Genomic DNA, 54,549 nt, shown 5'->3' with positions numbered 1-54,549 from the left:
CGCCCATGGCGAGCATGAGGAGGCCGCGCCGGCGGTGGTTGCTGGGCGGCATGGCGTTGGTGAGCCAGATGAAGGCGTCGTACATCCACCAGATGACCGCCAGCATGACGAGCACCTGGACGAGGCCGTCGACGGTGAGGTGGTGGGCCAGGCTGCCGGTGAGCTGGGTGATCGTGAAGACGAAGACGAGGTCGAGGAAGAGTTCGAGCGGGGCGACCTTCAGGGCGGGTTCCGCCTCGGTGCCGGGGCCGGGGACTCGTATCGGATGGGGCGCAGTCACCGCGTGAGTATGCGTCACGGTGCCTTCGCCGCGCCGCTGCTTCCGCCGACGCACGCACCCCACGCGGCCCCGCACGGCCCCCGCTCCGCTCCCCGCCCCGCCCCGCCCGCCGCCTATGCTGCGGCGAATGGCCTCCCAGCACACCCCCACGCCCCATCAGCAGCCCACCTTCGCCGAGGCGGTGGCCGTCCTGGAGGCGGTGGTCGCGGCGGAGGACGAGGAGCGGTTCGGCCCGGCGCTCGGCCTGGTCGGCGGGCTCTTCGGCCCGGCCGGCCCGGAGGAGGTGGCGACCGCCGGGCCCCGGCTGGCGGCGCTGCTGCCGGACGCGCCGCCGTTCCCGCGTTCGCACCTGGCGATGCTCGTGGGCGCCTGCGTCGAGCGGGGCGCCGATCCGTCGGCGTGCGCGGGCCCGGTGCTGGCCGGGCTGCGGGGCGCGTTGACGGGCGCGCAGCGGCTCGTGGAGCGGTGGGAGGCGACGGGCGGCGGTCCGCTGCCCGATCCGGAGGAGGACGACCCGGGCGCGGCCCACGGGCGGATCGCGGATCCGGCCGTCCTGGACGCCTGGCAGGCGCACCTGGCCGTCGTCGGCTGGTGGACGCTGGAGCTGTGGCAGCGCGCCGCGTGGGCGGTGCTGGCGCACGCGCCGGTGCGGGCGGAGGCGCGCGCCTCGGGCGTGACGGCCGTGCTGCTGGAGTTGATCGCCCGGTACGGCGGTGAGCGGCACGACCTCAAGGGCCTCTCGTACCTGGCCCAGGTGCTCGACGACGAACCGCTGCTGGTGCTGGACCGGCCGACGGGCACGGGCTACCTGCTCCGCATGGACGGCCTGAGCGACACCTTCCAGCTGCACACGCTCCTCGCCGACGTGCTGATCGGCGGCGGCCACCTGCCGGGCGTCCGGCAGGACCCGGAGGTCGTGGCGCTGTGCCGCACGGCGCACCCGGACGGCCGCCGCCTGATCGCGGCCGGCGCGTTCAACCTGGTGGCGCCGGACGGCTCGTGGCTCTGGAACGAGGGGACGCCGGCCGACATCCCGGTGCTGGACGGTGTTCGGACGCTGGTGCTGGAGCCGCAGCCGTACGAGCGGACGTGGTCGGCGGGCCGGTTCATCCCGGACCTCCCGGGCGACCTGCGGCTGGAGCGCGTGCTGTCCCCGGCGGAGGCGGCCGAGCGGCTGTCGCGGACGGTGCCCGCGCAGACCGCCGCGCAGGCGTTCCGCTAGGACCACGGCAGTAAGCACCAAGGGCCACGGCACTAGGCACCAAGGGCCGCGAGCGGGTGCCCGAGCGCGTGGAGTTATGGTCGGAAGCCGGAACGCATCCCCCGAGCGGACGAGTGGAGTCGACGATGGCGAAGGTCCCGAACGTGATCGCGGACGGCGCGCCCGCCGCCCTGACCGCCGCGAGCGGCCTGGTCGGCGGCTACGGCGTGGCCCGCTGGACCGGGCGGCGCGAGCTGGGCGGCGCGGTGCTGGCGGTGGCCGGTGCCGGGGCGGCCGCGCAGTGGCACCGCCGTTCGGGCGCGCGGACGGCGGCCGTGCTGACCGGGCTGTACGTGGTGGCCTTCGGCGGCTCGCACCCGCTGGCGAAGCGGATCGGCGCGTGGCCGTCCGTGTTCGCCGTCACCGGGGTGGTCGCCGCCGCCTCGGCCGTGGCGACGGCGCTGTCCGGCCGCGCCGAGGCCTGACCGGCCGCCGAAGCGCTCAGCCGGTGAACCGGGCCTCGAACGCGGCCCGGTTCGCCGACACCGGCGAGCGGTCCCACACCGCGAACACGACGCGCTCGAAGGCGGCCCCGTACCGGGCCAGCGCGCCCTCGAAGGCCTCGGCGACCTCCGCCGGGTCGTTGCCGAACACGCCGCAGCCCCACGCCCCGAGCACCAGCGTGCGGACCTCGTGCCGGGCCGCCGCCGCGAGCACCCGCACGGCCCGCTCGGCGAGCACGCCGCGGACGTCGACGCCGGGCGAACGCCGGGCCAGCTGGCCCGCGTTGGGCGCGGGCGAGGTCAGGAACGTGACGGGGTAGGGCCGGGCGAGGAGGGCGCCGCCCTCGCCCCGGACGACGGGCACGCCGGGCGAGACGATCACCCGGTGGCTGTACCGGAGGTCGGTGGAGGCGCGGTGCGCCTCGTAGTAGTCGGGCGCCTCCAGCAGGCAGGTGTAGAGGAGCGCGCTGCGGCAGAGGTCCTCCTCCTGGGCGCGGGCGCCGCGCAGGTATCCGCCGCCGGGGTTGCGCGCGGACGCGAAGTTGAGCACCCCGACCGGTCCCGCGCCGGCCTCGACCAGGCGCCGCGCGGCCTGGACGCTGCCCTCGGCCGTCACCTCGACCGCCCCGCGGCCCGGCCCGGGACCTGGGCTGCCGGCCCGTAGGAGGGCGTCCAGCGCGGCCGGCGCATACGACACCGTCCCGGCCCGGGCCGCCGCCAACTGATCGCCCACCTCGACGAGTTCACCCCCGGTCGCCCGGTAGCTCCCCCGCGCGGCGATCTCCTCGTTCACCACGGCCACACCGTGCAGTCTGCTGCTCATGGGCCCGACGCTAATGGACTTCCCTCAGCCCGCGCCACAGGTTATTCTCACTCCAAGAACAACACCTCGGGGGGAAACGTCCAGAGGGTCCCAGGGGGGTATCGGGGGATATCGGGGACCCAGGGGGACGCCGGGGAAGTTCCGGGGGGAACGCCGAAGGGCCCGCTCCACAAGTGGAGCGGGCCCTTCGTCCGTCAGCCGGCGGTTTCGTCAACTACCGGCGGTACGGGTTCAGTTCTTCCAGCGCGGCTTGCGGTCGTCGCGGTTGAAGCCGCCGCGGTCCTCGCGGTTGAAGCCGCCGGAGCGGGCACCGCGGTCGTCGCGGTCACGACCGCCGCCGAAGCCCGAGGACTGCGGACGGCCGCCGGAGCGGTGGTCGTCACGGCGCGCGAACGGACGGCTGCTGCTGCCGCGCTCGTCGCGGTCACGGCCGAAGGACGGGCGGTCGCCGAAGGAGCGGGCCGGACGGTCGCCGAAGGAACGGCCGCCACGGTCGTCGCGGTCACGGTTGAAGCCGCCGCGGTCGTCACGGTTGAAGCCACCGGAACGGGCACCGCGGTCGCCGCGGTCGTCACGGTTGAAGCCGCCCGAACGGGCACCGCGGTCGCCGCGGTCATCGCGGTTGAAGCCACCGGAGCGGGCGCCGCGGTCGTCACGGTCACGGCCGCCGAAGCCACCGCGGTCACGGTCGAAACCGCCCGAACGACGGTCGTCGCGGTCACGGTCGCGGCCGAAGGCCGGACGCTCGCTGCGGGCCTCGCGGTAGGCCGGGGTCCGCTCCTCGGCGGCCGGGCCGGACTGCGCCGGCACGGCGACCGCGGCGTCGGCGGCCGGGGCACCCTCGGCGACGGTGTCGTCCTCCGCGGCCGGGGCCTCGTCCTCGATGCCCAGCTCGGCCCGCTCGCGCGCCGCACGGGCGGCGAGGCGGTCGGCCTCCTCGCGCAGCTCGGTGGCGCGGCGCTGCGCGCGCTCCAGCTGGCGGGTCATGTCGGCGAGCTCGCGCTCGGCGGCACCGGCGATGTTCGCGGCGCTCTCGGCCTGCACCTCGGTCAGCGAGCGGGCGCCGGTGATCTTGGCGACCTCGGCGTCGAACGCGTGGTCCAGGATGTGGCGGCTGGCGTCGACGCCCGCGTCCTCCATGAGGCGGAAGACGCCGCGGCGCTGGTGCGGCAGCACCAGGGTGACGACGGCGCCGGAGCGGCCGGCCCGCGCGGTGCGGCCGGAGCGGTGCAGGTAGTCCTTGTGGTCGCCGGCCGGGTCCACGTTGAGGACCAGGTCGATGCCGTCGACGTGGATGCCGCGGGCGGCGACGTCGGTGGCGACGACGACGTTGACGTAGCCGTCCTTGAAGTCGCCGAGGACGCGGGTGCGGGCGCCCTGGGTCATGCCGCCGTGCAGCGCGTCGGCCTTCACGCCGGCCTCGATGAGCTGCTCGGCGACGCGGTCGGCGCCCATCTGGGTGCGGACGAAGATGATCGTGCGGCCCTTGCGGGCGGCGATCGCGTTGGTGATCGGCGCCTTGTCCTTGGGCTTCACCACGAGGATGTGGTGGGTCATGGTGGTGACGGCGCCGGCCGACGGGTCGACCTCGTGGGTGACCGGGTTCTTCAGGTAGCGCTTGACCAGGGTGTCGATCTCGTTCTCCAGGGTGGCGGAGAACAGCAGGCGCTGGCCGCCGGCCGGCACCTGGTCGAGGATCTCGGTGACCTCGGGCAGGAAGCCCATGTCGGCCATCTGGTCGGCCTCGTCGAGCACGACGGTGCGGACGTCGGCCAGCTTGGCGCTGCCGCGGTTCAGCAGGTCGCGCAGACGGCCGGGGGTGGCGACCAGGATGTCGACGCCGCGCTCCAGCGCGTAGATCTGGTTCGACATCGAGGTGCCGCCGCAGACGACCTTGAGCTTGAGCCCGAGCACCGAGCCGAACGGCTCCAGCGCGTCGGCCACCTGCATGGCCAGCTCACGGGTCGGGACGAGGATCAGGCCGCGCGGGTGCTTGGGCTTGGTGCGCTCGCCGTCGGCGAGGCGGGTGAGCAGCGGCAGACCGAAGCTGAGGGTCTTGCCGGAGCCGGTGCGGCCGCGGCCGAGCACGTCCTTGCCGGCCAGGGCGTCCGGGATGGTCGCGGCCTGGATCGGGAACGGGGTGGTCACGCCGCGCTTGGCGAGGGCGCGCACGACGTCGTCGTGCAGGCCCAGGTCGCCGAAGGTGATGGTGGGCTCGGCGGACTCGACGGCGTCGGTCTCGACGACCTCGACGACCTCGGTCTCGGTGGTCTCGACGGCCTCGACGGCGTCGGACTCGGGGGTGGTGGTGACATCGGCGGCGGACTCGCTCGCGGGCATGGCGAAGCGGGCGTCGTCAACGAGAGACATGCAAAACCTTCCGGAAGTGGCACGCGCCAAAGTCCGGGGTTCTGTTTCACAACCGCCTCTATGCGGTCAGCCACGGATCGCCGGTACGCGCCAAGGGCGCCAGATGGGAGTAGGGCGCCAGACAAATGAATCAAACGAACGATCTACCACCATAGAGGATCCTCGGGATCGGAGGCAAATGCCCTGGCCATCCCCCTAATGCGGGGCCGGGCGGGGGCTCGGGGCCGAGGAACCGGAGCTGCCGGAGGACGGTTCCGGGGCCGGCGGGACGGTCGCGGCGGGCGAGGAGTGCTCGGGCTCGGGGGTCGTGGACGGGTGAGCGCTGGGCGTGGCCGAAGGGGCGCCCGAAGTGCCGCCGCCGGACCGGCCCTCGCCGGTGCCACCGGCGCCGGAGCCCGCCGAGCCGCCCGTGCCCGCCGTTCCGCCGCCCGCCGACGAGCCGCCGCCCGGCTTGGGTGCGGGGCTGGCGCTCACGCCCCCGGCCGCGCCGTTCGCGCCCGGCGATCCCTCCGCCGCGGGGGCGCCCGGTACCGGGATCACGCCCGCCGTGGCCGCGTTCGCGCCGGGCGCCGGCTCGCCCGGAGCCTGTGACGTGCCCCCGGCAGGCGCGTTCTCCGTCTGCGAGCCCCCCTGCCGCTCCGAGCGCCCGGACGCACCCCCGAGGTGCCCGCCGCCCGCCGGGGCCGAGGGGCCGCCCGTCGCCCCCGGCTTGGCCGCCGGACCGGCCTGGCCCACCGGCGCGACGCCGCCGGGCTTCTCCTCCGCCGCCGGGCCGACCGACATGCACCCCGTCAACCCCAGCCCGGCCACCGCCAGCAACGCCGCCGCCCGCACCACACCGGTCCGCAGGTGCGCGCCCCGCGCCTGCTCCGCCGCCTGCGCCCGCGCCGAAACCGTACGCACCGCCGTCCGAACCGCCCGCACCGAAGCCACCGAGCTCCCTCTCTACCGCCCCACCCTGGCCGCCCCATGCGCGCGGCCGCTCCCGGTGCCCAACGCGCGCCGGGCCCGGCGGGACACGGGCGGCGCACGAGGAAGCCGCTGGCCGCCAACCACCCGGCCCAACGCCGTTGGTTCAAACGCGTGTCGGTTGGAATTCACCCCTGCGGGGGAGCGCAGAACGGCGGCCCGTCACTCCCGAGAGCGTCAGCCCAGAGCACCACCCCATCAAGTCACCCCCAGAGCGTCACCCCCAGAGCGCCGAGGCCAGCTCCGCCCCCGCGTAGACCGCCGCCAGGCCGGCCACCAGACTGCCGGCCACGTTCGCCACCGCGTACCGCCCGGCCCCGGTCTCCACCAGCCGCAGCGTCTCGTACGAGAACGTCGAATACGTCGTCAGCGCCCCGCAGAACCCCGTCCCGACCAGCAACTGGACGTGCGGGGACGCGGCCCCCGCCGCGACCGCACCGGTCACCAGGCCCAGCACCGCGCAGCCGACGGCGTTCACCACGAACGTCCCCCACGGGAACACCGAGTCGTGCCGGGACTGCACCGCCCGGTCCGTCAGGTACCGCATCGGCGCCCCGACCACGGCCCCCGCCACCACCAACAGCCAGTTCACTTCCCGTCCTCCCCGGCCCCGGGCGCTCCGGCCGCACCGGCCGCACCGGCCGCACCGGCCGCGCCCGCCGAACCCGTCCGCCCGACGTACCGCACGACCTCGCACGGGTCGAGCACCACCAGCCCCTCGGCGACCAACTCGTCCAGTTGCGGCAGGAAGCCCCGCACCCGCTGCTCCTCGTCCACGATCACCACCGCCACCGGCAGGTCCTCGCTCAGCGACAGCAGCCGCGTCGTGTGCACCAGCGACGACGCCCCGAACCCCTCGATCCCCCGGAAGACGCTCGCCCCGGCCAGCCCGGCGGCGCGCGCCCGGTGCACGATCTCGCTGTACAGCGGCCGGTGGTGCCAGCGGTCGTTCTCCCCGACCAGCACCGTCAGCCGCAGCGCCGGGCCGCTCATGCGCCCGCCTCGCTGCGCTCGGCGGTCGCTTCGCGAAACGCGCACCTCTTGGTCTGTTCGCTCGCTCCGCTCGCTCACGTCACTCATGCCCCACCGCCTTCCCGAGCGCCGCGGTGGATCAGACGCCGCGTCACCACGGCCGCCGTCCAGACCGCGAGGAGCGCCCCCGCGAGCGTCAGCCCGAGGTACGCCAGGCCGGGGCCGAGCCGGTCCGCCTCGATCAGGCGCCGGATGTCCACCGCGTACGTCGAGAACGTGGTGAACCCGCCCAGCACGCCCGTCCCGAAGAACGGCCGCAGCAGCGGGTGCGCCGGGCGGCCCTCGGTGATCGCCACCAGGAAGACCCCGATCACCGCGCAGCCGACCACGTTGATCAGCAGCGTCGTCCACGGGAACGCGCTCGGCCCGTCCGTCCACGCCAGCCCGGCCGCGTACCTGGCCACCGCGCCGACCGCCCCGCCCAGCGCGATCACCGCGACGGCCGGCCCCTGCCCGCGCAGCACCGGCGGGCGCGGCCGCGCCACCGCCGCGACCGGCGGCACCGTCCGTGCCACGTCGTCCACCGTCCCGTCCGAGGTCGTCATAGGGCCATGAAACACCGGCTCCCACCACCTGGCACGCCCCCGTCCCAGAACCGACAATGATCCGGTGGAGATGACCCGGGAAGAGTTCGAGACGCTGGTCGGCGACGCGCTCGACCTGATTCCCCCGCAGCTCGCGGCCATGATGGACAACGTCGCGGTGTTCGTCGAGGACGAGCCGGACCCCGCCGACCCCGAGCTCCTCGGCCTCTACGAGGGCACCCCGCTCACCGAGCGCGGCGAGTGGTACGCCGGGGTCCTCCCGGACCGGATCATCATCTACCGCGGTCCCACCCTCCGGCACTGCGAGACCCGCGAGGAGGTCGTCGAGGAGGTCCGCATCACCGTGATCCACGAGGTCGCCCACCACTTCGGCTTCGACGACCACGAGCTCCACGACCTCGGCTGGTCCTGACCCCTCCCGGAGGGCCGCCGGCACCCGGCCCGACCGGCCGCCGCTCCACCCGGCCGGAACCCGTTTTGGCGATCCGCCCGACATCCCATATGCTTCTCGACGTCCCCGAACGCTGGAACACAGCGGGACAGGCCGCAAGCCCTCATCGTCTAGTGGCCCAGGACGCCGCCCTTTCAAGGCGGTAGCACGGGTTCGAATCCCGTTGGGGGCACGCAGTACCGCAGTACCCGTAGTAAAGTGCAGTGCCGCAAGACCTGGTGGCCCACCAGCCACCTAAGGTCCCGTGGAGCAGTTGGTTAGCTCGCCACCCTGTCAAGGTGGAGGTCGCGGGTTCAAGTCCCGTCGGGATCGCTCGTCTCGCAAGAGACGGTGCAGTACGGCCAGGTAGCTCAGTTGGTACGAGCGTCCGCCTGAAAAGCGGAAGGTCGCCGGTTCGACCCCGGCCCTGGCCACCGCCAGGAAGGCCCCGGAGAGATCACTCTCCGGGGCCTTCGCCGTTTGCGCGTGCCATCAGCAGGCGGGCCGTGTGACGCGGATCATGATCTCCGCCTTCCGCCGCACCCCATCCACCGCACCCGCCACACCCGCCACCACGGCCCCCGGAGCGGGCCGAGCGGGCCCTTCGAGCCGGAGGACGCCCGGGGGCACCAGGCGGCGCCAGAGGACCCGCCAGGGCCCCCAACCCCCGGAGCACACCGGTGGGACGCCTGGCCGGCCCTTCGAGCGCCGACGGCCGGCCACATCGACCACCAACGGCCCGCCCTTCGTCCGACGCCGGGATATGCGGCCTCCGGACCGTGCGCGCAGCACCGTTTTCAAAGGCCGTTTATACGTCCGCATCCGGTGAATAATGCGGCCCTGATTTCGAATTTTCCAGAGCGTCGCATAAATATGCAGACCCGGCGGATTTGAATGTCATGTGCAGCCGCCCTGACGCCCGGTCACCCCTGTGACCTGGTGCGGTATAGTTCCGCTCATCTGGGGGGATGCGCGCGGTTGTCAGTGGAACGGGCTACGGTTCCACTGAATTCACAGCGCGGCCGACATCGGTGCGGGGATCTCCCAGGAACACCGTGGAACGGCTACGCCGAGGTCGCGATCCCCATCGCATCGCGCCGCGGCGGCGCAGCCATGAATGCAATTTCGGGGGAATGCATTGGCGCAATCAAGGACCTTTCTCGCCGACCGGGACAATGAGTTCCGGGAACTGCTCGACGCGCTCTCCGAGGTCCGGTCCGGGCGCGCGGCCGTCACCGTGGTCGACGGCCCCTCGGGGCTGGGGAAGACCGCTCTCCTCGACGCCCTGGGCCGGGAGGCGCGGGACCAGGAGATGACGGTGTTGAGGGCCCGCTGCAGCATCGTCGAGCGCGACTTCCACTTCGGCGCCGTCCGCCAGCTCCTCGCTCCCGTGCTCGGCGCTCCGGCCGCGCGGCGCCCGGCCGCCGCGCAGAAGGCGGAGGCGGTGCTGGAGGGGATGCCCTACCGGATGCCCGAGCCCGGTTCGGCGGCCGCCGACTTCGACCGGCTGGCGTCGCTGTGCGCGCCCGTCCTGCAACTGGCCGAGGAGCGGCCGGTGGTCCTGGCGGTGGACGACGTCTGCTGGGCCGACGAGTACTCGTCCCAGTGGCTGGCGTTCCTGGCGCGCCGACTGGACGACGTCCCGGTGCAGCTCGCCGTCGTTTCCCGGGGCTCGCTGCCGAACGCCGGCGGTGAGCTGGTCCACGAGCTGATGCAGCACCCGGCGTGCCGGGTGGTCCAGCCCGGGCTGCTGACCGTGGAGGGCGCGGCCCGGGTCGTCGCCGAGGGCGTCGGTCCCGGGGCCGCCGAGGCGTTCGGCCCGGAGTTCCACGCGATGACCGGGGGCAACCCCGCCCTGGTCGCCGCCCTGGTCCGCGAGCTGGGCAGGACGGGCGGGCTGCCGGAGACCACCGGGCTCGTTCGCCCCGGCGCGGTCGGTGAGCGGGTGCTGCCGACCGCGTTGCGGGCCCTGCTCCGCCGGGAGCCGCCCGTGGTGCTGCGGGTGGCCGGTCTGCTGGCCGAACTGGGCGTCGACACCGGGACCGACGTCCTGCGGACCGTCACCGGGCTGGAACAGCCGCTGCTCGACCATGCGGTGACCGCCCTGGAGGGCAGCGGGCTGCTCGCCGCCGGTCCGGCCGGGCGGTTCTGCCACCCGCAGGTCTCGGAGTCGCTCGCCGGCCTGCTCGCGGCCACCGACCGGGCCATCGCGCACGCCGACACCGCGCGGGCGCTGTTCCGGGCCCGGGCGGCCGCGGAACGGATCGCGGCCCACGTGGTGGCCGGCGCGAGCACCGGCGAGCCGTGGCGGGTGGAGGTGCTGCGCCGGGCCGCACGGTCCGCGGGCGAGCGGGGCGACACGGCCGCGGCCGTCCGCTTCCTCCGGCACGCGCTCACCGAGACCGCCTCGACGGAGGTCCGGCACCGGCTCCTGGTGGAGCTGGGCACCGCCGAGGCCCACAGCGACCTGAACGACTGCGTGCGGCACCTCGGCGAGGCCGAGACCCTGAGCACCGATCCCGAGCAGCGGGCGGAGTTCGTGCCGTTGCTCGCCCGCGCCCTGGTCCAGTCGGGGCTGCCCCGCCCGGCGATCGACCTGCTCGACCGCACGGCGGCGGAACTCTCCGACACGAACCGGCTGCTGCTGCCGATCCTGAGCCTGCGCGCCGTCATTCCCGACGGGGGACGGCCCGCCTGCTGGGGTTCCCTGACCACCCGCGGGCCGCGGGCGGAGCCCACCGGCCGGACGCCGGACGAGCGCGGGCTGCTGGCGGCGCTCGCGATGCGGTCCGTGATCGCCCTGGACGGCGCCGACCGTGCCGGAGAACTCGCCGGGAACGCCCTGCGCGGGTTCCACCCGGCGCAGGACCAGGCCCAGACCGCCGTGCTGGCCGTGACCGCCCTGCTCGACGCCGACCGGATCGAGACCGCCCGTCGCGGGGCCTCGGAGATCCGGGCGGCCGACCTCGCGCACTGGCCGCCGGCCGCGCGGGCGGTGACGGCCGCGGTCCGGGCACGGCTGCGCCACCGGACCGGTGAGCTGGCCGCGGCCCTGGACGAGGCCGAGCACGCCCTGGCCCTGTCGGACGAGCCGCACCCGTACCTGCCGCACGTCGTCGCGGCCGCCGTGCAGGTCCTGCTGGAGACCGACCGGGTCGAGGCCGCGGCGGAGCTCGTCGAACGCGTCACCGGGGCCGCCGGCCACGCCGGCTGGACGTGGCCGTACTTCCTGGAGGCCCGCGCGCGCGTGCGCATGGCCCAGGGCCAGGCCGCGGCGGCGCTGCGGGACCTCATGGAGTGCGGACGGCTCATGGAGGAGCTCTGGGGGGACAATCCGGGCCGGATCGCCTGGCGCTCCCGGGCGGCGGTCATCGAGCACCGGCTGAACCGCCCGGAGGCGGCCCAGGAGTTCGCCGCCCAGGAGGTGGAGCAGGCGCAGGCCTGGGGTGCCCCGGTGGTGCTGGCCCGGGCCCTGCGGGTGGCCGCGCTGGTCGGTCCCAGGGCGCTGGCCCGGACGGGCCTGGAGGACTCGGTGGCGCTGCTGGAGAACGCGTCCGATCCGCTGGAGCTCGCCCGATCGGTGACGGCGCTCGGCACCCTGCTCGCCGCCACCGGGCACACGGACGCCGGACGGGCCCGGTTGCGCCAGGCCCTCGCGCTCACCCAGGCCGCCGGGGCCACCGCGCTGGCGGGCCGCGTGCACAACGAGCTGCTGGCCACCGGCGCCCGCCCGCGGCGGCTCCCGCAGGTCGGGCCGGAGTCGCTGACCCCGAGTCAGCAGCGGATCGCCCGACTGGCCGCCGAGGGGCTGAGCAACGAGGACATCGCGGCCCGGCTCTACATCACCCGGCGCACGGTGGAGTTCCATCTGACGCACGCGTACCGGAAGTTGTGCATCGACGGACGGGTCGGCCTGCGCGCCGCGCTGTTCGGGGAGGCGGCCTAGGCGCTGGCCGGCCCGGGGCTCCCCGGGCCGGCCAAGGCGCTAGATCAGCGGATGCGGCTCCCGGCGGCCCTCGGGTGCGAGGGGTGTGAGGCCGGTCCTGGCGCCTGCGGACGCGAGCCGGCCGCGGTGCCAGTTGAAGGCGCAGGACTCGTCCAGCCGCAGGGGTTGCAGGCCCTCGGGCACGATCTTGACCGCGTGCCAGCCCATGCGGACGAGCGCCTCGGGCAGCCGGTGGGTGAGGTCGACCGCCACCGGCCGCACGCCCTGCTCCGCGAGTGCCCGCACCAGCCCGTCGACGGTGAGCCCGTCCGGTGCGGCACCCGCTCCGGCGTCGGCGAGGAGCCGCGCCTCCTCCGGGACGAACCCGGCGGCCCAGGACGCCACCGCCGCCGCGCCGTGCTCGGAGGCGAAGTACTGCGCGCGTTCGAGCTCGGTGCGCGGCTGCGCGGTCGGCGCGTCCGCGGGGTCGTTGCGGTTGACCAGGCGGAGCGCGGAACGGATCTGCATGGCTTCCTGCAGGGCCTTGCCCAGAGCGGTGCAGGCGTCCCCGGACGCGCAGGCGCCGACGGCCGCGAGCCGCCCGGGGCCGTCCGTGTCGACGATCACGGCGGTGGCGCAGTGGACGCCGGGCAGGCCGGTGGGGATCCAGGCCAGCACCGGTCGCAGTCCGGCGGCCGACGCCGCCCGGTGGGCGAGCCGGAGCCGCTGCCGGCCGGGGGTCGCCGGGCTCTGCCGCAGGACGGCCTCCGGGTCGGCCACGGGCAGCGGCAGCCGGCACTGCCAGGCGGTGATGAGCGCGTCCCGCTCGATCACCTCCAGCAGGGCCGACAGCAGGGCCTGCTCGGGGGTCGCTCCGGAGGCGGCTCCCGACGGGGACGGGTCGAAGCCCGCCGCGTCGTCCGGGTGGGCCGGGTAGTCGACCAGGCCCGCCGGGACGTGCACCCCGCCGCCGTCGACGAGCGACCGGCCCGGGTACCAGCGCAGTTCCCGGCGGGCCGCGGCCGGGTCCGCCAGCTCGGCGCCCTCCCGGGTGAAGTCCAGGGCGGAGCCCGCCAGTTCGGCCGCCGAGGCGACCGTCACCGGGTCGCCCGCCGGGTACAGGGCGAAGCGCTCCACCGCCTCGCCCGCGGCACGCACCAGGGTGTCGCCGCGCGAAGCGCCGTACGCGCCGACCACCTCGCGGGCGAGCGTGCTCCCTTCGCGGGAGGCGGCCCCGGTGCGCGCCGGGTGCAGTTCCACCAGGCCCTGCCAGAGCGGCTCGTCCGGCAAGCGGGGCGGGCGGAGCGCGCCGGCCGCGGCCAGGCCGTTGTGCGGGTCGAGCGTGGCGATGAAGTCGATCACGGGGCTGCCTCGAGGACCTCGGCGTACAGTTCGGTGAGCTCGTGGACGGTGAAGCCGGCCAGCATGGGCAGGCCGCCGCCCCAGGCGCGGGCGGCCGCCCTGGCCAGGTCGGCGGGCGCGGGCGCGGGGCCGGCGAACGCGTCGACGCCCCAGTCGGCCGCCAGCGTCCTGATGCCGTGGACGGGGTCGTCCGCCAGCCCGGGCGCTCCGGCCCTGACGGCGTCCCAGGCCTGCCGGAGCCGTTCCCGGTCGCCGAGCCTGGCGTCGCCGGCCATGATCCGGCGCCACACCACGGGCAGGACGGCGGCGGTGGCGGCCATCTTGCGCACGCCCGCGCTCGCGGACAGCTCGTTGGCCAGGAACCAGGTCTTCGCGGCGAAGGGGTCGCGGCCGACCATGCTCAGTCCGAGGACGGTCCGCGCGCTCAGCACGGCGACCTCGGCCGCCGGCCGTCCGGTGCTCCCGGCTGCCGCGAGTTCCCGCAGCAGGTCGCGGGCCTCGGTCTCGGCCGCCGCCGGGCAGCGCCTTCCGGGAATCGTCAGGTAGGCGTTGGCCATGCGCATCATCGCCTCCAGCGTCCCCTCCCGCAGGAGGGGGCCCGGGAGGGAGGCGGTCGCGACCGGGTCCAGCACCGCCGTGTCGGCGGACAGCAGCGGATGCATGACGAGCTTGCGGCGGCCCTCGACCAGCACCGTGGCGGCGCAGCTCACCTCGGCGGCGGTGCCGACGGTGGTCGGGACCGCGACGAGCTCCGGGTACGGTCCGGCGAGCGGTTCGGCCGGGCCGCCGTGCACCAGCCCGGGACGGGAGCCGCCGAGGCGGATCCGCGTCGGCGTGCCGGGGGCGGCGGTGAACAGCCGGGCCAGTGCGGCCTGGTCCAGCACTGCGCCGCCGCCGACCACGACCACGCGCTCGAACTCGCGCAGTTGCCCGGCGAGGACGACGGCGCTGTCCAGGTCGCCGGCCAGGGGGTCGACGCGGATCACCTCCCCGTCGTGGGGGAGCGATTCGGCGAGACCGGGCTGGTCGGCGTCCACGACGAGGACCGTCCGGTGGGAGCGGACCCGCCGCCACACCTCGGCCAGCGCGCCCTCGCCGAAGTGGATCTGCGTGCGCTGGCGCCAGACCGCCGGCGGCCCGGGGCGGTCGGTCCAGCCGGTCACCGGTGCCCCACCCGTCGGGAGGTCTCGGCGAGGCCCTCGGCCACCGCCTCGGCCAGGTCGGCGTGGTCCTGCTCCGTGCTGGTGAGGACCGGGATGAGCTGGACGGCGCCGGGGCCGGGGTAGACCAGGGCGCCGTGCGAGCGGATCGCCGCGATCGCGCCCTGGACGGCCCGGCCGTCCAGCGGGTCGCCGTCGGCGTCGCGCAGGTGCAGGGCGCGGAAGCAGCCGACGCCGGTGGTCCTGGCCACCAGCGGCAGCCGGTCGGTCAGTTCGGCGAGGAGCGCGTCCAGGGCGGCGGCGGTCCGTGCGCCGGCGGCCAGGGCGTCGAGCTCGTCGAACTGCCGGAGCGTGGCCGAGACCGCGGCGCAGCTGGCGGGGCTGCCGGCCTGGGTCTCGGCGTGGACCAGGATCGCGTCCCGCCGCTCGAACCCCTCGGCGACGGCGTGCGAGACGAGCACGGCCGAGGCGGCGCAGCTGCCGTTGGTCAGGCCCTTGGAGGTGAGGAGCAGGTCCGGTGCCTCGGCCCAGCGCGAGCTGGCGAACAGCGGGCCGGTCCGGCCGAAGCCGGTCGCCACCTCGTCCGCGACCAGCAGGAACCCGTGCTCGCGCCGCAGCCTGATCATGGCCTCGACGAAGGCGTCGGACAGCGGGTGCGCCCCGGACCCGAGGACCGGCTCGCACACCAGCGAGGCGACGCGGGAGCCGTGGCGGGCCATGAACCGCTCGAGTTCCTCCGGGTCCGCCGGGTCGACGTGCCGGACGTTGCGCAGGTCGACGCCGTACAGCTGCTGGTCGAGCGCCTCCCCGGTGAGGGAGTGGGCCCCGTACGTCAGCCCGTGGTAGCTGCCGCGCAGGCCGACGACGAGCTTGCGCTCCGGCTGGCCCCGGAGCACCGCGTACTGGCGGGCAAGCTTCATCGCGAGGTCGTTCGCCGCCCCGCCGGAGGTGGAGAACACGGCGCGCCGGTAGGCCGTTCCGGCGGCGGCCACCAGGTCCTCGGCGGCCCTGACCGCGTAGTCGTGCGAGTAGCGGAACAGGCTGAGGTAGGAGGCGTCCCGGCCGGTGGCGGCGATCGCGTCGCCGATCGCGTCGTTGCCGTAGCCGAGGTTGACGTTCCACAGGCCGCTGGTGGCGTCCAGCACCTCGGTGCCGTCGGCGAAGCGCAGCCGGGTGCCGCGGGCGCCGGTGGCCCGGCGGTCGACCCGGCCGAACTCGCTGGGCGGGAGCAGGAACTCCCAGAGCGGATAGGTGTTCACGGTGGTCACGCGGGCCTCCTGGCGGTCAGCACGAACAGGGGCGAGCCCTCGGCCATCCGGCGCACGGGGTGGACTTCGACGGCCGGGAACCCGGCGTCGGACAGCTCCTGCCGGAGCGTGTCCAGGTCGGGCGTGTGGACGGTGGAGGTCAGCAGCAGGGGCCGGCCCTCGCGCCCGAGGTGCAGGACGGCCACCCGGCGGCGCTGCAGGTGCGGTTCCTGGTACTCGACGAGGAAGTCCACGGCGTCGGCGGTGGTCATGGGGTGCACGGTCTCGGTGGCCGCGGCCGCCGGGGGGTGGAGGCTGAGGACGAACTCGCCCCCGGGCTCCAGGTGGTCGTGGACGCGGCGCAGGAACGCCGGTCGTACCTCGGGCGGCACCAGTCCGATGGTGGTGGTGCCGAGGACCGCGGTCCGGAAGGTCCGGCCCAGGTCCAGCTCGAACATGTCGGCCTCGACGGTCTCCAGCCGCTGCGCCAGGTGCCGGGCGGCGGGGTCGGCGAGGCGCCGGGTCAGCTCGGCGAGCAGGGAGGCGGACAGGTCCAGCGCGGTGACCCGGTGCCCTGCGGCGAGCATCGGGATGGTCAGCCGGCCGGAGCCGCAGGCGAGTTCGAGGACCGGGCCGGACACGCCGCGCAGCCGGGTAAGCAGATCGGGGATCTCGCTGGTGTCGTGGACGGTGAGCCGGTGGTACACCGGCCCGCCCAGGGGTCCGTACATGTCGGTGACGGTGAGCGAGGTGCCGAGGGCGGCGGCGATCCGGCCGGCCAGGCCGGGCAGCGCCGCCGGTTCGATGGTGCCGGCGCTCATCGGTCGCCCTCCGCACGGGCCGCCGGGCCGCTGCCGCCGAGGCGGGCGGTCAGGTCGGCGTGCAGTTCCGCCGCCCGGGACGGGGTCACCTGGAACAGCCGGGCGGCTTCGGCCGCGGCCTGCTCCGCCTCGTCCAGCACCGCGAAGACCTCCAGCAGCCGGGCGGAGTCCCGTCCGAGCCGGAACAGCCGGGAACCGTCGGCCGGCACGGCGTAGCAGGTGCCGTCGTGTTCGGCGATCAGCGGCGCGTCCACGGCCTCGACCGGCGCCGTCGGCAGCCCGGGGGTGAGGCGCACGCCGAACCCGGACACCGTCGGCTCGCCGCCGAACCGGCCGGCCAGCCGCCGGCGGACGTCGAGCGCCCGGAGGTAGCGGCCGAGCCAGGGCCGGGAGGCCGCGCCGGCCAGCAGGACGGACCGCTCCAGCACGCCGTCGAGCGTGGGATCGCCGCCGTGCGCGGCCAGGGCCATGGCCACCGCCTCCGCGCCGTCCTCCACCCGGGCCAGGTCGCTGCCGCCGATCCCGGTGCGGACCGTTCCGTCCGTCGTGACGTACAGCCGCCCGGTGCCCGGCCGGCGGGCGGGCGCCGCCAGGGCGCCGATGTCGGCCGGGTGGACGGAGGAGTGGCCGAGCGCGGCGGCCCAGACGCCGCCGTGCGCCGCCCGGTCCGCGTCGGCGAGGAACGCCGCGTGGTCCGCCTCGCCGGTGATCCGCACGACCGTCGGACCCGCGATCGACAGGTACGGCAGCGAGCAGTAGTCGAAGGTCTGCACGTAGACCTCGTCGGCCACCGACAGCTCGTCACCCGGGTGCGCCAGGCCGCCCCCGACGGAGATCCCCGGCACCCCGGTGCCACCGCCGTCGGCGTCCTCCGCGAACAGCCAGGCCCCGGGAGCGACCAGGCCGGCGGCGAGCACCGGGTCCACGTCGCCGCCCGGCTCGACCAGCACACCGCCCGGATTCCGCCGGTCCGGCGCCGTGTCGCCAGCGAACCATTCACAGAGCCGGTCCACGCCCTCGCGGAGCTTTTCCTCCACCGCTGTTCTCCCTCTCCGATTGCCGCCGGCGCCGCCTTTTCCCGGTGCGCCCGATCAGGACGAACGTACGGCCGGAAAGCCCATCGGGAACACCGTTGAACGACCCTGGAGTCGACCACAGGTATTTGTCCGCGCCTCCGCAGCGAAGAGCCGTCGGACACGTAGCGATCCCCGAAGCAAAAACCGCAAGGTGTTCCCACCGGCCGCGCCGGGGGCCAGGATTGGGAGCAACACCGCAACCGGACTGGAGGCACGGAATGCCCGCTGTCGAGTTTGAGAACCTGCCGGAATTCGACGTCGAAGAGCTGGAAATGCTCGACGCGCCGGGTTTCCTCGGCTGGGACAAGGAGACCTGGGCCGGCTTCGCGGTCGGCGCCGGCATCAGCGCGGGAATCCTCGCGACCTGACGAGCGACACCCGATGGACCACACCTGATGGACCACGCCCGATAGACCACGCCCGATAAACGACTGCCAATTGGAGAATTACATGCAGCAGAACCAGGACCAGGATCCGGCCACCCGCCCCGACTTCGCGGTCGAGCCCCTGGAGGAGCTGGACGCCCCCGGCTTCATGGACGGCCTCGGGACCGGCATCACCATCGTCGGCGGCGGCGCCGCCATCCTCGAGGCGGCCGGCGTCATCGCCCTGACCTGACCGCGGTCGACACCCGAGAAATCCCACCGATCGACCGGTCGACCGGTCAACCAGTCAAGGAGAACCAGTGAACCAGGACATCACCACCCAGCCGGAGGCCGCGGACTTCGCGGTCGAGGAGCTCGACACCCTCGCCGCCCCGGGCTGGCTGGACACCGCCCATGACGTCACGCAGATCACCGCCCTCGGTGGCGCGGCCTTCGTCATTGGCCTGAGCATCACCTGATCCACCGTAGGCTGTGGGGGCGGGCGACGGGGGCGACCCCGCGCCCGCCGCCACAGCAGGCGCTGCGAGACCGATGCACCGCCACCTCATGTCCGAAAGGAGCTGGGGGTGCTCCGGTTCCAACCATGGCGGCGCACCTCCGACCGACCATGCGAAGCTTTTACGTAAGCCTGGGCATCGTCAGCCTGGCCATACTCCTCACCAGCCTTCTCGCCCGGCACACCGACGGCCCGCTTCAGACCGGCCTCTGGGTGCTCGTCGGCGTCGAGTGCGTGGCCGCGTTGGCCGTCATGGCCCGCAGGAACTGACCGCCCGGGCTCCATCTGGAGCCACATTTTGAAGCCTCTGATCGTCTGCACAGATCTGACCAAGGAATACGGCGGATTCCGCGCCGTGGACCGGGTCTCCTTCGAGGTCACCGTCGGCAGCGTCACCGCCCTCCTCGGGCGCAACGGGTGCGGCAAGTCCACCACGCTCCGGATGCTGCTCGGGCTGACCGCCCCCACCTCCGGCAGCGCGCTGATCGACGGGGTCCCGTACCGTGAACTCCCTTGCCCCGCACGGGTCGTGGGCGCAGCGGTCACCGACGTCCCCGGACATCCCGCGCTCACCGTACGGGCCCAGCTGAGCCTGGTCGCCGAAGCCGTCGGCGCCCCGCCCGGGGCCGTCGACGAGGTCCTGCGGACGATCGACCTGGAGGAAGCCGAGTACCGCCGGATCGACGTGCTGTCCCTCGGCATGCGCCAGCGGCTCTCGCTCGGCTGCGCCCTGGTGGGCTCGCCCCGGATCCTGGTCCTGGACGAGCCCGCCAACGGCCTTGACCCGGACGGGATCCGCTGGCTGCGCGGCTTCCTGCGCTCCTTCGCCGAAGGGGGCGGCGCCGTGCTCGTCTCCAGCCACAGCCTGGACGAGGTCCAGCGCACCGCGGACCACGTGGTCGTGCTCGACCGGACGGTCCGGTACGCGGGCCCGCTGGACGGCCTGCTCGACGACGCCCACGCCAGCCTGGACGACGCGTTCCACCACCTCCTGGACGGCACCCGCGACACCGAGGGGGCCGCCGCGTGAACGCCGGACCCACCCACCCCGCCCGGTTCACCACCGTCCTGCGCACCGAGCTGCGCAAGCTGCGCGCCGGCCGCGGCCTGCTCTACACCGTCGGCACCGGCCTCGCCCTGATCGCCCTGGCCGCCATCGGCTCGGCCCGGCACGCCACCGAGGCGGCCATGCCGGCCGAGGAGGCGGCACTGGCCGTCATCCGCCAGGGCTTCGCCGGGCTGCTGTTCGCCACCATCACCGGCTCGCTCCTGGTCACCGGGGAGTACCGGCACCGCACCTGGACCCGCACCTACCTGGTCACTCCGGACCGGACGCGGGTGCTCGCCGCCAAGGCGGCGGCCTCGGTGGCCGTCGGCCTCCCGGTCGGCGTGCTGTCCGCGCTCGTGAGCACCGCCATCGCGGCCGGCTTCGGCCACGCCCCCGTCAACACCTGGGAGGTGTGGCGGCTGTTGCTGACGATCGTGCTGGTCAGCACCCTCGCCGGCCCCTGGGGGGTGGCCCTCGGCTACCTGATCCGCAACCAGGTCGCCACCGTGCTCGCCGTCGTCGCGTACACCAGCGGCATCGAGGCCGTCGTGATCGTCGCGCTCCCCGACTTCGGGCGCTTCCTGCCCGGCGGCACCCAGCTGTCCCTGCTGCACGACCCCGAGCTGACCGCGCCGCTGCCCGGCTGGGCCGCGCTGGCCCTGCTCCTCGGCTACATCGCGGCGGCCCTCCTCGGTGCGGTGTTCCGGGAGCGCACGGCGGAGCCGAACTGACATGGGGACCGCCACTGCCGCACCCGTCCCGGACGTCCCCGCCAGGCCGCAGGTGCGGCCCGGGATCGAGCTCATCGCACCGGAGAACGGCGAGCGGGCCTGGACGGCCGCCGACCACGACTCGGGCCGGTTCACCCGCCTCGGCGCCGGCGCCGCCACCCTCCTCCAGGGCCTCGACGGCACCCGTGACCTGGACCGGCTCCGGGCCGACCTGGCCCCGTCCGTCCCGGCGGAGGTGCTCGACACCGCGCTGCGCCGCTTCACCGACCTCGGGCTGCTGACCGGCACCGCCCCCGAGAGCCCGGGCAACGGCCGCTTCCAGTACCGCCGCCCGGCCGCCCTGCAGTTCACGGTGTTCCGGCGCCCGGGCTTCCTCGCTCCGGGCCGCCCGCTGCCCCGGCTGATGGCCAACCGGGTGAGCACCGCGCTGTGCGGTGCCGCCGTGTTCGCCGGGCTGGCGGTGGTCCTCTCCGGCGCCGTCCGGATCTCCGAGGCCGCCTGGCGGCCCCAGCCCTGGCAGTACTGGGCGATCGCCATGGGCGTCGTGATCGCGGTCAACGGCCTGCACGAACTCGCCCACGGCGCCTGCCTCGCCCGGTACGGCGGGCACGCCCGCCGGATCGGCGTCATGCTGCTGTACCTGACGCCGGCGATGTTCTGCGACGTCACCGACGTGTGGCGGCTGCGCGACCGCCGCCAGCGGGTCATGGTCGCGCTGGCCGGGGTCACCTGCCAGCTCGGCTGCGCGGGCGTGCTCGCGCTGGGCTCGGCGGTCACCGCCGGCGCCGCCTGCGACCTGCTCGGCGTGTGCGCGACGATGACCACGTTCGCGGGGCTGTTCAACCTGCTGCCGTTCATCAAGCTCGACGGCTACATCGCCCTCATGGCGTGGGTGGACATCCCGAACCTGCGGGAGAAGAGCATGGCCGACGTCCGTGCCCTCGCCGGCTGGGTGGCCTTCGGCGGACCCCGGCCCGCCCGCACCCTGGCCGACGGCTGGGCCGTGTACGGGGCCGTCTGCCTGCTCTTCCCCTGGTTGCTGCTCGGCAACCTGCTCATCGCCGGGCGGGCGGCCCTGATCGGCTTCGGGCCGATGGGGGCGCTGTCCTGGCTGTGCCTCCTCGCCGCGCTGGCCCTCCACATCGCGGTCCGGCTGTTCCACGCCTACCGTGCGAGCGGCGCCCGCACCCCCTTGCGCGGTCTGCTCGCCCTGGGCGCGGGCGCGGCGGTCCTCGCCGGCCTCGCACACGCCCGCCCGTACACCGAGACCGAGTACGGCGCCTACACCGTCACCGGCGACGGCGTCCGTCTGCTGCTCCCGGACGCACCGGGAGTCCGCGCCCCCCAGCCGGGTGGCGAGGTCTCCCTCATGCACCTGGGGATCCTCGGGCGACAGCCCGTCGGCACCGCGGTCACCGGAACCTCCATGGGCACGGAGACCGTCCCGGCGGAGCCCTTCCTCCCGGTCACGGGGATCCCCGGCTCGCTGTCGGCGAAGGTGTACACGCTCTCCCGCCCCACCGGCGCCGAACCGGGGGACCAGGGCATGGCGGTCGTTGCGACCGGGAGCACGGACCTCCTGACCCACCTGGCCAGGGCGGCCGTGCTCGACCCGTGGCGACTCGTGGTCGGCGGCTGACGTCGCCTCCGGGGAATCCCCGCCCTACAGACGGCCCGTGAGCCAGTCGGCCGTGGTGGGGAGCCAGTCGGGGAGGGCGGTGCCCAGCAGGTGGTTGCCGTGCGGGACGAGGAGGAGCTCGGCGGCGGGGGCCTCGGCGGCGAGGGGGGTCGCGTTGGTGACGCCCGGGATCACGTCCTCGCCGCCCTCGACGACGAGGACCGGCACGGTCAGCGCGGGCACCAGGCCCGTCACGTCCAGCCGGGCGGCGAACGCGCGGGCGGCCTCGGGGCCGCCGCAGCGCTGGACGAGGGTCGCGCGGACGAACGGGGGGAGCTCGTCCCACGCCAGCCGGTACGGGCCGCTGACCAGTGCGGCGGCCCGTACGCGCGGCTCGTGGGCGGCGGCCGTCGCCGCGTAGTAGCCGCCGAGGCTCAGGCCGACGACCGCGATCCGGTCGGGGTCCAGGCCGTCGCGGCCGGCGAGGGCGTCGATCGCGCGGCCGACGACGCGCTGGTAGTCCGGTTCGGGGACGCTGCCGGCGGCGAGGACGCCCTGGCCGGGGCCGTCGATCGCGAGGACGGCCGAGCCGCGGGCCAGCAGGGCCTCGACGACGGCGTGGAACTCCTCCTTGCCGGAGTCCATCCCCGGCACGACCAGCACGACCGGCCGGGGTGCCGCCGGGCCGCCGGACGGGCGGCGCAGCCAGCCCGCGAAGCCGTCGCCCTCGACCCGTTCCGCCGCCGGGTCGAGGTGGGCCAGCGCCCGCCGCATGGCCTCGTCCGCGTCGGCGGCGGTCCGGGCGGCGGCCTCGCGGTCGGGGTGCGGGAGCCACCCGGCGACGTGGTGCCAGCGGGCGGCCGTCCGGTACGCCTCGCCGGCGGTGACGCCCCGGCCCTCGGCGGCGGCGCGCCCGGCGGCCTCCGCGTGGCGCTGCCCGGCGGCGGCGCACGCGGCGGGCCAGTCGTGCGCGGAGGCCAGCGGGGCGGTCACCCGGTCGTAGTCGTACGGGTCGAGGCCGGCGCCGTGGGCGCGGGGGCGGCTGACCTCGACGAAGGCGGCGAGGAAGCCGGGGTCGTCGAGGAAGGAGAAGAAGGAGTCGTCGGACATCGTCGGTTCCCTTTCGGCGCGGATCAGTTGACGGTCAGGACGGCCTTGCCGCGGATGCGGCGGTCGCGCAGGTCGGTGAGGGTGGCGGCGGTCTCGGACCAGGGCGCGACCCGGCCGAGCTCGGGGGTCAGGCGGCCCTCCGCGACCAGGCGGACCAGGGTGGCGAGGTCGCGGCCGTCGGGCACGTCGGAGTCGGCGTAGTGGAAGTGCCGCAGGGTCGCGGACTCCGGGCCGGTGAAGAAGTCGAAGAAGTCGAGCGTGGCGGGCCGCCGGGAGGCCTGGCCGAACCAGATCAGGGTGCCGCGCCGGGCCAGCCGGGCGAGGGCGAGCGGCAGGGCGTCGCCGCCGGTGGACTCCAGCACCAGGTCGTACGGGCCGCGCGCCGCGCCGACCTCGTGGACCACCTCGGCCGCGCCGAGCTCGGCGAGCCGCCGGCCCCGCTCGGGGGAGGCGGCGACGACGGTCAGTTCGGCCCCGGCGGCGGAGGCCAGCTCGGTGAAGTAGTGCCCGACGCCGCCGGAGGCACCGGTCAGCAGCACCCGGCGGCCGGCCAGCGCGCCCGCCGTGCGGAGCAGGCGCAGCGCGGTGAGGCCGGCCAGCGGCAGGGCGGCGGCGCGGACGGCGTCGATGGAGTCGGGGAGCTCGGCGAGCGAGCTCGTGGGCACGCGCACGTACTCGGCCCAGCCGCCCGCGGGCGGGTGGCCGACCACGCGGCGGCACACGCCCGGCCCGGAGCCGTCGGCGGCGGCCTGGACGACCAGGCCCGCGACGTCCTTGCCCGGCCGCCAGCCCGGCTCGGGGGCCTCCAGCTTGAAGGTCTCACCCCGGTTGACCGAGAACGCCTCGACCTTGACCAGGGCCTCCCCCGGTCCCGGCTCCGGCTGCGCGACCTCCGCGAACCCGACCGGTGCGTCCGCCCGGCCGGTCGGTACCAGCGCCTTCATCCCGTTCTCCCCTCTCGGCGTAGCGTCCCGTTGACCGGCCCAGCACACCGCGGCGGCCCGGAGCCGGTCCAACAACCGCCGGGCGCCGCCGACAACGGGCGGTTGTCGTCCGGGGAACGGCGGCACCCGGCCTGAGCCGAGAGACACGCCCTAAGCTGACGCCTCATGGATCTTGATCTCGCGCAGGTGCGGGCGTTCGTGGCCGCCGCCGAGGAGGCGCACTTCGGGCGGGCGGCGGGGCGGCTCGGGGTCAGCCAGCAGGCGCTGTCGAAGCGGGTGGCCCGGCTGGAGGGCGCCCTCGGGGTGCGGCTGCTGGACCGGGACGCCCGGGGCGTGGGCCTCACCGAGGAGGGCCGGCGGTTCCTGGAGCCGGCCCGGCGGGTGCTCGACCAGGGGGACCGGGCGGTGGCGGCGGTGACGTGCGCCGCCCGGCCGCTGCGGATCGACGTCTGGGGTCACCTGTTCGCGCCGATGCGCACCGTCGCGCAGGCGCTGGACGGCGCGCCGGGGCTGGAGGTGGAGCCGGTGCCCGGCCGGGACCTGCCGTCGGTCGCGGCGGCGCTGCTGCGCGGGGAGTCGGACGCGGGCTTCGGCCGGGTGCACCCGCTGCCGGAGGGCCGGGACGCGGGGCTGACGCACCGGCTGGTGCGGCTGGAGCCGGTGGACGTGCTGCTGTCGGCCGGCCACCCGCTGGCCGGCCTGGACGTGCTGCGCCCGGCCGACCTGCGCGGCAGCGTGCTGCGCTACCCGGCGGCGGTGGACCGGCTGGACTTCCTGACCAGGTTCGCGGACCGGTTCGGCATCGAGCGGCGGGCCGGCTCGACCAACCTGGGGCTGGAGCACTTCGTCGAGCAGGTCCGCGCCGCCCCGGACTGCTTCTCCCTCGTCCCCGCCGACGTCCCGCTCCCGGACCGTCCGGGCGTGCGGACCGTCCCGCTGGTCGAGCCGACGCCGCTGTACGCGTGGTCGCTGCTCTGGCGCACCGAGGGCGGCCCGGGTGACGGCGCGGCCGCCGACCAGCACCCCCGGCTCCAGCCGCTGCTGCGGGCGTTCGCCGAGGAGGCCCGGCGCAGCAGGTGGCTGGAGTACGACCCGGCCCGCGACTGGCTGCCGGACCCGGACGAGGCCGCGCTCATCCCGTAGGACCCCCTGGCCCCGTCACGCCACCGCCTGGTACGCGAGCACCTCGAAGTCCCGTGCGACCGCGGGCGGGGTGGGGCCGTCGAACATGCGCTGGGTGAGCAGGATGCCCGTCAGCCGCTCCTTCGGGTCGTTGAACCAGGTGGTGCCGAGGCCGCCGTCCCAGCCGTAGCGGCCGGGGGTGGGCAGGCCGTCGCGGGTGGTGGCGACGGAGACGCCGAAGCCCCAGCCGGTGAGCTCGTCGCGGCCCAGCAGCGGTGCGGAGGCGGTGAGTTGGGCGGGGGTGAGCTGGTTGGTGGTCATCAGCTCGACGGTGGGGCGGGAGAGGATCCGGACGTCTCCGTGGGTGCCGCCGGCGAGGAGCATCCGGGCGAAGGCGAGGTAGTCGTCGACGGTCGAGACGAGGTCGGCGCCGCCGTCGTCGAGGGCCGCGGGCCGGGACCAGGCGCTGTCAGCGGGGTCGTCGTAGACGACGAGGCCGCGGGCGGGGTCGTGCCAGTACTCGTCGGGGAGCCGGTGCAACCGGTCGGCAGGGACGGTGAAGCCGGTGTCCCGCATGCCGAGGGGGCCGAGGACGCGCTCGCGCAGCACGTCGCCGAGGGGCTTGCCGCAGGCGCGGGCGAGCAGGATGCCGAGGACGACCGAGCCGGTGTGGTAGTGCCAGCCGGCCCCGGGCTGGTGCAGCAGCGGCAACTCGCCGAGCCGGCGCAGGAATTCGTCCGGCGCTGGGTAGTCGGCGCGCGGCGGCAGGACGTTGACGCCGCGTTCGGCCATGGCGGCGGCGATCGGGGCGCCGCTCGGCGTGGTGAGTCCGTAGCCGAGCCGGAAGGTGAGCAGGTCGCGCAGGCTGATCGGGCGGGCGGCGGGCTCGGTGTCGTCGAGCGGGCCGTCCGGCCGGCGCAGCACGCGCCGGCCGGCGAGTTCGGGCAGCAGGTCGTCGAGCGGGTCGTCGAGGCGCAGGACGCACTCCTCGACCAGGGTGAGCGCGGCCACGGCGGTGACGGGCTTGCTCATGGACGCGATGCGGAAGATCGTGTCGCGCCGCACCGGCGCGCCGCCCCCGGCCGTGTGGCTGCCGAGGACCTCGACGTGCTCGTCGCCGTCCCGGGCGACGGCCGCCACCAGGCCGGGCACGGCACCGCGTTCGACGTGCCCGGCCAGCACCCGGTGCAGGCGCTCCAGCCGTTCCTTCGACAACCCGCTCATCGTCCACCGCCCTTCCGGACCGCTGACGGCCCGTCGATCGACTCGTCCGGCACCACGATGGCGCACGGCGGCGACGATCGGGGCGGAACGGGGCGGGAAGGGGCTGCCGCGGCTCAGTTGGTGCGGAGCCAGTGGTCGGTGGTCCGCAGCACCGAACCGTCCGCGGCGTAGGTGGTGAAGGTCTTGACGCCGGAGCCCGGCTTCGCCATGAGACCGAACCAGCGCAGCGTGGAGTCCCCGGCCGCGACCGGCACCGCCTCGGTGGAGCCGCCGGTCGCCCAGGTGATCACGACCTTCGCCACCTCGGGCCCGACGCCGCCGGCCACCACCGGCGGGAGGCCGGACTCCGCCGCGTCCTTGAGGCCCAGCGACGTGCTCACGCCGGCGACTCCTCCCTTGTACGGTCCGCCCGGCTCGTTGACCACGTGGACGGAGTCGTCCGGCTGCCGCTTGCCGTCCACGGTGTAGTAGAGGTTCGCCAGGTCGTTGTGCGGGGCCCAGTTGCCGGCCGCGTCCTGCGGGAGCAGCGAGCGCGGGTCCGGGTCGGCGGCGGTCCGTTCCTTCCGCATCGTCTCGATCTGCCGGAGGGCGTCCTGCTCGGTGGCCGGGCCGGGCCACTCGGCGACCCAGGCCTGCCAGGTGTGGCCGTTCGCGCTGCCCTCGCCGATCTTGACGCGGATCGGGGTGAACGGGTCCCGCGCGGCCCCGGCCGGGCTGCCCGGGGCGGACGGCGTACCCGACGAAGCCGGGGAGGCGGAGGGAGCGGCAGCCCTGGAAGGAGCCGCCGCCACCGCGGCGCCCCCCGTCCCCGGCCCGTGGCCGCCGAACGCCGAGGCGACCCCGGCCACCGCGACGACCGCCGCCGCGGCCGCCGCCCCGGCCAGCAGCCGACGGCACCGCAGCCGACGCCTCCCGCCGGCGACCAGCCGGTCGTACGGCACCGCGTCGGCCTCGATGCTCCCGGCCAGGTCGCCCAGCGCCCACGAGGCGGCGGCCTCCTCCGCCGCCGTCGGCGCGTGCTCGTTCCCGGGCATGGACTCCGTGCTCATCTGCTACCTCCGATGGTGGTCAGTCCGTCCAGCGAGGAGGACTCCCGGAGCTTGGCCAGCCCCCTGGCCGCCTGGCTCTTCACGTTCCCGACCGAGCAGTCCATCGCCGCCGCGGTCTGGGACTCGCTGAGGTCCTCCCAGTACCGCAGCACCACCGCCTCGCGCTGGCGCGGCGGCAGGGCGGCGAGCGCGGCGAGCAGCACGGCCCGGTCGTCCGGGTCGGCCCCGGCCGGGGCGGGCCGGTCGGGCGGGGCCTCGACCAGGTACTCGGCCGGTCTGCGCCGCCGCCACCGCCGGGCGTGCTCGTTGACCAGGATCCGGCGCACGTACGCGTTCGGGTCGTCCGCCGCGCGGACCTTGTTCCAGTGCACGTACGCGCGCTCCAGCGCCTGCTGGACCAGGTCCTCGGCGCCGTGCCGGTCCCCCGCCAGCAAGTACGCCGTGCGCAGCAGCCGCGTCCACGCGCTGCCGGTGAACGCGCGGAACTCGTCGTCCCGCGCGGCCTTGTGGGCTCCCATGAGCACCTCCTCACCCCACCTGAGTCCGGGGCGCCCGGAAACCGTTGCCCGCACCCGCCCGAAATCCTCCGGGCCCGCCGTGGCGTTTCCGCACCGATCCGGCCACCCGCCGTTCGCGGATCGCCACCGGCGACTGTGACACTGGAGGGGCTCGAAAACCGAGGTGCGCGCCGCCGTGCCTCCTTGCGAACCTAGAGGGATGCCCGCAGTGAGTTCTCCCGCAGTCCAGTCCGCCGCCGCTCCCGCGGAGGGCCCCGGTATCGGCGAGCTGGCCGCCCGCCTGCCCGAGCTGACCCTGCGCGACGAGGTGCGGATCGGACGCCGGCTGGAGGGGGCCCGCCGGGTCCGCAAACCCGAGGCCCGGCAGAAGATCGCCACCGAGATCGCCGCCGACATCGAACGCGCCGAGCTGCTGGTCGAGCAGCGCCGGGGCGCCGTCCCGAAGATCACCTATCCCGCCGAGCTCCCGGTCAGCCAGAAGAAGGACGAGATCCTGGCGGCGATCCGGGACCACCAGGTGGTGATCGTCGCGGGCGAGACCGGCTCCGGCAAGACCACCCAGATCCCGAAGATCTGCCTGGAGCTCGGCCGGGGCGTGCGCGGCCTGGTGGGCCACACCCAGCCCCGCCGGATCGCGGCCCGCACGGTGGCCGAGCGCGTCGCGGAGGAGCTGCGCAGCCCGCTCGGCGAGGCCGTCGGCTGGAAGGTCCGCTTCACCGACCAGGTCGGCCAGGACACCCTGGTCAAGCTGATGACGGACGGCATCCTGCTCGCCGAGATCCAGACCGACCGGGACCTGCACCAGTACGACACCCTGATCATCGACGAGGCGCACGAACGCAGCCTCAACATCGACTTCATCCTCGGCTACGTCAAGCAGCTGCTGCCGCGCCGCCCGGACCTCAAGGTCGTGATCACCTCCGCGACCATCGACCCCGAGCGCTTCGCCCGGCACTTCAACGACGCCCCGATCATCGAGGTCTCCGGCCGGACCTACCCCGTGGAGGTCCGCTACCGCCCGATCCTCGACGAGGACGCCGAGGACGACTCCACCGACGCCGACCGCGACCGGGACCAGATCCAGGCGATCTGCGAGGCCGCCCAGGAGCTCCAGGCCGAGGGGCCGGGCGACATCCTGGTCTTCCTCTCCGGCGAGCGCGAGATCCGCGACACCGCCGACGCGCTCACCCGCCTGAAGCTGAAGTCCACCGAGATCCTGCCGCTCTACGCCCGGCTGAGCTCGGCCGAGCAGCACCGGGTGTTCCAGCGCTCCGGCAGCCGCCGGATCGTGCTGGCCACCAACGTCGCCGAGACCTCGCTGACCGTCCCCGGCATCAAGTACGTGATCGACCCGGGCACCGCCCGCATCTCCCGCTACAGCCACCGCACCAAGGTGCAGCGGCTGCCGATCGAGGCGGTCAGCCAGGCCAGCGCCAACCAGCGCAAGGGCCGCTGCGGGCGCACCTCGGACGGCATCTGCATCCGGCTGTACTCGGAGGAGGACTTCCTCTCCCGGCCGGAGTTCACCGACGCCGAGATCCTGCGCACCAACCTGGCCTCGGTCATCCTGCAGATGACGGCCGCCGGCCTCGGCGACATCGCCGCGTTCCCGTTCCTGGACCCGCCGGACTCGCGCAACATCAAGGACGGCGTGCACCTGCTGCACGAGCTCGGCGCCCTGGACCCGGACGAGAAGGACCCGCGCAAGCGCCTCACCGCGCTCGGCCGCAAGCTGGCGCAGCTCCCGGTGGACCCGCGGATGGCCCGCATGGTGCTGGAGGCGGACAAGAACGGCTGCGTGCGCGACGTCATGGTGATCGCCGCCGCGCTGTCCATCCAGGACCCGCGCGAGCGCCCCACCGAGAAGCGCCAGGCCGCCGACGACCGGCACCGCCGGTTCACCTCGGAGACCTCCGACTTCCTCTCCTACCTGGCGATGTGGCGCTACGTCCGGGAGCAGCAGAAGGAGCTCTCGTCCTCGGCCTTCCGCCGCATGTGCAAGGCGGAGTTCCTCAACTACCTGCGCATACGGGAGTGGCAGGACATCTACACCCAGCTGCGCACGGTGGCGAAGCAGTTGGGGGTGACGATCGAGGAGCCGCATCCGGACGCCGAGCCGGACGCGGACCGGATCCACCAGTCGCTGCTCGCCGGGCTGCTCTCCCACATCGGCTTGTTCGACGTGGAGAAGCGCGAGTACGGCGGCGCGCGCGGCGCCCGGTTCGCGGTCTTCCCTGGCTCCGGCCTGTTCAAGAAGCCGCCGCGCTGGGTGATGTCGGCCGAGCTGGTCGAGACGTCCAGGCTGTGGGCGAGGATCAACGCGAAGATCGAGCCGGAGTGGGTCGAGCCGCTGGCCGGCCACCTGCTCAAGCGCAGCTACAGCGAGCCGCACTGGGAGAAGAAGGCCGGCGCCGTCCTCGGCTACGAGCGGGTGACGCTCTACGGGATGCCGATCGTCGCCCAGCGCAAGATCAACTACGGGAAGATCGACCCGGAGCTGTGCCGCGAGCTGTTCATCCGCAACGCGCTGGTGGAGGGCGACTGGGAGACCCACCACAAGTTCTTCGCGGAGAACCGCAGGCTGCTCGGCGAGGTCGAGGAGCTGGAGAACCGGGCCCGCCGGCGCGACATCCTGGTCGACGACCAGACCCTCTTCGACTTCTACGACGCCCGGCTGCCCGAGGACGTCGTCTCCACCCGGCACTTCGACGCGTGGTGGAAGAAGGCCCGGCACGAGCAGCCGGACCTGCTCAGCTTCGAGAAGTCGATGCTGATCAACGACGCCGCGGACGGCGTCACCGAGGCCGACTACCCGGACCACTGGCAGCAGGGCAAGCTCCGCTTCACTCTGACCTACCAGTTCGAACCGGGCAGCGACGCGGACGGCGTGACCGTCCACATCCCGCTGCCGGTGCTCAACCAGGTCACCGCGGAGGGCTTCGACTGGCAGATCCCGGGCCTGCGCGAGGAGCTCGTCACCGCGTGGATCAAGTCGCTGCCGAAGGCGGTCCGGCGCAACTTCGTGCCCGCGCCGGACTTCGCCAAGGCCGCGCTGCGCGCGGTGAAGGACCGCCAGGAGCCGTTGCTCCCGTCCCTGGAGCACGCGCTCAAGCGCCTGACGGCCGTGACCGTCCCGCCGGAGGCCTGGGACGACGACCGGGTGCCGGACCACCTCAAGGTCACCTTCCGGGTCGTGGACGGCCGCCGCAAGCTCGCCGAGTCCAAGGACCTGGAGGAACTGCGGCTGCGGCTCAAGCCGAAGCTCAAGGAGACGCTGTCCTCGGCGGCCTCCGGCCAGGGCATCGAGCAGGGCGGGCTGACCGCCTGGCCGGCCGGCCTGCCGGTGCTCCAGCGCACGTTCGAGCAGCGGTCGCGCGGCCACTCGCTGCGCGCCTACCCGGCGCTGGTGGACGAGGGGCAGTCGGTCGGCGTGAAGCTGTTCGACACCCCGGAGGCCCAAGCGCGGGCGATGTGGGACGGCACCAGGCGGCTGCTGATGCTGACCACCAACTCGCCCGCCAAGTCGATCCAGGGCCGCCTGGGCAACCAGGCCAAGCTGGCGCTCTCGCACAGCCCGCACGGCTCGATCACCGCCCTGTTCGAGGACGTGGTGGCCTGCGCGACGGACCGCCTGATGACCCTGGGCGGCGGCCCGGCCTGGGACGAGGCGGCCTTCGGCAAGCTGCACGACAAGGTGCGCGCGGACCTGTACGACCTGTCCGCGGACGCCACGCTGAAGACGGCCACCGCGCTGATCGCCTTCCACAAGGCCTCGACCCGGCTGCGGACGGTCGGCAGCCCGGTGCTGCTGAACGCGGTGAACGACGTCCGGCTGCACCTGGCCTCGCTCGTCCACCCGGGCTTCGTGACGGACACCGGCTGGCAGCGCCTGCCGGACCTCAAGCGCTACCTGCTGGCGGTGGACCGCCGGCTGGAGGCGCTGCCCAACCACCCGCAGCGGGACGCCCAGCAGCTGCTGAAGGTCCAGCAGGTGCAGCAGGCCTACGGGGAGCTGCTGGCGGCCGTCCCGGCCGGGCGGCAGCCGTCCGCGGAGGTGCGGGCCATCCGCTGGATGATCGAGGAGCTGCGGGTCAGCTTCTTCGCGCAGTCGCTGGGCACGCCGACCCCGGTGTCGGAGAAGCGGATCATGAAGGCGATGGAGGCGGCGCGGGCCGCGCTCTGAGTTCCCGCCGGTGGCCGGGGGTGGGCCCTCAGGAGCCAGTTCGACCTGGGGGCCCACCATGGGCTACGATCTGTCTTGTTCGCAGCGCGGCAAGCGAGTGAACGAGATCAGAAAACTCTGGTCCCGTGGAGCAGTTGGTTAGCTCGCCACCCTGTCAAGGTGGAGGTCGCGGGTTCAAGTCCCGTCGGGATCGCCGCAGTGCGAGAGGCCCGGAACCGTTCAGGTTCCGGGCCTCTCGCGTTTTGGGCGCACGACCCCTTACCCCGCACTTGGTCTGGACCACAAGTGACGGAGCGCGTGACGGTCGTCACTTACGTTTTCCCCACAACCGGCGCGGCACGACCTCGCTCGGAAGCCACTAATTTAATATGTAAAATTGTACAGTTATTCACTGTAAATCCCCCCCGCCCCATGGGCATCAAATCGTTATCCGGAGTTCAACATTCCGACAGATCGGCGACCGGCCCCGGGCATGGCAAAGGGGCTGCTTACCGGACCCGGCGGAGTCCGGTAAGCAGCCCCTTTAAAGAGCCTTCGGCCTATCAGGCCTCGGTGCGCTGGGCGGGAATCCCGGCCAGCAGTGCGCGCACCTCCGCCTCGCGGTAACGGCGGTGACCGCCGAGCGTGCGAATCGACGTCAGCTTGCCCGCCTTGGCCCAGCGGGTGACCGTCTTCGGGTCCACGCGGAACATGGTGGCAACCTCTGCCGGCGTCAGCAGCGGCTCAGCATCAGGGGTACGAGCGGTCATGAGCGGCCTCCTCGGGAGAACCGAACCAGGGCGGTTCTATCCTTCAAATTCTGCACCTTGGCCCGCGATGCCCGAAATGGCATAGACGGGCCGAGTCGGTTATAGGACGAACGGCTTGTCCTGGTGTCTACAACTACACCATCCGTCCAGCCCTATCGACCAAACCGCCAAAATTGACCCCTCACGGGTTCAAGGCCGACGGATGGCGATGGACCACCCCATAACGGACAGTCACACGCCAGTGACATCCGGTTACGAGGGGACCAGACCCTCCGTTTCCCCGCAAAGCGCGCATCGACTCCAGAACCACCCAAAAGTGGGCACGCTCGCGTGGAGTTGGGCTGGTTGTCCCATTTTTGCACATAGGGGTAAGTTCGCGTCAACGGTGAGTAGTGTCACGTTCGACAGGTATTGACCCGAACCGGGACCTTCGTCATGCGGCTCGGGCCGAAGGACCCTTCCAGTCATACACGGGCGCTCGGACGCCAGTTCGCCCGCTAGTTCGCGTACCGCAGCGCCAGGACGCGCCGCCAGCGCACCGTCAGCTCCCCGTACACCCGCAGCGCCTCCGCGTCGTCCCCCGCCCGCAGCGCCCGCAGGCCGTCCTCCAGCTCCCCCGCCGAACGGTCCGCCAACAACCGCTCCGGTCCCAGCAGATGCACCAGCCCCCCGTAGTCCAGCTCCACCAGCGAACGCGGATGGAACTCCTCCAGCCACCGCCCGACCTGCTCGGCCCCCCGCACCAGCTCCCCCTCCGGAACCGCCTCGCGCAACGCCCGGTAGGCCCGGGCCACCCGTCGGCGCGCCTGCGACATCGGCGTCAAGTAGAACAGCGCCGGCGCCCGGTGCCCCGCCCCCTCCCCCTTATCCCCCGCTTCCGCCGGAACGAAGCAGCGGTCCTCCTCCCCGAACGGCAGGAACCACCGCACCGGCACCTCCCACCGGCTGGTGAGGATCCACGGCCGGGCGTCCGGGTGCTCGGCCCGCCAGCGCTCCCGGTCCGCCTCCGCGGCGGCCCGCGCCACCGGCGGCAGCGCGGTGTCCAGCAGCGCCACCGGGGTCCCCGCCCGCAGCTCCTCCAGCGCCTGCCAGCTGCGCAGCCTGGTCGCCCACGGACAGACGTAGAGGACGCCGTCCACCAGCCGCACGAAGGCCCGCTCGCTCTCGCGCTCGGGCAGTGCCCGGGGCGTGCGCCCGACCAGCCCGGCGAGCGCCTCGCGCTGCTCCGCCAACACCGCCTCGGCCACCGGCCGGGCGGCCTCCGCGGCGTCCGGACCGTGCTGCGCCGCGTACGCCTGCCAACGCGCCCGCTCGGGCTCCGGATAGGCGGCCAGCGGCTCGTAGACCCGCAGGTGGGCGGCGTACGGCGGCTGTACGGAAGTACGGACGACGGTCACGTCCTGCATGGTCGCACGCGGGGCGCGGCGCCGGGAGGGCGCGCCCCCGAACGGTTCGCGCCCGCACTCCGGGGGCCCTCTCGTCTCACCCCTCGGACAACCGGCACAAGCTCGGACAAGAGGGCCGATCGTCGACGGGCACGCGACTACGCTTCGCCTTAGGCGCCCGCACCACAGCAGCGGGCCTTCGATACTGGAGTCACCACAGTGACCGACGTACAGACATCCGCCACGCACCCCGCACCCGGCGTGCTCAGCAGGATCTTCCGTACCGAGCAGGACGGCGCCCCCGGCGACGGCCACGAGCAGGTCGTCCTCTGCCACGACCGCAGCTCCGGGCTCAAGGCGATCATCGCCATCCACTCCACCGCGCTGGGCCCCGCCCTCGGCGGCACCCGCTTCTTCCCGTACGCCTCCGAGGAGGCGGCCCTGGAGGACGCGCTGAACCTGTCCCGCGGGATGTCCTACAAGAACGCGCTCGCCGGGCTCGACCTCGGCGGCGGCAAGGCCGTCATCATCGGCGACCCGAACAAGGACAAGAACGAGGCGATGCTCCGGGCCTACGGCCGCTTCGTCGAGTCCCTGCGCGGCCGCTACATCACCGCCTGCGACGTGGGCACCTACGTGCAGGACATGGACGTCATCGCCCGCGAGACCGGCTTCGTGACGGGCCGCTCGCCCGAGCACGGCGGCGCCGGCGACTCCTCCATCCTGACCGCCTTCGGCGTCTTCCAGGGCATGCGCGCCAGCGCCCAGGCCCGCTGGGGCCAGCCGACCCTGCGCGGCAAGCGGGTCGGCGTCGCGGGCGTCGGCAAGGTCGGCCACTACTTGGTCGGCCACCTCGTCGCGGACGGCGCCACCGTGGTCGTCACCGACCCGTTCGAGGCCGCGGTCAACCGCGTCCGCGCCGCCCACCCGGAGGTGGAGGTCGTCGCCGACACCACCGCCCTGCTCCAGGCGAAGCTGGACGTCTACGCCCCCTGCGCGCTCGGCGGCGCCCTGACCGACGACGTCGTCGCCGCGCTCGGCGAGTCCGGCACCTCGATCGTCTGCGGCGCGGCCAACAACCAGCTGTCCCACGCGGGCGTCGAGAAGGACCTCGCCGACCGCGGGATCCTCTACGCCCCGGACTACCTGGTGAACTCCGGCGGCGTCATCCAGGTCGCCGACGAGATCGACGGCTTCAACTTCGAGCGGGCCAAGAACAAGGCCACGAAGATCTTCGACACCACCCTGGAGATCTTCACCCGGGCCGCCGCCGACGGCGTCCCGCCGGCGGTCGCCGCCGACCGCCTGGCCGAGAAGCGGATGCGCGAGATCAGCGCGCTGCGCACGGTCCTGCTCCCGGGCGCCCGCCGCGCCTGATCCGGCCCCGTCCGGAGCCGATCCGGTCACTCCGTGCGCGGGGGACGGTCCTCCTCCGTCCCCCGCGCATCACGATGTGGAACCGGATTCTCACTTCTGCGCCCGAACGGGTGATCCGAGGTCCCCCTTGGGGGGATAATCGATCCCGGAACGACGGACCTCAGACACCTCCGGACAGCGCGCAAACCGCCGCAAAACCTCCCTTGACCTGGGAAGACCTGGTCGCGGGTGCGGTCGGTGCGCGCCACGTCACACCGACGACGTACCGTCCAGCGGCGGAAACAGGTACCGTTAATGCTCCAAGGGACGGTCCTCCCCATTCGGGCAGGCCGGTCCTGATCATGAACACGTGTCAGACTCGGGGCCGTGAGCCCCATCGTTGAGGGGGTCGACCCATGGGGCGCGGCCGGGCCAAGGCCAAGCAGACGAAGGTCGCCCGCGAGCTGAAGTACAACAGCGGCGGGTTCGACGCTAACCGTCTGTCCAACGAGCTGGGCGTATCGCCGTCCACCGCTTCGATCGACCCCGAGCCGATCGAGGAGGAAGAGGACGACGACCCGTACGCGGAGTACGCCGCCCGCTACGCCGACCTCGACGACGAGGACGACACCGAGCCGGGCACCGGGCCGTCGCAGGCCTCCCGCCGCTCGTAACCGCCGTACCGCCGGACCGGTCCGGGCGCCCCAGGGCGCCGGGCCGGTCTTCGGCGTTCCCCCTGACGGGCCGTCGGCCGCCGGCGGCCCGGGGACGCGAGAGGGCCCCTCCGGTGCACCGGAGGGGCCCTCTCGTCACATCTGACACACCTGGCGCGCCGGGGGCGCGGTGAGCCGGTCTCAGCCCGCCGTGAAGCCCTCGTAGGCGTTGTAGAGGGCCGCGCCGCCGTCGTGCTCGTCGGTGCGGTCGACGATGTCGCCCAGCAGCCAGGCCTCGACGCCGCGGTCCTCCAGGATCGACAGCACGACGTCCACCGAGTGCGGCGGGACGACCGCGACCATGCCGACGCCCATGTTGAGCGTCTTCTCGATCTCCAGGGTGCTCACCTTGCCGACCTCGGCGACGGTCTGGAAGACCGGCAGCGGGGTCCAGGTGCCGCGGTCCAGGCGGGCGTGCAGGCCGGCCGGGATGACCCGGGCCAGGTTGGCCGCCAGGCCGCCGCCGGTGACGTGCGAGAAGGCGTGGACCTCGGTGGCGCGGGTGAGCGCCAGGCAGTCCAGCGAGTAGATCCGGGTCGGCTCCAGCAGCTCCTCGCCGAGGGTGCGGCCGAACTCCTCGACCTTGCGGTCCAGCTGCCAGCCGGCCTGGTTCAGCAGGACGTGGCGGACCAGCGAGTAGCCGTTGGAGTGCAGGCCGGAGGCGGCCATCGCGATCACCACGTCGCCGGCCCGCACGCGCTCGGCGCCGAGCAGCGCGTCCGCCTCGACGACGCCGGTGCCGGCGCCCGCGACGTCGTACTCGTCCGGGCCGAGCAGGCCCGGGTGCTCGGCGGTCTCGCCGCCCACCAGGGCGCAGCCGGCCAGCGCGCAGCCCTCGGCGATGCCCTTGACGATCGCGGCGACGCGCTCCGGGACGACCTTGCCGACGCAGATGTAGTCGGTCATGAACAGCGGCTCGGCGCCGCACACGACGAGGTCGTCGACGACCATGCCGACGAGGTCGTGGCCGATGGTGTCGTGCTTGTCCATGGCGGCGGCGATGGCCACCTTGGTCCCCACGCCGTCGGTGGCCGAGGCCAGCAGCGGCCGCTCGTAGTTCTTGAAGGCGGACGCGTCGAAGAGGCCGGCGAAGCCGCCGAGACCGCCGACCACCTCGGGGCGGTTGGCCTTCTTCACCCACTGCTTCATGAGCTCGACGGCGCGGTCACCCGCCTCGATGTCGACGCCGGCGGCGGCGTAGGTGGCGCCGTCAGAGGTGTGACGCATGGCGTCTCCGTTGGGGGTGGCGGTGGGCGACGGGTGGGAGGTCACTGCGGTGCGGCCCTCTCGGGTCTGGTGGGGGTGGTTCGGTACGGCGGAAGGGGGTCGGAACGACGGTGGGGCCCCGGCTCGCGGGACCCCACCATGGTTTCGCTACGGGCGGCGCAGCGCGTCGGCCGCGCCCGCTCCGCCGAGCAGGGACTGGACGCCGTCCAGGTCGCTGCCGGTCGGCTTGCCGCGGACGGCGGGCGGCTGCTGGCCGCCCTTGATCTCGGCCTCCAGCAGGAGCTTGCCGAGCAGCGCCGGGTCGGGCAGCTCCATCGGGTACTCGCCGTCGAAGCAGGCCCGGCAGAGCTTGTCCTTGGGCTGCTTGGTGGCCTCGATCATGCCGTCGATCGAGATGTACGAGAGCGAGTCCGCGCCGAGCGTGCGCCCGATCTCCTCGATGGTCATGCCGTTGGCGATCAGCTCCGCGCGGGTGGCGAAGTCGATGCCGAAGAAGCAGGGCCACTTCACCGGCGGCGAGGAGATCCGGATGTGGACCTCGGCGGCGCCGGCCTCGCGCAGCATCTTCACCAGCGCGCGCTGGGTGTTGCCGCGGACGATCGAGTCGTCCACGACCACCAGGCGCTTGCCCTGGATGACCTCGCGCAGCGGGTTCAGCTTGAGCCGGATGCCGAGCTGGCGGATGGTCTGGCTGGGCTGGATGAAGGTGCGGCCGACGTAGGCGTTCTTCACCAAGCCGGAGCCGTAGGGGATGCCGCTGGCCTCGGCGTAGCCGATCGCGGCGGGGGTGCCGGACTCGGGCGTCGCTATCACCAGGTCGGCCTCGACCGGGGCCTCCTTCGCCAGCCGGCGGCCCATCTCCACGCGGGAGAGGTGGACGTTGCGGCCGGCGATGCTGGTGTCCGGGCGGGCCAGGTAGACGTACTCGAACACGCAGCCCTTGGGCTTCGCCTCGGCGAAGCGGGAGCTGCGCATGCCGTTCTCGTCGATGGCGATGAGCTCGCCGGGCTCGACCTCGCGGATGAACGAGGCGCCGCAGATGTCCAGCGCCGCGGTCTCGGAGGCGACCACCCAGCCGCGCTCCAGCCGGCCGAGCACCAGCGGGCGGATGCCCTGCGGGTCGCGGGCGGCGTAGAGGGTGTGCTCGTCCATGAAGACGAGCGAGAACGCGCCCTTGACCTTCGGCAGCACGACCTTGGCCGTCTCCTCGATGGAGAGGTCCGGGTGGCCGGCGAGCAGCGCGGTCACCAGGTCGGTGTCGTTGGTCGCGGCGGTCCGGCCGGAGCGGGAGACGTGCTCCTCGCCCGGCAGTTCGGCGACCATGGCCGCCAGTTCGGCGGTGTTCACCAGGTTTCCGTTGTGCCCGAGGGCCAGCGAACCGTGGACGGTCGCGCGGAAGGTCGGCTGGGCGTTCTCCCAGACCGAGGAACCGGTGGTCGAGTAGCGGGCGTGTCCGACGGCGATATGCCCGTGCAACGACCCCAGGGAGGCCTCGTCGAAGACCTGGGAGACGAGTCCCATGTCCTTGAAGACGAGAATCTGGGAGCCGTTGCTCACTGCGATGCCCGCGGATTCCTGACCGCGGTGCTGCAGGGCGTAAAGGCCGAAGAACGTGAGCTTGGCGACCTCCTCGCCGGGAGCCCAGACACCGAAGACGCCGCAAGCGTCCTGGGGGCCTTTCTCGCCGGGAAGAAGATCGTGGTTGAGTCTTCCGTCACCACGTGGCACGCCTTCGAGTCTAGGGCAGTTGGCACAGGCTTCCGGAACCCGGGATGCCGGGATTGTTGGGCGATCGTTCGGCAACGCGCGTAGACAAAACCCCTTACCGGGTGGGTATTTCGACCCGGGGGAATTCCCGCGGGCCGGGGATGGCCTTGTGGTTCGCGCCTGTTGGGGCATTCCGGGTGCGAAGAGCCGGCCCTCGGGACCGGGGCGAACGTGAGCCTGCTCACCCGGAGTTCACGAAGGCGTCACCGGGCACCCTCACGCCGCCGGCAGCAGCAGGCCCCACGCACCCGGGTGGACCGTCCAGGTGCGGGCCCGGACCGGGCCGACCGGGCGGCCGTCGACCTCGTAGCCGAAGCCGCGACCGGCCACCGAGACGCTCGCGGCGCGGGCGCGCACCAGGGCGCCGGGCGCGCGGACGACGACCTCCATGACGCCCGAACCGTCCGACGCGCCGAAGGGGAGGGAGACCTGCACCAGCCGGACCGGCCGGTGGACGTCCGCGAGGAGCCGGCCGTCGGCCTCGACCCGGATCCGGGAGCTCTGCTCGGCGGCCTCGACGGTGAGTGCGTTCCCCTGCTCGGCCGCAGCCAGTTTCGCCCATAGCGAACGCCAGCCGCCCGGACGGCCGATCAGCCGCCGGGCTCCCGCACCCGCGATCCGCACCCCGCCCAGCGCGACCCCGCCGCCGTCGTCGACCAGCAGGTCGAGCTTGCGCGGCGTCCCCGACAGCACCGCCCGCGCGGCCGGCACCGGCTCGCCCGGGACCCCGAGCGCGCGGGCCGCCGCCAGTTCCTCCGAGCGGCCGACCGGAACCATGCCCACCGGATCCGTGCCCAGCTCACGGTGCCGGTGCAGGGCCTGGAGCACCCGCTGCAGGGCGAGATCGGAACCGATCACCACCGGTCGCCGCCGACCCCGGTGCGAAAGCACCCGATCGAGTTCGGAAGGGCTCTCCGGGTACGCCACCTTGACGTCCGCACCTCCGCAGAGCACGTCCTTCGCGATCCGCACCGACTCCCCGTCGGTCTGCCGGGCCACCGGGTCGAGGAGCAGCAGGAGCGGCTCGGAGCCGCCGGTTGCAGGCGTGGACAGGGACGACACGACCGGTCCTTCCTCAGGTAATCTCTCGGTGCAAGAGCCCCTTGCGCTACTGCGCCAGGGGCTTCGTCTATCTCGGGGCAGACTGCGGCCTACGCAGGATGCCCCAACCGGAAGGGGTGTACGCCTGTGCCGGCACTCGTGCTCGTTGGCGCTCAGTGGGGGGACGAGGGCAAGGGGAAGGCGACCGACCTCCTCGGCGGCTCCGTCGACTACGTCGTCCGCTACCAGGGCGGCAACAACGCCGGTCACACGGTGGTCATCGGCGACCAGAAGTATGCCCTGCACCTGCTCCCCTCCGGCATCCTCAGCCCGAACGTGACGCCGGTGATCGGCAACGGCGTCGTGATCGACCCGGGCGTGCTGCTCTCCGAGCTGGCCGGCCTCAACGAGCGCGGCATCGACACCTCGAAGCTGCTGATCTCGGGCAACGCCCACCTGATCACGCCGTACCACCGCACCCTGGACAAGGTCACCGAGCGCTTCCTCGGCAAGCGCCGGATCGGCACCACCGGCCGCGGCATCGGCCCGACCTACGCGGACAAGATCAACCGCGTCGGCATCCGGGTCCAGGACCTGTTCGACGAGTCGATCCTGCGCCAGAAGATCGAGGCGGCGCTGCACGACAAGAACCAGATCCTGGTCAAGCTCTACAACCGCCGCGCCGTCCCGGCCGAGCTGGTCGTCGAGGAGTACCTGGGCTACGCGGACAAGATCAAGCCCTTCCTCGCCGACACCACCCTCGTCCTGGACCAGGCCCTCAAGGCGAACAAGGTCGTCCTGCTGGAGGGCGGCCAGGGCACCCTGCTCGACGTCGACCACGGCACGTACCCCTTCGTGACCTCGTCGAACCCGACCTCGGGCGGCGCCTGCACCGGCGCCGGCATCGGCCCCACCAAGATCGACCGGGTCATCGGCATCCTCAAGGCGTACACGACCCGCGTCGGCTCCGGCCCGTTCCCGACCGAGCTGCTCGACGCGGACGGCGAGGCGCTGCGCCGCATCGGCGGCGAGCGCGGCGTGACCACCGGCCGCGACCGCCGCTGCGGCTGGTTCGACGCCGTGATCGCGCGCTACGCGACCCGGGTCAACGGCCTCACCGACTTCTTCCTCACCAAGCTCGACGTCCTGACCGGCTGGGAGCAGATCCCGGTCTGCGTCGCGTACGAGATCGACGGCCGCCGGGTCGAGGAGCTCCCCTACAACCAGTCGGACTTCCACCACGCCAAGCCGATCTACGAGACGCTGCCGGGCTGGACCGAGGACATCAGCAAGGCGAAGACCTTCGCCGAGCTGCCGAAGAACGCGCAGGCCTACGTGAAGGCGCTGGAGGAGATGTCGGGCGCGCCGATCTCCGCCATCGGCGTCGGCCCGGGCCGTGACGAGACGATCCAGATCAACTCGTTCATCTGATCCGGCTCCGGACCGCCGTCCGGACCACCGGCCCGAGGGGCCCTGCGGGAGCGATCCCACAGGGCCCCTTCCGTTTGCCCCGGGCTTTTGCACTAGGACATAATTCCATTGCATCTAGTACAGTTCGGCAGTACGTTCGGGTCATGACCGCGAAGCTGCCCGAGCCCGTCACCCTGACCGGCCGCCACGTCCGCCTGGAGCCCCTCGGGCGCCACCACGTCCCCGAGCTCTGGGCCGCCGTCGGCCCCGACCCGGACGTCTGGCGCTGGATCCCCTTCCTCCCGCCGCAGAGCGAGGAGGAACTGAGCGGGATCATCGAGCACCGGATCGGGGAGGTGGCGGCCGGCGCGGCGGTGAAGTTCGCCGTGATCGACCTGGCGAGCGGCAGGGCCGTCGGCATCACCGGCTTCTACGACTTCAGCGCGACGCACGAGCTCGTCGAGATCGGCGGCACCTGGTACGCCCGCTCGGTGTGGCGCTCGGCCGTGAACTCCGAGTCGAAGCTGCTGCTCCTGCGCTACGCCTTCGGCGAGCTGGGCATGGGCCGGGTCATGTGGAAGACCGACGCGCTCAACGACCGCTCCCGCAACGCGATCCTGCGGCTCGGCGCCCAGTACGAGGGCACCTTCCGCCGCGACCGCCTGCGTGCCGACGGGGTCTGGCGGGACAGCGCCTACTTCTCGATGCTCGCCGACGAGTGGCCCGCCGCCGAGGCCCGGCTGGTCGAACGGCTCGCCCGCGGCTGACGGCCCCGCGGCCGCCGGGCCGCGGGGCCGTCGGCCGCACGGCCCGCGGTGGCAAGCTGGGGCGCAGACCCGAGCCTTCACCGAGGAGCCACCATGAGCGACTGGCAGCGGCCTTCCACCGGCGACCCGTCCGGCGAGTGCCTTGAGGTGCGGTTCGTCGACGGCGTCGTCGAGATCCGCGAGTCGGACGGGAGCGGCGTCGTCGTCCGCACCACTCCGGAGAAGTGGGAGGCCTTCCTCCTCGGCGTCCAGGCCGGGGAGTTCGACCACTTCGTGGCCGACGTCTGACGGTACGACGACGGCCGGTCGGGTGGCCGGCGCCCCGCGGGCGCCGGCCGCTGGTTCTCGTCTAGTTCTCGTCGGCGGAGCGGGAGTGCCGGGCGGCGAACTCCGGCTTCGCCGAACGGGGCTCCCTGGGCTGGACGTTGACCAGCCAGACCAGCCAGCCGACGAACAGCACGGCGAGCAGCAGGAGGGAGAGGCCGGCGACGATCAGTGCGTTCACCGGCTCACCGGGACGCGTCGGGAACGACGGAGGGGCGACGGAAGCGGCATGGGTGTCTCCGGTCGGGGATGGCGAGCCTGCCGGCCGTTCATCTGGTCGGGATTCAGGGCCGCTTGATGGGCCGTGGGCGACAACCGGTCGGCGAGTGACTCGGCTTCGACCCTAGGGTCGAAGTACAAGACTTGCTACCGAGAGAGTGGACGTTCACTCCATCGTGGGGTATCCCCCGTTTCGGTAGCTAGGGTCCGGTTTGCACGGCACACTTCACCGGAAGCATCGACGGACCCCGCGACCCGGAGAAGAGAGTCATGCCACCCCGCTTGTCGCCGACCGTGCGCCAGCAGCGCCTTGGCATCGAGCTGCGCAAGATGCGCGAACGCGTGGGCGTGACGCCCAAGACCCTGGCCGCCGCCCTGGGCACCGACCTGCCCAAGATCTCCCAGATGGAGAACGGGAAGTCCGGCATCAGCGCCGACCGGCTCCGGGCCTGGGCGCGCACCTGCGGCCTCACCGGTGGCCGCTACCTCGACGCGCTGCTCACGATGACCCAGGACCGCCGCAAGTACTGGTGGGACGGCTACCGCGGGCGCATCCCGAGCGGGATCATCGACATCGCGGAGATGGAGCACCACGCCGAGTCGCTCACCATCCTGCACACCAGTTTCATCCCCGGGCTCCTGCAGACCTCCGCCTACGCCAACGCCGTGTTCGCGCGCCTGCGCCCGCCGCTGCCCCGGCAGGAGACCGACGTGCGCACGGCGTTCCGGATCCAGCGCCAGCGCGTCCTGGTCGAACGGCCGAAGCCGTACACCGCCTTCGTCCACGAGTCCGCGCTGCGCATGCAGTTCGGCGGCCCGGTCGTGCTGCGCGACCAACTGCTCAGCCTGCTGGAGGACTCCGAGCGCCCCGGCGTGGAGATCCGCGCGATCCCGTTCAGCGTGGACACGTTCCCCGGCTCCGGGGAGAGCATGTACCTCGCCCGCGGGCCCGTTCCGGAGCTCGACACCGTCCAGATCGACCTCTCGCAGGGGCCGAAGTTCGTGCACACCGAGGCCGACCTGCGGGCCTACCGCGAGATCAGGACGGAGACCGACGCGATCGCCCTCGGCGCCGACGACTCACGGGAGTTCATCCGGACCATACTGAAGACAGCGTCCTCATGAACAGCTGGCAGAAGTCCTCGGCGAGCGCCGAGGCCAACGAGTGCGTCGAGATCCGCACCGCCGACGGGCTGGTGGAGATCCGCGAGTCGGAGAGCGCCGAGGTCGTCGTGCGCACCACCCCGCGCAAGTGGGCGGCCTTCGTGCGCGGGGTGAAGGCCGGGGAGTTCGACCGCCACGGCGACTTCGGCGGGTTCCAGGCGCCGGGCGCGCCCTGACCGCCGGGGCGCGCCGTTAATCCACGGTCCGGCCGCACCCGCGACGGTAGGCTTTGGCACCCACAGTGGAACCCTGCGCCTGGCACGGCACCCCGGGCGGGGTGCGCGTGCGGGAGAAATCGGAGCATCCCAGGATGGCTCGGCACCTGATCACCAGCGCCCTTCCGTACATCAACGGGATCAAGCACCTGGGCAACATGGTCGGGTCCATGCTCCCGGCGGACGTCTACTCCCGCTACCTGCGCCGGCGCGGCCACGAGGTGCTGTACATCTGCGCGACGGACGAGCACGGCACGCCCGCCGAACTCGCCGCGCAGGAGGCCGGACTGCCGGTCGCCGAGTTCTGCGCACGGGCGCACGACGCGCAGCGCGCGGTGTACGACGGCTTCGGCCTCTCCTTCGACCACTTCGGCCGCAGCTCCTCGCCGCAGAACCGGGAGATCACCCAGGAGATCGCCCGCGAGCTCCAGCGCAACGGCTTCATCGAGGAGCGCGCGATCCGCCAGGTGTACTCCAACGCCGACGGCCGCTTCCTGCCGGACCGCTACATCGTCGGCACCTGCCCGCACTGCGGCTACGACAAGGCCCGCGGCGACCAGTGCGAGAACTGCACGCGCGTGCTGGACCCGACCGACCTGCTGGAGCCGCGCTCGGCCATCAGCGGCAGCGCCGACCTGGAGGTGCGGGAGACCAGGCACCTGTTCCTGCTCCAGTCGAAGCTGACCGAGGAGGTCGAGGAGTGGATCTCGGCCCACGCCGACGACTGGCCGGTGCTCGCCTCGTCGATCGCCCGCAAGTGGCTCACCGAGGGCCTGCAGGACCGCTCGATCACCCGTGACCTGGAGTGGGGCGTCCCGGTGCCGGCCGACGTGTGGCCGGAGCTGGCCGCCGAGGGCAAGGTGTTCTACGTCTGGTTCGACGCCCCGATCGAGTACATCGGCGCCACCAAGGAGTGGGCGGACGCGGCCCCGGCCGGGCAGCTGCGGGACTGGAAGTCCTGGTGGTACGAGGCCGACGACGCCGTCCGCTACACCGAGTTCATGGCCAAGGACAACGTCCCGTTCCACACCGTGATGTTCCCGGCGACGATCCTCGGCTCGCGCCGCCCGTGGAAGAAGGTCGACCAGGTCAAGGCCTTCAACTGGCTGACGTACTACGGCGGGAAGTTCTCCACCAGCCAGAAGCGCGGCATCTTCACCGACGTCGCCCTGGAGCTGCTGCCGGCCGACTACTGGCGCTACTTCCTGATGGCGCACGCGCCCGAGTCGGACGACTCCAGCTTCACCTGGGACCTCTTCGCCGCCGTCGTCAACAAGGACCTCGCCGACACCCTCGGCAACTTCGTCAACCGGGTGCTGACCTTCAGCCGCAAGCGCTTCGGCGACGACGTCCCCGGCGGGCACGCCGCCGGCGAGGCGGAGGAGCGGCTCGGCGCGCAGATCGCCGGCCTCCTCGCCGAGTACGAGGCGCAGCTCGACGCGCTCAACTTCCGCAAGGCGGCGCAGGCCCTGCGCGCCCTGTGGAGCGCCGGCAACGCGTACCTGGACGAGAAGGCGCCGTGGCTCCAGGTGAAGACCGACCCGGAGGCGGCGGCGCTGACGCTGCGCACGGCGATGAACCTGATCCACCTGTACGCGGTGGTGTCGGAGCCGTTCGTCCCGGCCACCGCGGCGGCGATGCGCGGCGCGTTCGCCGTGGCCGACGACTCCCCGGCGGCGTCCCGGCGCTGGGTCGCCCCGGAGGAGGCGCGGTCGCTCGACCTGGTGCCGGCCGGGACGGGGTTCACCGTGCCGCCGGTGCTGTTCGCCAAGATCACCGACGACGACCTGGCGGCGTGGACGACGCGCTTCGGCGGCGAGTAGGGGCTCGCGGGCGGACTCCCGGGGAGCGCGGGGCGTCAGGGAGCGGCCGTCTCGGCGGTGACCCAGGCGAGGTAGCCGGGGCTGCCCGCGACCACCGGGACGGCGATCACCTCGGGCGTCTCGTACGCGTGGCGCCCGGTGAGGAACGCGCTCAGCCGGTCGGCGAGTCCGGCCCTCGTCTTGAGGTCGATCCGCCACTCCTCGGCGTCCTGCACCTCGCCCTCCCACCAGTAGACGGACCGGACCGGGTACACCTGCGCGCACGCGGCCAGCCGCTCGCGGACGGCGGCGGACGCCAGGGCCCGGGCCAGGTCCTCGGTCTCGTGGGTGGTCGTCACGACGACGAAGCCGGGCGCGGTTCCCGGGTCGTCCGCGTGCTCGGTTCCGAGCCCGGTTCCGGGCTCGTTCTCGTGCGCGTTCTCGTGCTCGTCGGTGGTCATGGGGCGACGGTACCGGTCCCCGGACGCGTTGGTCCCCGGGGCGGCACCGGCGTCCCGGCGCCACCCCCCGGGGGGCTCCGGGGCTACCGGGCCGCGCGGGCGGTGTGGACCGTCATCGCGGACAGGTAGAAGGCGTCCGTCCGGTGCAGGATCCCGGTCGGGGCGTCCTCGTCCAGCAGGGCCGCCAGCGTCGCCGCGTCCTGCGGGTCCAGGTGGTCGGCGAGCTGGTCGTGCAGGCGGGCGAGCTGGGCGCGCAGGTGCTCGCGGGCGGGGGCGGCGAGCGGGGCCGGGTGGTCGATCAGGAAGGTCCGGGTGCCGGTCGGGGTCAGGCCGGCCCGGCCGAGCATGGCCGGCCAGTCCTCGATCTCCTCGGTGGCGCCCGGCAGTTCGGCGCGCATCGTGCTGAAGCCCGCCTCGTGGGCCGCGTCCAGCCGGGCCTGGAAGCCGGCCCTGCCGAGGCCGAAGTCGCGCGGCAGGTAGCGCAGCGGCAGCCCGCGCTCGGCGACGGCCAGCAGCCCGCCGGGGCGCAGCAGCCCGGCCAGGCCGGTGAGCGCGGTCTGCTGGTCGCCGAGGTGGTGGATCGCGTTCGCGGACCAGATCAGGTCGGCCTCGCCGAGCTTGCCGAACTCCTCGGGCAGATCGGCCTGCCGGGTCTTCAGCCGGCCGCCGGAGCGGTTCCGGGCGCGCTCCAGCAGCGCCGCCGACTGGTCGACCGCGACCACCTCGGCGGCCGGGAAGGCCTCGGCGAGCAGCCCGGCGAGCACGCCCGGGCCGCTGCCGACGTCGAGCACCCGGCGGACCTCGCCGCCGGTCAGCCCGCGCAGCCAGTGGGCGGCCGCGGTGACGGCGGGGGCCTTCAGCTCGGCCTCGCGCTCCAGGTGGGCGGCGAGCGCGTCCCAGTCGAAGTCGGCGGCGGGGACGTGCTCGTGGCCCTGGCCCTTGGTGGGCTGGTGATGGTGGTGGCCGGACATCCGGGGTCTCCGATCGTCGGGGTCGTCGGTGCGGTGGTGCGGCGTACGGGAGGGAGCCTCCCCGCTCGGGCCGTCGGCGCGGCGGCGGACGCGCGGTGCGCGGTCACCTCCACCGCCAGGCTGCGGCCGTTCCACCGCCAGGCTGCGGCCGTCGCCGCCGAATCGGCAAGCTTTGTTGCCGTTCCCGCAAATCGGGCCCAGCCGCGGCCCCGCGCTCAGCCGCCCGTGCGCCGCCAGTACGACCGGACCGCGACCGCCAGCGCCACCCCGTACACGGCGAACGCGCTCATCCCGACCCAGCCCACCATCAGCGCGTCGTCCGGCGTCGGCAGGTCGCCCGTCCGGATCGTCGTCACGCCGACCGTGCACAGCGACAGGTAGCCGACCCCCAGCAGCCCGTACGGCGCCAGCGTGCCGGCCCCGATCAGCGCGGGGGTGAGCGGCAGCCAGCGCGGCACCCGGCGGCCGCTCAGCACCAGGGTCCACCGCGGGAAGACCTGCCCCCACGGCCGGACCAGGCCCCACAGCAGGAACACCCCGAGCGCGGCCATCAGCGCGGTGGCGTCGATCCCCCAGTCCTCCAGGGTGAGCCAGAGCCCGGAGGCTCCGTTGCGCTCGTTGGTCACCCGCATCCGGGCACCGTCGATCCCCGCGAAGCTGCCGCCGAAGGCCCAGTCGAGCTTCATCACGACGTACGGGACGAAGGCCAACGTGCCTGCCCATGCGGCGAGTTGAACGGCCGCCGGGGCCTCCGACGGAGCCGGCGCCGGAGCCCGGTGCCCGGCGGGCGGCCGCACGCGCGTGGCACCCACCAGGAGCACGACGCCGACCGCCGACAGCGCGTGCAGCACCGCCCCCGGGCCGCTGTCCACGGCCTCCCCGGTCAGCAGCATCAGCACGTCCATCAGCAGCCCCCAGGCCGCCACCGCCGCCGGCCCGGCCAGCCCCCACAGCACCGCCCGCAGCCCCGGCCCCGGCCTCCCCCGGGCCGACGCCACCCCGGCCGCCACCCCGGCCGGCACCGCGACCACCCCCGCCCCGGCGACCGCCCAGCCCGGCCAGACGGCCCCGAACAGCTCCGTCCCGCTCAGCGCGCAGCCCGTCCCGAACCCGGCACAGGCGACACCCCAGCCGACCACACCCCACGCGTTCCTCGTCATGCCCCCACGCTCGCCCGCGCGGCCCCGCCCCGGCCTCCTCCGCCCCGACGAACCCGCTCCCCCCGCCGGGGGATCCCGCGCGCCGGGCCGCGGACGGACGCTTGCGTTGGAGTGCACTCCAACTCCTAGCCTCTGACGCAACGAACGGGACACCCAAGACCTTCGGGGGAGAACCACCATGCGCTACCGCGTCCTCGGCGGCACCGGCATCGAAGTCAGCGCCTACTGCCTCGGCACCATGATGTTCGGCGCGATCGGCAACCCCGACCACGACGACTGCGTCCGGATCATCCACACCGCGCTCGACCGCGGCATCAACTTCGTCGACACCGCCGACATGTACTCGGCCGGCGAGTCCGAGGAGATCGTCGGCAAGGCGCTGGCCGCCCGCGGCGACCGGGACGACATCGTGCTCGCCACCAAGGTGCACTTCCCGATGGGCGAGGGCCGCAACCGGGGCGGCAACTCCCGGCGCTGGATCGTCCGGGAGGTCGAGGAGAGCCTGCGGCGGCTGCGCACCGACCGGATCGACCTCTACCAGGTGCACCGGCCGGACCACACCACCGACGTCGAGGAGACCCTCTCCGCGCTCGGCGACCTCGTCCGGGCCGGCAAGATCCGCGCCTTCGGCTGCTCGACCTTCCCCGCCGAGCAGATCGTCGACGCCCACCACGTCGCCGAGCGCCGCGGCCTGCCGCGCTTCCGCACCGAGCAGCCGCCGTACTCGCTGCTCGCCCGCGGCATCGAGGCGAACGTGCTGCCCACCGTCCAGCAGCTCGGCATGGGCGCGCTGACCTGGGGACCGCTGGCCGGCGGCTTCCTCACCGGGCGCTACCGCAAGGGCCGGGCGATCGACCTCACGCAGGGCCGCGCCGCCCTCCACCCGGGCCGCTTCGACCCGGAACTGCCGCTCACCCAGGCCAAGCTGGACGCCGTCGAGGCCTTCACCGCCCTCGCCGAGGACCTCGGCCGCACGCTCCCCGAGCTGGCCGTCGCCTTCCCGCTCGCGCACCCGGCCGTCACCTCGGTGATCCTCGGCCCGCGCACGATGGAGCAGCTCGAATCCGCGCTCAAGGGCGCCGACCTCGTCCTCGACGACGCCACCCTCGACCGCATCGACGCGATCGTCCCGCCCGGCACCGACCTCTACCGGGCGGACGGCGTCTGGCAGCCGCCCGCACTCACCACCCCCGCGCTGCGCCGCCGCCCCGCCGCGGACCGCTCCGCGGACTGACGGGCCCCCGCGGGGGAGCCGGTGACGCCGGCTCCCCCGCCGCCCTCACGGCTCCCGGGGCGCCGCGAAACAGTGCACGACGACGGTCCGTCCGCCGCCCCACTGCTGGTCGGCGCTGCCCAGCCAGGTCCAGCCGAGACGCCGGTAGCAGGCCACCGCCGCCGCGTCGGTGGCGAGGACGTCGAGGACCGGGTGCAGTCCGAGCGCCCGCGCGTGGGTCAGCGCGTTCGCCAGCAGGCGCGCCCCGACGCCCCGCCCGCGCGCGGCAGGGGCGACGTACAGCCGGTTCACCACGGCGGTGAGCTCGGGCCGGGCGCCGGTGCGGCGGCTCCACAGCCCCGGGGCGGCGTCCCCCGGGGCGCTGCGGGAGAGGGCGACGTGCCCGAGGATGCGGCCGTCCGCCTCGGCCACCCAGGCGGCGAGGAGCCCCTCGGGGGTGAGCCAGGCGGCGGGGCGGTCGGGCCAGTCGGACGGGTAGCCGTCGGTGGCGTGGACGTCGCCCAGCAGCCGGACGCATTCGGCGAGGTCCGGGGCGCGGCGCCGGCGGACCGGCACCCCCGCCCCGGTCTGCCGGGCACCGGACGCGACGACGTTGGCGCGTTCTTCAAGGTCAGCCATGCCGGTACGTTACCGGCCGGGCCTCAGCCCCGCAGCAGGTCGACCACCCCCGCCAGGTCCTCCTCACCGCCGCCGAGCGCGAGCCTGCGCTCCATCAACCGGAAGTACGGCGCCAGGAGTTCGTCGCTCACGCCCTGCTCCTCGGCCGTGCCCAGCAGCGTCCGGCGCCCGGCCACCTGCATCGCCAGGTTCGAGACCACGTCCTTGGCGTAGTCGCCGCTCTCCAGCTGGTCCGCCGTCCTGGCGATCGACCCGGTCATCGCCGTCAGCCACCCGGCCAGCAGCGGCGCGAGGTCGCCGGGCGTGACCGCGCCCTCCGCCCTGACCAGCGCGAACGCGTGCGCGACCCCGGCGAACATCCCGTACATCGCGCTGAGCAGCGCCACGTCGTGCAGCGCCGCGTGCCCCGGGTCCGCCCCGACGTACCGCGGGCCGGCCGGCACGGCGAGCACCTCCGCGTGCTCCTCGAACAGCGCGGACGAACCGCTGTAGAACACGTACGGCCCGGCCGCCGGGACGCCGATCATCGGCGGGACGGCCATGATCCCGCCGTCCAGGTAGCGCGCGCCGCGCCCGGCGGCCCACCCGGCGCGGGCCCGGGCCTGGGCGGGGGTGCCGGTGACCAGGTTGACCACGTCCTTCCCGGCGAGGTCCGCGTCGTCCAGCGCCTCCGCCACGGAGGCGTCGTCGAGCAGGCACACGACCACCAGCCGGTTGGCCGCGACGGCCTCCGCGGCACTCGCGGCGACGACCGCGCCCTCGGCGGCGAGCACCCCGGCCCTGGCCGGGCCGCGGTTCCAGACGGTCAGCGGGTGCCCGGCGGCGAGCCAGGCACGGGCCAGGGCGGTGCCCATGGCGCCGAGCCCGAGCAGGGTGACGGGGGTCTTCTCAACTTCGGTGCTTCCCATGGGAATCAGCCTCTTCGCGGCACCGTTGACGATCAAGTACGCACGTGGAAGTGGGTGGTTACCCTGGGGTGAGCGACGAGGTCGGAAGGGGTGGGGGCATGGCGACCGTGCCGAGGCCGGGGGCGTACGTCTGCGGGATCGACGCCGCGATGGACGTGATCGGCGGCAAGTGGAAGGTGCTGATCCTCTGGGCGCTGGACGCCCGCCCCGGCTGCCGCTTCGGCGAGCTGCGCCGCCTGGTGCCGGGCATCACCGAGAAGGTGCTCGCCGCCCACCTGCGCGAACTGGAGGCGGACGGCATCGTGCACCGCGAGGCGCACGACGAGGTCCCGCCCCGGGTCGAGTACACGCTGACCGACGCCGGCACGCGCCTCAACGCGGCACTGGCGCCACTCGGCGCGTGGGGACGGGACCACGTCCTCGGCACGAACCCGCACCCGCACTGAAAGGCCCCGAACGGACCCATGCACCCCGACACCACCGCCACCCTGCACGGCGAACGCCTCGACCTCGTCCCGCTGCGGCCCGAACACGCCGAGGAGATGGCCGCCGCCCTCGCCGACCCGGCCCTGCACGCCTTCACCGGCGGCACCCCGGACGGCGCCGACGCCCTGCGCACCCGCTACGCCCGGCTCGCCGCCGGCTCCCCCGACCCCGCCGAGACCTGGGGCAACTGGGCGCTGCGCCTGCGCGCCGACGGCCGCCTCACGGGCTACGTCCAGGCCACGGTCCACGGGGACGGCGCCGAGCTCGCCTGGGTGGTCGGCACGCCCTGGCAGGGCCGCGGCCTCGCCGCCGAGGCCGCCCGCACCCTGCTCGCCCATCTGACCGCCGCCGGCATCACCACCGTGACGGCCCACATCCACCCCGACCACCACGCCTCCGCCGCCGTGGCCCGCGCCCTCGGCCTCACCCCGACCGCCGAGCAGCAGGACGGCGAGACCCGCTGGCAGGCACGCGTCGGCCCGGCCGCCTGACCCCACCGCCACCCCCTGCCCCACCCTCCCCGGAATGCCACCCCCACCCGATGGGGTTGGATACAGCCATGGCATCACGTGCACGAGTACGCGCCCCCGAGCTGGTCGGCGCAGGCGGTTGGCTGAACACCGGCGGCAAGGAGCTCACCCTCGCCGACTTCCGGGGCAAGATCACCGTCCTGGACTTCTGGACCTTCTGCTGCATCAACTGCCTCCACGTCCTCGACGAACTGCGCGAGCTGGAGGAGAAGCACCGCGACACCGTGGTGATCGTCGGCGTGCACTCGCCCAAGTTCGTGCACGAGGCCGACCACCAGGCCGTCGTCGACGCCGTCGCCCGGTACGAGGTGCACCACCCGGTCCTGGACGACCCGGCGCTCGTCACCTGGAAGCAGTACGCGGTGCGCGCCTGGCCGACGCTCGTGGTGATCGACCCCGAGGGGTACGTCGTCGCCCAGCACGCCGGCGAGGGCCACGCGCACGCGATCGCGCGGCTGGTGGAGGAGCTGGAGGAGGAGCACGCCGCCAAGGGCACGCTCCGCCGCGGCGACGGCCCGTACGTGGCGCCGGAGCCGACCGCCGGGGACCTCAAGTTCCCGGGCAAGGCGGTGCGCCTGGGCGACGGCCACTTCCTGGTCGCCGACTCCGGCCACCACTCGCTGGTCGAGCTGGCCGAGGACGGCGAGACGGTGGTGCGCCGGATCGGCGACGGGCAGCGCGGCCTGGTGGACGGCACCGACCCGCGGTTCAGCGAGCCGCAAGGCCTCGTGCTGCTGCCCGAGGGCCACCCGTACGACTACGACGTGATCGTCGCCGACACCGTCAACCACGCCCTGCGCGGCGTCCGGCTGGCCGACGGCCACGTCACCACGCTGGCCGGCACCGGCCGCCAGTGGTGGCAGGGCTCGGCCACCGAGGGCCCGGCCCGCGAGGTGGACCTCTCTTCGCCGTGGGACGTCGCCTGGTTCGACGGCCGGGTGTGGATCGCCATGGCCGGCGTGCACCAGCTGTGGGCGTACGACCCGGCGGCCGGGACGGTCGCCGTCGCGGCCGGCACGACCAACGAGGGCCTGGTGGACGGGCCCGCCGACGAGGCCTGGTTCGCCCAGCCGTCCGGCCTCGCGGTCTCCGCGGACGGCGAGAAGCTCTGGGTCGCCGACTCCGAGACCTCGGCGCTCCGCTGGGTTTCACGTGAAACCAAGACGGTCGAGACGGCCGTCGGCACCGGCCTGTTCGACTTCGGCCACCGCGACGGCGCCGCCGACCAGGCCCTGTTCCAGCACCCGCTGGGCGTCACCGTCCTGCCGGACGGCTCGGTGGCCGTCGCCGACACCTACAACCACGCGCTGCGCCGCTTCGACCCGGCGACCGGCGAGGTGAGCACGCTGGCCACCGACCTGCGCGAGCCGTCCGGGGCCGTCCTGGTGGACGAGGACATCGTCGTGGTCGAGTCGGCCCGGCACCGGCTGACCAGGCTGCGGCTGCCCGAGGAGGCGGTGCGGGTCGAGTCGGTCGCGCACCGCACCCAGCGCGCGGCCACCGAGGTCGCGCCGGGCCCGTTCCGGCTGGACGTGGTCTTCTCCGCGCCGAGCGGCCAGAAGCTGGACGAGCGCTACGGTCCGTCCACCCGGCTGCTGGTCAGCTCCACGCCGCCGGAGCTGCTGGTCTCGGGCGCGGGCGCGGACTCCGACCTCTCGCGCGAGCTGGTCCTCTCCGGCGAGGTCGCCGAGGGCGTGCTGCACGTGTCGGCGATGGCCGCCTCCTGCGACGACGACCCGGAGATCGAGTACCCGGCCTGCCACGTGCACCAGCAGGACTGGGGCGTGCCGGTGAAGCTGGTCGCCGACGGCGCCCGCCGCCTGCCGCTGGTGCTCGCGGGCATGGAGTAGCCCGCAGGACGTGCGGAAG

At 73.9% G+C, this 54,549-nt stretch carries 53 protein-coding genes and 4 tRNA genes (1 of these 57 only partly in view); 29 read left to right on the top strand and 28 right to left on the bottom strand.

The genetic code is table 11. The features are described from left to right. Positions 1-280, bottom strand: the 5' portion of a protein-coding gene (locus tag ACFVU9_RS04375; RefSeq protein ID WP_387589779.1) for a low temperature requirement protein A. 875 nt of this gene lie to the left of the window's left edge; 280 of the gene's 1,155 nt are visible here — the first part of the coding sequence; the start codon lies at positions 278-280; its stop codon lies beyond the left edge, outside the window. 127 nt (positions 281-407) lie between these two features. Between ACFVU9_RS04375 and ACFVU9_RS04370 the strand changes: the two genes are divergently transcribed. Continuing rightward, positions 408-1,502 (top strand): hypothetical protein, encoded by a 1,095-nt coding sequence (locus tag ACFVU9_RS04370; RefSeq protein WP_380440622.1) that lies wholly within the window; start codon positions 408-410, stop codon positions 1,500-1,502. A gap of 125 nt (positions 1,503-1,627) precedes the next feature. Further along, on the top strand, positions 1,628-1,966 hold the full coding sequence (locus ACFVU9_RS04365; protein ID WP_380440624.1) for a hypothetical protein: 339 nt from the start codon (positions 1,628-1,630) through the stop codon (positions 1,964-1,966). A gap of 16 nt (positions 1,967-1,982) precedes the next feature. Here ACFVU9_RS04365 and ACFVU9_RS04360 read toward each other — a convergent pair whose 3' ends face one another. From ACFVU9_RS04360 to crcB (ACFVU9_RS04335), 6 genes are all read right to left on the bottom strand, one after another. Beyond that, positions 1,983-2,807 carry a TIGR02452 family protein gene (locus ACFVU9_RS04360; protein ID WP_380440626.1) on the bottom strand — a complete coding sequence of 275 codons (825 nt, stop codon included), beginning with the start codon at positions 2,805-2,807 and terminating at the stop codon, positions 1,983-1,985. Positions 2,808-3,038: 231 nt separating this feature from the next. Next, entirely contained in the window at positions 3,039-5,177 is a 2,139-nt protein-coding gene (locus ACFVU9_RS04355) for a DEAD/DEAH box helicase (protein WP_387589775.1), read from the bottom strand. 195 nt (positions 5,178-5,372) lie between these two features. Next, the gene (locus ACFVU9_RS04350; RefSeq protein ID WP_380440630.1) at positions 5,373-6,080 is read right to left on the bottom strand and encodes a hypothetical protein; all 708 of its coding nucleotides are present in this window, start codon (positions 6,078-6,080) and stop codon (positions 5,373-5,375) included. A 283-nt stretch (positions 6,081-6,363) separates the two neighbouring features. Further along, positions 6,364-6,738, bottom strand: a complete 375-nt coding sequence (crcB, locus tag ACFVU9_RS04345; RefSeq protein ID WP_387589772.1) for a fluoride efflux transporter CrcB — start codon at positions 6,736-6,738, stop codon at positions 6,364-6,366. Beyond that, positions 6,735-7,139, bottom strand: a complete 405-nt coding sequence (locus ACFVU9_RS04340) for a DUF190 domain-containing protein (protein WP_387589769.1) — start codon at positions 7,137-7,139, stop codon at positions 6,735-6,737. Before ACFVU9_RS04340 ends, crcB (ACFVU9_RS04345) begins: the two co-directional genes overlap by 4 nt. A gap of 83 nt (positions 7,140-7,222) precedes the next feature. Continuing rightward, complete coding sequence (crcB, locus tag ACFVU9_RS04335) at positions 7,223-7,723, bottom strand: fluoride efflux transporter CrcB (RefSeq protein ID WP_380504227.1); 501 nt, start codon at positions 7,721-7,723, stop codon at positions 7,223-7,225. Positions 7,724-7,793: 70 nt separating this feature from the next. Here crcB (ACFVU9_RS04335) and ACFVU9_RS04330 point away from each other — a divergent pair, with 70 nt between their 5' ends. The 5 genes from ACFVU9_RS04330 (at position 7,794) to ACFVU9_RS04310 (ending at position 12,099) form a co-directional block, all read left to right on the top strand. After that, positions 7,794-8,135 carry a metallopeptidase family protein gene (locus ACFVU9_RS04330; RefSeq protein WP_380440755.1) on the top strand — a complete coding sequence of 114 codons (342 nt, stop codon included), beginning with the start codon at positions 7,794-7,796 and terminating at the stop codon, positions 8,133-8,135. Positions 8,136-8,273: 138 nt separating this feature from the next. Next, positions 8,274-8,346, top strand: a tRNA-Glu gene (locus ACFVU9_RS04325). Positions 8,347-8,412: 66 nt separating this feature from the next. Then, positions 8,413-8,486 (top strand) — tRNA-Asp (locus ACFVU9_RS04320). Positions 8,487-8,513: 27 nt separating this feature from the next. Beyond that, positions 8,514-8,587, top strand: a tRNA-Phe gene (locus ACFVU9_RS04315). 704 nt (positions 8,588-9,291) lie between these two features. Next, positions 9,292-12,099 carry a helix-turn-helix transcriptional regulator gene (locus ACFVU9_RS04310; protein WP_387589767.1) on the top strand — a complete coding sequence of 936 codons (2,808 nt, stop codon included), beginning with the start codon at positions 9,292-9,294 and terminating at the stop codon, positions 12,097-12,099. A 39-nt stretch (positions 12,100-12,138) separates the two neighbouring features. On the opposite strand, the gene ACFVU9_RS04305 is transcribed toward ACFVU9_RS04310, so the two are convergent. The 5 genes from ACFVU9_RS04305 to mpaB are packed head-to-tail and all read right to left on the bottom strand — an operon-like array spanning position 12,139 to position 17,705. Beyond that, positions 12,139-13,440: a YcaO-like family protein gene (locus tag ACFVU9_RS04305; protein ID WP_380440640.1), complete on the bottom strand. Its 1,302-nt coding sequence runs from the start codon at positions 13,438-13,440 to the stop codon at positions 12,139-12,141. Next, complete coding sequence (locus tag ACFVU9_RS04300; RefSeq protein ID WP_387589764.1) at positions 13,437-14,603, bottom strand: iron-containing alcohol dehydrogenase; 1,167 nt, start codon at positions 14,601-14,603, stop codon at positions 13,437-13,439. Before ACFVU9_RS04300 ends, ACFVU9_RS04305 begins: the two co-directional genes overlap by 4 nt. Then, entirely contained in the window at positions 14,600-15,868 is a 1,269-nt protein-coding gene (gene mpaD / locus ACFVU9_RS04295; protein WP_380440644.1) for a daptide-type RiPP biosynthesis aminotransferase, read from the bottom strand. The genes ACFVU9_RS04300 and mpaD overlap by 4 nt, the downstream gene beginning before the upstream one ends. Beyond that, complete coding sequence (gene mpaM, locus ACFVU9_RS04290) at positions 15,865-16,668, bottom strand: daptide-type RiPP biosynthesis methyltransferase (protein ID WP_387589760.1); 804 nt, start codon at positions 16,666-16,668, stop codon at positions 15,865-15,867. The genes mpaD and mpaM overlap by 4 nt, the downstream gene beginning before the upstream one ends. Beyond that, complete coding sequence (mpaB, locus tag ACFVU9_RS04285; protein ID WP_387589758.1) at positions 16,665-17,705, bottom strand: daptide biosynthesis RiPP recognition protein; 1,041 nt, start codon at positions 17,703-17,705, stop codon at positions 16,665-16,667. Before mpaB ends, mpaM begins: the two co-directional genes overlap by 4 nt. A gap of 257 nt (positions 17,706-17,962) precedes the next feature. On the opposite strand from mpaB, the gene ACFVU9_RS04280 reads away from it, so the two are divergent. The 7 genes from ACFVU9_RS04280 to mpaP all read left to right on the top strand — a co-directional run bounded on the left by ACFVU9_RS04280 (position 17,963) and on the right by mpaP (position 22,044). Beyond that, a complete protein-coding gene (locus tag ACFVU9_RS04280) occupies positions 17,963-18,112 on the top strand; it encodes a hypothetical protein (RefSeq protein ID WP_380440650.1) in 150 nt (49 codons plus the stop codon). Between the two features lie 82 nt (positions 18,113-18,194). Beyond that, positions 18,195-18,362, top strand: a complete 168-nt coding sequence (locus ACFVU9_RS04275; protein WP_380440652.1) for a hypothetical protein — start codon at positions 18,195-18,197, stop codon at positions 18,360-18,362. A 67-nt stretch (positions 18,363-18,429) separates the two neighbouring features. Further along, positions 18,430-18,588: a hypothetical protein gene (locus ACFVU9_RS04270; RefSeq protein WP_380497168.1), complete on the top strand. Its 159-nt coding sequence runs from the start codon at positions 18,430-18,432 to the stop codon at positions 18,586-18,588. Positions 18,589-18,737: 149 nt separating this feature from the next. Next, a complete protein-coding gene (locus ACFVU9_RS04265) occupies positions 18,738-18,896 on the top strand; it encodes a hypothetical protein (RefSeq protein WP_380440656.1) in 159 nt (52 codons plus the stop codon). Positions 18,897-18,924: 28 nt separating this feature from the next. Next, positions 18,925-19,656: an ABC transporter ATP-binding protein gene (locus tag ACFVU9_RS04260; protein ID WP_387589753.1), complete on the top strand. Its 732-nt coding sequence runs from the start codon at positions 18,925-18,927 to the stop codon at positions 19,654-19,656. Continuing rightward, positions 19,653-20,405 carry an ABC transporter permease gene (locus tag ACFVU9_RS04255; protein WP_387589750.1) on the top strand — a complete coding sequence of 251 codons (753 nt, stop codon included), beginning with the start codon at positions 19,653-19,655 and terminating at the stop codon, positions 20,403-20,405. The genes ACFVU9_RS04260 and ACFVU9_RS04255 overlap by 4 nt, the downstream gene beginning before the upstream one ends. 1 nt (position 20,406) lies before the next feature. After that, positions 20,407-22,044, top strand: a complete 1,638-nt coding sequence (gene mpaP, locus ACFVU9_RS04250; protein WP_387589747.1) for a daptide biosynthesis intramembrane metalloprotease — start codon at positions 20,407-20,409, stop codon at positions 22,042-22,044. A gap of 24 nt (positions 22,045-22,068) precedes the next feature. Here mpaP and ACFVU9_RS04245 read toward each other — a convergent pair whose 3' ends face one another. Further along, positions 22,069-23,133 carry an alpha/beta hydrolase family protein gene (locus tag ACFVU9_RS04245; protein WP_380504200.1) on the bottom strand — a complete coding sequence of 355 codons (1,065 nt, stop codon included), beginning with the start codon at positions 23,131-23,133 and terminating at the stop codon, positions 22,069-22,071. Positions 23,134-23,156: 23 nt separating this feature from the next. Next, complete coding sequence (locus ACFVU9_RS04240) at positions 23,157-24,077, bottom strand: zinc-binding dehydrogenase (RefSeq protein WP_380504197.1); 921 nt, start codon at positions 24,075-24,077, stop codon at positions 23,157-23,159. A 165-nt stretch (positions 24,078-24,242) separates the two neighbouring features. On the opposite strand from ACFVU9_RS04240, the gene ACFVU9_RS04235 reads away from it, so the two are divergent. Next, positions 24,243-25,220 (top strand): LysR family transcriptional regulator, encoded by a 978-nt coding sequence (locus ACFVU9_RS04235; protein WP_387589743.1) that lies wholly within the window; start codon positions 24,243-24,245, stop codon positions 25,218-25,220. A 15-nt stretch (positions 25,221-25,235) separates the two neighbouring features. On the opposite strand, the gene ACFVU9_RS04230 is transcribed toward ACFVU9_RS04235, so the two are convergent. The 3 genes from ACFVU9_RS04230 to ACFVU9_RS04220 all read right to left on the bottom strand — a co-directional run bounded on the left by ACFVU9_RS04230 (position 25,236) and on the right by ACFVU9_RS04220 (position 27,990). Then, complete coding sequence (locus ACFVU9_RS04230) at positions 25,236-26,423, bottom strand: serine hydrolase domain-containing protein (RefSeq protein ID WP_387589740.1); 1,188 nt, start codon at positions 26,421-26,423, stop codon at positions 25,236-25,238. A gap of 113 nt (positions 26,424-26,536) precedes the next feature. Continuing rightward, positions 26,537-27,472, bottom strand: coding sequence for a hypothetical protein (locus ACFVU9_RS04225; RefSeq protein ID WP_387589737.1), 936 nt, complete (start codon positions 27,470-27,472; stop codon positions 26,537-26,539). Then, the gene (locus ACFVU9_RS04220; RefSeq protein ID WP_380440673.1) at positions 27,469-27,990 is read right to left on the bottom strand and encodes a SigE family RNA polymerase sigma factor; all 522 of its coding nucleotides are present in this window, start codon (positions 27,988-27,990) and stop codon (positions 27,469-27,471) included. Before ACFVU9_RS04220 ends, ACFVU9_RS04225 begins: the two co-directional genes overlap by 4 nt. Before the next feature lie 199 nt (positions 27,991-28,189). On the opposite strand from ACFVU9_RS04220, the gene hrpA reads away from it, so the two are divergent. Then, entirely contained in the window at positions 28,190-32,173 is a 3,984-nt protein-coding gene (gene hrpA / locus ACFVU9_RS04215) for an ATP-dependent RNA helicase HrpA (protein ID WP_380504185.1), read from the top strand. 119 nt (positions 32,174-32,292) lie between these two features. Continuing rightward, positions 32,293-32,366 (top strand) — tRNA-Asp (locus ACFVU9_RS04210). A 349-nt stretch (positions 32,367-32,715) separates the two neighbouring features. Here the strand turns inward: ACFVU9_RS04210 and bldC are convergent. Both bldC and ACFVU9_RS04200 read right to left on the bottom strand, forming a co-directional pair. Beyond that, on the bottom strand, positions 32,716-32,922 hold the full coding sequence (gene bldC, locus ACFVU9_RS04205) for a developmental transcriptional regulator BldC (protein WP_014137253.1): 207 nt from the start codon (positions 32,920-32,922) through the stop codon (positions 32,716-32,718). 497 nt (positions 32,923-33,419) lie between these two features. After that, positions 33,420-34,328, bottom strand: coding sequence for a hypothetical protein (locus ACFVU9_RS04200; RefSeq protein ID WP_380440677.1), 909 nt, complete (start codon positions 34,326-34,328; stop codon positions 33,420-33,422). Positions 34,329-34,526: 198 nt separating this feature from the next. Between ACFVU9_RS04200 and ACFVU9_RS04195 the strand changes: the two genes are divergently transcribed. After that, entirely contained in the window at positions 34,527-35,684 is a 1,158-nt protein-coding gene (locus ACFVU9_RS04195; RefSeq protein WP_380440679.1) for a Glu/Leu/Phe/Val dehydrogenase dimerization domain-containing protein, read from the top strand. A 395-nt stretch (positions 35,685-36,079) separates the two neighbouring features. Further along, on the top strand, positions 36,080-36,337 hold the full coding sequence (locus ACFVU9_RS04190) for a DUF3073 domain-containing protein (protein ID WP_280674041.1): 258 nt from the start codon (positions 36,080-36,082) through the stop codon (positions 36,335-36,337). Positions 36,338-36,517: 180 nt separating this feature from the next. Here the strand turns inward: ACFVU9_RS04190 and purM are convergent, their stop codons facing one another. From purM to ACFVU9_RS04175, 3 genes are all read right to left on the bottom strand, one after another. Continuing rightward, positions 36,518-37,603, bottom strand: a complete 1,086-nt coding sequence (purM, locus tag ACFVU9_RS04185) for a phosphoribosylformylglycinamidine cyclo-ligase (RefSeq protein WP_380440681.1) — start codon at positions 37,601-37,603, stop codon at positions 36,518-36,520. A 147-nt stretch (positions 37,604-37,750) separates the two neighbouring features. Then, a complete protein-coding gene (purF, locus tag ACFVU9_RS04180) occupies positions 37,751-39,331 on the bottom strand; it encodes an amidophosphoribosyltransferase (protein ID WP_380440683.1) in 1,581 nt (526 codons plus the stop codon). Positions 39,332-39,586: 255 nt separating this feature from the next. Beyond that, positions 39,587-40,432, bottom strand: coding sequence for a diacylglycerol kinase (locus ACFVU9_RS04175; RefSeq protein ID WP_380440685.1), 846 nt, complete (start codon positions 40,430-40,432; stop codon positions 39,587-39,589). A 126-nt stretch (positions 40,433-40,558) separates the two neighbouring features. Between ACFVU9_RS04175 and ACFVU9_RS04170 the strand changes: the two genes are divergently transcribed. From ACFVU9_RS04170 to ACFVU9_RS04160, 3 genes are all read left to right on the top strand, one after another. Continuing rightward, positions 40,559-41,842: an adenylosuccinate synthase gene (locus tag ACFVU9_RS04170; RefSeq protein ID WP_380440687.1), complete on the top strand. Its 1,284-nt coding sequence runs from the start codon at positions 40,559-40,561 to the stop codon at positions 41,840-41,842. Between the two features lie 143 nt (positions 41,843-41,985). Further along, the gene (locus tag ACFVU9_RS04165; protein WP_387589729.1) at positions 41,986-42,588 is read left to right on the top strand and encodes a GNAT family N-acetyltransferase; all 603 of its coding nucleotides are present in this window, start codon (positions 41,986-41,988) and stop codon (positions 42,586-42,588) included. A gap of 93 nt (positions 42,589-42,681) precedes the next feature. Further along, positions 42,682-42,876, top strand: a complete 195-nt coding sequence (locus ACFVU9_RS04160; protein ID WP_380440691.1) for a DUF397 domain-containing protein — start codon at positions 42,682-42,684, stop codon at positions 42,874-42,876. Between the two features lie 61 nt (positions 42,877-42,937). Here the strand turns inward: ACFVU9_RS04160 and ACFVU9_RS04155 are convergent, their stop codons facing one another. Continuing rightward, positions 42,938-43,093, bottom strand: a complete 156-nt coding sequence (locus tag ACFVU9_RS04155; RefSeq protein ID WP_380440693.1) for a hypothetical protein — start codon at positions 43,091-43,093, stop codon at positions 42,938-42,940. A 308-nt stretch (positions 43,094-43,401) separates the two neighbouring features. Here ACFVU9_RS04155 and ACFVU9_RS04150 point away from each other — a divergent pair, with 308 nt between their 5' ends. From ACFVU9_RS04150 to metG, 3 genes are all read left to right on the top strand, one after another. Further along, positions 43,402-44,256, top strand: a complete 855-nt coding sequence (locus tag ACFVU9_RS04150) for a helix-turn-helix domain-containing protein (protein ID WP_380440694.1) — start codon at positions 43,402-43,404, stop codon at positions 44,254-44,256. Beyond that, positions 44,253-44,471, top strand: a complete 219-nt coding sequence (locus ACFVU9_RS04145) for a DUF397 domain-containing protein (protein ID WP_380440696.1) — start codon at positions 44,253-44,255, stop codon at positions 44,469-44,471. The genes ACFVU9_RS04150 and ACFVU9_RS04145 overlap by 4 nt, the downstream gene beginning before the upstream one ends. A gap of 134 nt (positions 44,472-44,605) precedes the next feature. After that, positions 44,606-46,333 (top strand): methionine--tRNA ligase, encoded by a 1,728-nt coding sequence (metG, locus tag ACFVU9_RS04140; RefSeq protein ID WP_387589724.1) that lies wholly within the window; start codon positions 44,606-44,608, stop codon positions 46,331-46,333. Between the two features lie 35 nt (positions 46,334-46,368). Here metG and cutA read toward each other — a convergent pair whose 3' ends face one another. The 3 genes from cutA to ACFVU9_RS04125 all read right to left on the bottom strand — a co-directional run bounded on the left by cutA (position 46,369) and on the right by ACFVU9_RS04125 (position 48,904). Next, positions 46,369-46,773 carry a divalent-cation tolerance protein CutA gene (cutA, locus tag ACFVU9_RS04135; RefSeq protein ID WP_387589721.1) on the bottom strand — a complete coding sequence of 135 codons (405 nt, stop codon included), beginning with the start codon at positions 46,771-46,773 and terminating at the stop codon, positions 46,369-46,371. Positions 46,774-46,856: 83 nt separating this feature from the next. Beyond that, entirely contained in the window at positions 46,857-47,744 is an 888-nt protein-coding gene (locus tag ACFVU9_RS04130) for a class I SAM-dependent methyltransferase (protein ID WP_387589719.1), read from the bottom strand. Between the two features lie 215 nt (positions 47,745-47,959). Then, positions 47,960-48,904 carry a hypothetical protein gene (locus tag ACFVU9_RS04125; protein ID WP_387589716.1) on the bottom strand — a complete coding sequence of 315 codons (945 nt, stop codon included), beginning with the start codon at positions 48,902-48,904 and terminating at the stop codon, positions 47,960-47,962. A gap of 178 nt (positions 48,905-49,082) precedes the next feature. Between ACFVU9_RS04125 and ACFVU9_RS04120 the strand changes: the two genes are divergently transcribed. Continuing rightward, complete coding sequence (locus ACFVU9_RS04120; RefSeq protein WP_380440706.1) at positions 49,083-50,138, top strand: aldo/keto reductase; 1,056 nt, start codon at positions 49,083-49,085, stop codon at positions 50,136-50,138. A gap of 45 nt (positions 50,139-50,183) precedes the next feature. On the opposite strand, the gene ACFVU9_RS04115 is transcribed toward ACFVU9_RS04120, so the two are convergent. Both ACFVU9_RS04115 and ACFVU9_RS04110 read right to left on the bottom strand, forming a co-directional pair. After that, on the bottom strand, positions 50,184-50,756 hold the full coding sequence (locus ACFVU9_RS04115; RefSeq protein ID WP_387589713.1) for a GNAT family N-acetyltransferase: 573 nt from the start codon (positions 50,754-50,756) through the stop codon (positions 50,184-50,186). A gap of 23 nt (positions 50,757-50,779) precedes the next feature. Beyond that, on the bottom strand, positions 50,780-51,664 hold the full coding sequence (locus tag ACFVU9_RS04110; protein ID WP_380510339.1) for an NAD(P)-dependent oxidoreductase: 885 nt from the start codon (positions 51,662-51,664) through the stop codon (positions 50,780-50,782). A 98-nt stretch (positions 51,665-51,762) separates the two neighbouring features. Between ACFVU9_RS04110 and ACFVU9_RS04105 the strand changes: the two genes are divergently transcribed. From ACFVU9_RS04105 to ACFVU9_RS04095, 3 genes are all read left to right on the top strand, one after another. Next, the gene (locus tag ACFVU9_RS04105) at positions 51,763-52,110 is read left to right on the top strand and encodes a winged helix-turn-helix transcriptional regulator (RefSeq protein WP_387589710.1); all 348 of its coding nucleotides are present in this window, start codon (positions 51,763-51,765) and stop codon (positions 52,108-52,110) included. An 18-nt stretch (positions 52,111-52,128) separates the two neighbouring features. Next, complete coding sequence (locus ACFVU9_RS04100) at positions 52,129-52,641, top strand: GNAT family N-acetyltransferase (protein ID WP_387589707.1); 513 nt, start codon at positions 52,129-52,131, stop codon at positions 52,639-52,641. 68 nt (positions 52,642-52,709) lie between these two features. Continuing rightward, positions 52,710-54,530, top strand: coding sequence for an NHL domain-containing thioredoxin family protein (locus tag ACFVU9_RS04095; protein ID WP_380440715.1), 1,821 nt, complete (start codon positions 52,710-52,712; stop codon positions 54,528-54,530). Positions 54,531-54,549 lie beyond the last annotated feature (19 nt).

It is taken from the genome of Kitasatospora sp. NPDC057936 (assembly GCF_042887525.1).
In the GTDB taxonomy this organism is placed as follows: domain Bacteria; phylum Actinomycetota; class Actinomycetes; order Streptomycetales; family Streptomycetaceae; genus Kitasatospora.
This window is presented reverse-complemented; position numbering and strand designations above follow the sequence as displayed.

What these genes read in the sequence shown, in the direction of transcription:
- ACFVU9_RS04340 (WP_387589769.1), bottom strand. Translation starts at nt 7,139, where the DNA reads ATGAGCGGCCCGGCGCTGCGGCTGACGGTGCTGGTCGGGGAGAACGAC.
- ACFVU9_RS04240 (WP_380504197.1), bottom strand. Translation starts at nt 24,077, where the DNA reads ATGAAGGCGCTGGTACCGACCGGCCGGGCGGACGCACCGGTCGGGTTC.
- ACFVU9_RS04130 (WP_387589719.1), bottom strand. Translation starts at nt 47,744, where the DNA reads ATGTCCGGCCACCACCATCACCAGCCCACCAAGGGCCAGGGCCACGAG.
- ACFVU9_RS04145 (WP_380440696.1), top strand. Translation starts at nt 44,253, where the DNA reads ATGAACAGCTGGCAGAAGTCCTCGGCGAGCGCCGAGGCCAACGAGTGC.
- ACFVU9_RS04355 (WP_387589775.1), bottom strand. Translation starts at nt 5,177, where the DNA reads ATGTCTCTCGTTGACGACGCCCGCTTCGCCATGCCCGCGAGCGAGTCC.
- ACFVU9_RS04100 (WP_387589707.1), top strand. Translation starts at nt 52,129, where the DNA reads ATGCACCCCGACACCACCGCCACCCTGCACGGCGAACGCCTCGACCTC.
- ACFVU9_RS04095 (WP_380440715.1), top strand. Translation starts at nt 52,710, where the DNA reads ATGGCATCACGTGCACGAGTACGCGCCCCCGAGCTGGTCGGCGCAGGC.
- ACFVU9_RS04220 (WP_380440673.1), bottom strand. Translation starts at nt 27,990, where the DNA reads ATGGGAGCCCACAAGGCCGCGCGGGACGACGAGTTCCGCGCGTTCACC.
- ACFVU9_RS04200 (WP_380440677.1), bottom strand. Translation starts at nt 34,328, where the DNA reads ATGCAGGACGTGACCGTCGTCCGTACTTCCGTACAGCCGCCGTACGCC.
- ACFVU9_RS04230 (WP_387589740.1), bottom strand. Translation starts at nt 26,423, where the DNA reads ATGAGCGGGTTGTCGAAGGAACGGCTGGAGCGCCTGCACCGGGTGCTG.
- ACFVU9_RS04225 (WP_387589737.1), bottom strand. Translation starts at nt 27,472, where the DNA reads ATGAGCACGGAGTCCATGCCCGGGAACGAGCACGCGCCGACGGCGGCG.
- mpaP (WP_387589747.1), top strand. Translation starts at nt 20,407, where the DNA reads ATGGGGACCGCCACTGCCGCACCCGTCCCGGACGTCCCCGCCAGGCCG.
- ACFVU9_RS04370 (WP_380440622.1), top strand. Translation starts at nt 408, where the DNA reads ATGGCCTCCCAGCACACCCCCACGCCCCATCAGCAGCCCACCTTCGCC.
- ACFVU9_RS04235 (WP_387589743.1), top strand. Translation starts at nt 24,243, where the DNA reads ATGGATCTTGATCTCGCGCAGGTGCGGGCGTTCGTGGCCGCCGCCGAG.
- ACFVU9_RS04275 (WP_380440652.1), top strand. Translation starts at nt 18,195, where the DNA reads ATGCAGCAGAACCAGGACCAGGATCCGGCCACCCGCCCCGACTTCGCG.
- crcB (WP_380504227.1), bottom strand. Translation starts at nt 7,723, where the DNA reads ATGACGACCTCGGACGGGACGGTGGACGACGTGGCACGGACGGTGCCG.
- ACFVU9_RS04190 (WP_280674041.1), top strand. Translation starts at nt 36,080, where the DNA reads ATGGGGCGCGGCCGGGCCAAGGCCAAGCAGACGAAGGTCGCCCGCGAG.
- ACFVU9_RS04160 (WP_380440691.1), top strand. Translation starts at nt 42,682, where the DNA reads ATGAGCGACTGGCAGCGGCCTTCCACCGGCGACCCGTCCGGCGAGTGC.
- ACFVU9_RS04265 (WP_380440656.1), top strand. Translation starts at nt 18,738, where the DNA reads ATGCGAAGCTTTTACGTAAGCCTGGGCATCGTCAGCCTGGCCATACTC.
- ACFVU9_RS04165 (WP_387589729.1), top strand. Translation starts at nt 41,986, where the DNA reads ATGACCGCGAAGCTGCCCGAGCCCGTCACCCTGACCGGCCGCCACGTC.
- ACFVU9_RS04150 (WP_380440694.1), top strand. Translation starts at nt 43,402, where the DNA reads ATGCCACCCCGCTTGTCGCCGACCGTGCGCCAGCAGCGCCTTGGCATC.
- ACFVU9_RS04125 (WP_387589716.1), bottom strand. Translation starts at nt 48,904, where the DNA reads ATGACGAGGAACGCGTGGGGTGTGGTCGGCTGGGGTGTCGCCTGTGCC.
- hrpA (WP_380504185.1), top strand. Translation starts at nt 28,190, where the DNA reads ATGCCCGCAGTGAGTTCTCCCGCAGTCCAGTCCGCCGCCGCTCCCGCG.
- ACFVU9_RS04330 (WP_380440755.1), top strand. Translation starts at nt 7,794, where the DNA reads ATGACCCGGGAAGAGTTCGAGACGCTGGTCGGCGACGCGCTCGACCTG.
- ACFVU9_RS04115 (WP_387589713.1), bottom strand. Translation starts at nt 50,756, where the DNA reads ATGGCTGACCTTGAAGAACGCGCCAACGTCGTCGCGTCCGGTGCCCGG.
- ACFVU9_RS04110 (WP_380510339.1), bottom strand. Translation starts at nt 51,664, where the DNA reads ATGGGAAGCACCGAAGTTGAGAAGACCCCCGTCACCCTGCTCGGGCTC.
- ACFVU9_RS04365 (WP_380440624.1), top strand. Translation starts at nt 1,628, where the DNA reads ATGGCGAAGGTCCCGAACGTGATCGCGGACGGCGCGCCCGCCGCCCTG.
- ACFVU9_RS04280 (WP_380440650.1), top strand. Translation starts at nt 17,963, where the DNA reads ATGCCCGCTGTCGAGTTTGAGAACCTGCCGGAATTCGACGTCGAAGAG.
- ACFVU9_RS04245 (WP_380504200.1), bottom strand. Translation starts at nt 23,133, where the DNA reads ATGTCCGACGACTCCTTCTTCTCCTTCCTCGACGACCCCGGCTTCCTC.
- ACFVU9_RS04360 (WP_380440626.1), bottom strand. Translation starts at nt 2,807, where the DNA reads ATGAGCAGCAGACTGCACGGTGTGGCCGTGGTGAACGAGGAGATCGCC.
- ACFVU9_RS04105 (WP_387589710.1), top strand. Translation starts at nt 51,763, where the DNA reads ATGGCGACCGTGCCGAGGCCGGGGGCGTACGTCTGCGGGATCGACGCC.
- mpaM (WP_387589760.1), bottom strand. Translation starts at nt 16,668, where the DNA reads ATGAGCGCCGGCACCATCGAACCGGCGGCGCTGCCCGGCCTGGCCGGC.
- bldC (WP_014137253.1), bottom strand. Translation starts at nt 32,922, where the DNA reads ATGACCGCTCGTACCCCTGATGCTGAGCCGCTGCTGACGCCGGCAGAG.
- cutA (WP_387589721.1), bottom strand. Translation starts at nt 46,773, where the DNA reads ATGACCACCGACGAGCACGAGAACGCGCACGAGAACGAGCCCGGAACC.
- metG (WP_387589724.1), top strand. Translation starts at nt 44,606, where the DNA reads ATGGCTCGGCACCTGATCACCAGCGCCCTTCCGTACATCAACGGGATC.
- purM (WP_380440681.1), bottom strand. Translation starts at nt 37,603, where the DNA reads ATGCGTCACACCTCTGACGGCGCCACCTACGCCGCCGCCGGCGTCGAC.
- ACFVU9_RS04120 (WP_380440706.1), top strand. Translation starts at nt 49,083, where the DNA reads ATGCGCTACCGCGTCCTCGGCGGCACCGGCATCGAAGTCAGCGCCTAC.